The following is a 51,036-nucleotide window of genomic DNA, read 5'->3' as shown; positions in this document are numbered from 1 at the left end:
GACATGAACCGGGCCGCCTGGGCCTGGGCCCGCCTGACGATGCGGTTGCGGCGGGGTGAGCCGTTGCCGGCGTTTGAGGCGCGGCTGGGCGGGTTGTGTCTGGTGACCGGGCTGGACGACTTTGTGTTCACCGGCCTGCCCACATCGGCTCGGCGGCATCTGCACCGGGAGACTGCAGCCCGGCTGCCGGCCGAGATCGCCGAACTGTTCACCATCGCCCGCCACTGCCTCGACGGCGCATCCCACCGCCGCCGCCGCTGACCATCCCCACCACATCCCTCCCGCTTCCCTTGCCAGCAGGCGTCGTCCTGTCTGCTGGATACGCGGTGCTGGCATAACGTTCGAGTGGACCACAGCTGAACGGCTCAGGCGGGCGGAGCACGTGCAGCCGAGGGCTGCGTGTTTCGGTTGTCAACTGTCGTCGCCGTTGTCGCTGACGGCATGAGCGAGGCTGACATCGTTGGCGGAACTGCCGGAGCTGCGTTCGTCTCATGATTGGTCGACGTTGACGGCGATCCGAAGGGTTCAAGGGCCGTCTACCAGCGAATCCTTTGCGTACCGGTCCGTAGTGTGCGATAATCGCACACGTGGCCGACATTGACGAACAGGCGCTAGGTGAGCGCATCCGCGAGGCCCGCAAGCGTGTGGGCATAAGTCAAGAGGACCTCGGGCGGGTGGTTGGCCTTGATCGTACGGTCGTGAACAAGATCGAAGCGGGTGTTCGCAAGGTTACCGCGCTTGAGTTGTCGGACATTGCTGCTGCGATCGGGGTGCGCATGTCGACGTTCTTCGGGGAACCCGTCCCAGCGCTTGTCGCGCATCGGTCCAGCCAAGGGCTGGATACCGCAGACTCGCAGATTGACGCGTTGCTCGCGCAGTTCGCTAACGAAGTTGCGTTTGTCGCCTCACTGGGCGTCGGCGAGTTGGGCCTCGATGCTGCTGACGCAATCCCTTCGGCCGGAATCACGCAGCCTTCGACCAACGCTGAGGCGGAGGCGCTTGCCGCCAAAGCGCGCGTACTGATGGCCCTTCCGGCCGGGGAACCGATCCGCCAGCTCTCTGACAGCGTTGCCCGTGTCGGACTCATGGCATTTTCTCGCGATGTGGGCAAGGATACCGCTGACGCCGGGACAATCTTGCTGCCTCGCGGGGGTGTCAGTCTGGTCAATAGTCACATGAAGGTTGGTCGCAGGCGACTCGCCTTGGCGCACGAACTCGGTCACTATCTGATCGCGGACGCCTACACCATCGACTGGCGGGTAGCGGACCATCCCGATCAGGCTGTCCCGATGGAATCACGTCTCGATCGTTTCTCCCGTGCGCTGCTACTACCAGCGACTGCGGTAGAACAGCAATGGCGCGAGCAAGTTGCTCGATCGGGAGAGCGTAGTGCGGCAATCTTGCTAGCAAGTGATTTCCGAGTCGATATGGCCACTCTCGCCACCCGATTGAAGGAATTGGAGCTGGTCGACAACGAGACGGCAGATTTGGTGCGCAAGTACCGCACTACTCAGGCTGACCTAATTGAAATGAACCTATATGTACCTCTTGAGGAACTGGCGGGGACGACGGTTCCTCGACCGTTCGCCCGCGCGGTACTGCGGCTCGTGCGCGATGAACGAATCAGTCGTGAGCGGGCTCTGGACCTGCTTCAAGGGACTCTCGATGATGCGGACCTTCCGCACGGTCGTGAGCGGCGTCCCGATGAAATCTGGAAGTTTGTGTCGTGACGGTGCCCGACAGTGCCTGGGTGTTCGACACCGGCCCATTGCGACATTTTGCGAGCCAGGGATGGTTGGGCGTCTTGCGGTTTCTTGCAGAAGGTCGACCGGTCTATATCCCGGATAGCGTCGAGCGGGAACTCAACGAGTCCGCTGAGTATCTGTCATCTGTCCGCGCGGTGCTGGATGCTGATTGGATCCAGGTTCACCGATCGACCGACCCCGCCTTTGGTGAAGCATTTGCTCACTATGTCGACCGCCTGGTTGTCGGCACCAAAAACCGGGGTGAATGTGGGGTGCTCGCCATGGGGCAAATCTACAATTGCGAGGTGGTTCTAGATGACGCGGTGCCGCGTAAAATCGCAGAGGAGAAGCGTCTCCGGGTCACGGCGACCGTTCCGCTACTGTGTGAGGGGATTCGTTCTGGAAACCTCACGACGGTGATGGTTGAGGCGCTAGCGGACAACCTTCTGGAAGATGAGTATTACCTACCGTTTGGTTCTGGTGGCTTCCGTCGGCATGTACTGGAGAACGGGCTTTTAGACTACGAGGAGCTCTGATCGGGGCCAGGGTCATTGCATTGTGGGGGGTAACTGCTGGTCACGGCGGTGACGAGATCGTGACCACGAGGCCGTCTGCGTCGGCGACCACCTGAGGGTGGCACGGCGAAGTTCGCCAGCCACTACCCGAACAGGCGATACGGCTACGACGTGGAGGCGATCCTGACCGAGATGTATGAGGTCAAACCGCGAGACGTGGGTCAACCGGCGGTGAGCAGCTCGCGGTAGAGCGGGGAGTCCAGGAAACGCGGGACGATCTCGCCGTACGCCCGTCCGAACTCCAGAGTGCGCACGACGGTGCCGGCCACGAACCGCATCGCGGCACCCTCCCCGCAGACCACGTCCTCGTCGGTGGCGTCGGTCGGCGCGTAGAAGATCGAGAACTCGCCGACTGCGCCGGGGAACTTCGCCGACGGGGCGAGGCCCTGCCAGAACAGACGCAGCTCATCCACCTTGAGGCCGGTCTCCTCCAGCAACTCCCGGTGGGCTGCCACGAGCTTTCCGGACAGGGGATCTACTAAGATCCTTTTCCAGAAGGTGAGGAACCCGTGCCCCAGAATCGTCGAAACTATTCTCCGGAATATCGGACCGAGGCCGTCAAGAGAGTGATCGAGTCGTCGCGTCCCGTGGCGCAGGTCGCTCGGGAACTCGGCATCCTGGAAGGAACACTTGGTAACTGGGTCGCTGCGTACCGGCGCGAGCACGCGGGTGAGGAACCGCAACTCAGTCTTGATGAGCGTGCTCGCCTGCGTGAGGTCGAACGGGAACTACGTGAAGTCAAGATGGAGAACGAGTTCCTAAAAAAATGTGCCTCGTACTTCGCCCAGCGCCAGCCGTAAGCGAGAAGTACGAGTTCATGCAGTCACTTGCCACCGGCGACGAATCGTACGAGTTCCCGGTCGTGTTCATGTGCGCGCGGCTGCGCGTATCCCGCTCAGGCTTTTACGAATGGAGGAACCGCACGATATCGGCGACCGCGCAACGACGCGCCGATATCAGCCGCCACGTCGTACTGTCGTTCGCCGAGTCCGACGAGACGTACGGGTACCGGCGGGTGCACGCCGAGCTGGCCCGCTGGGGCGTGCGCTGCAGCCCCGAACTGGTCCGGTCCATCATGCGGGAGCTGGGCCTGGTTCCCTGCCAGCCGCGCCCCTGGCGGCACAGCCTCACCGAGGCCGACGTCGGCGCGGACACGATCCCCGACCTCGTGAACCGCGACTTCACCGCCGAGGCGCCCGGCACGAAAATGGTCGGCGACATCACCTATATCCCGACCTGGGAGGGCTGGCTGTTCTTGGCGACCGTCATCGACTGCCACACCAAGGCCGTCATCGGATGGGCGATGGACGACAACTACAAGACCCCGTTGATCGCGGCAGCGGTAGAGATGGCGGCGCGTAACTGCGACCTGCCGGCCGGTGCGATCTTCCATTCCGACCGCGGCAGCAACTACACCTCGGCCGAATTCGCCGAGACGCTGATGGGGTTGGGGATACGGCAGTCCATCGGCCGGACGGGGATTTGTTACGATAATGCGATGGCGGAGTCGTTCAACGCGGCGTTGAAAATCGAACGGGTGCACCGTACCGTCTACCCGAACCGAAAGAAGGCGTACGCGGATATTGCGGCCTACATCGAACTCCGATACAATGCGACTAGACTTCACTCCGGGTTGGGATACCGGACCCCAAGCGAAGCCCGCGACGAGTATCTGAACCGGCAGTCAGCAGCCTAAAAGGCCATTAAGCGACTGTCCGGAAAACGCGCGGCAGACCACGGTGAGCGGCCGTCAGTGGATCCTCGCCCGGGTCGACGTTCCCGCCCGGCAAGCACCAGCGGTACGGGTCGACGCGGGTGTTGCCGTCACGGAGCTGCAACAACAGTCGACCTGCCGGATCGACCAGGATCACGCCGGCAATCCGAGCATCCACCCGTTCAGCCACCCGAGCATCCTACTGCTGCCCGCCGTAGGATGCCGTCGATCTCGTGGAGATGCTGGTCGACTGGATACGGTGCTGCTATGAGGTTGGAATGGTCGCTGACGGAGAGAGCGAGGCTGACATCGTGAAGGATTCGCCGGCTGCTGACGTCCGTGCGGCGGCGCGTCCCTCGGCCGAGTCCGGCCCGACCGGCCAGCGGACGCTCGCTGCACGTGCGGTCGGTCGGAGCGGGCGCGACGACATCTCCGAGCGCGTCGAAGAGTTGCTGCGTAACGAAATCGGTGGTCCGGCGCCGCGAGGTCGTGAAGCCTGTACAGGTGAGTTGGGTGGCGAACCTGATGATTCAGGTTCCGACAGTGGCAGAGCCGCCCGCCAACCTGAGCGGTTCGCGGCTGATCCAGCTCAGGCGCGCGGAGCGCCGGACCGCACCGAGGAGGTCCCCGACGGCCGTGGATGAAGGTCTGGACCGGGCAGAGGAACTGGTCCTCTGCCCCTTGGAGGATTCGCCGCTTCCCCTGTGGGAGCTCGGTTGGGACGAGGCCGAGTCAGCGAGCTGGTTGGCTGGATTCCTCGGGCCGGGCCTGGTCTCGTTGGTGGCCCGAGGTCTCGTCGAGGTGCGCCGATTTGACGGCTGGCCAGCCGAATGGGATCACGGCACCCTCGTGGCAGGCGACGAACTGTTGCGGGAGAGTGGGCGCGCCGAAGTTTGGCGCGACGACGGAGGTCACGGCGTGCTCGCGGCTCACATCACGAGAGCCGGCGTCAGGCATCTGTGACCCTGGCTGTCTCTCCTGTCTCCAGCTCTGCCAGGAGAGCGGGTAGCCCTCGCATCCGCCATGGGAGCACTGTGCTGCGCGGTTCGTCAATCTGTCCGTACGGATGTCTGTTCGAGGATGGCCTCGGGGTCGGCACCGAGGCTGCGCAGTAGTCGAGCGGCTGGGCCGTCGCGGTCCCGCAGGATGCCCGCCAGCAGGTGTGTCGTGCCGGCGAACGGGTGACCGGACTCCCGTGCGGCCATGCTCGCCGCACGGAGTGCGGATTCGGCATCGGGATCCAGCGGCGGTGCGGTTCGACTGGCCGTCGGTCGTGGCGGCGACCCCACCGCAGCCGGCTCGGCAACGACCTGCGGCGTGTCCGACGAGCGGGCAGCGGCGACGGTCGCGGCGAGCAAGGTGACTCCCTGCGTGCGCAGGATCTGACCGGCCGTGTTGTGCTCGGCGACCGGCTCCGGCAGGTCCACGCCGGCAGCGTGTAGCTGCTCGTGCAGGTCCAGGATGCTCAACAACACCTTTACGGTGCCGGTGCGCGTGCGGCCGAGCCGGATCGCCTGCAGGGCGGCCTCCCGCTCCACGATGGTCGGAATGACATGTCCGTAACGGGTGCCGTGCCGACGGAACGGGCGTCGCAGCAGGAAGTATCCGCCGGTAGTCACGACGGCCTTCCAGAGAACCCGGGGCACGGCAGGCATCGTCGTTGGAAGAACGCCCAGCACCTTGAGCATCTCCGGAGCCCAGTTCGGTGGAGGGTCGCCAGCGCGGTACCGAGGTAACTGGCGGCTCAACAGACGATCATCACCGTGGCCGGGCACCCACATCTGCTCGGCAAGCCGGGCGGCGGCACTACCTGGCACGGCATACATCGCCGCCAGGAGATGGCGGACTCCGGCGGGCACCCCGTGAAGGCGGCTCGCCTCGTGAACAGCCTCGTAGACGGCGTGCCGGACCAGCCCGGAGAACACGGCCTCGCCGGGACCGCCGTCGTGGGCCGCCTCCCGCAGCGCACCCTCGGCGAACAACTCCACCTGCTGATCGAACTCGGGGAACAGACCCGAGCGATGCGGCGGCGGCTCATCGTCGACCGGCTCCGGCCCCTGCCGCTAGTCCCGTGACCACGGCGGGAAGTGGCGCAGCTCAGGAACTCGGATCGCCCGCGGCGCAGCACCTCGGCCGAGCTCACCACCAGCTGCCCGTCGCGCACCGTCCGCCGGTAGGCGCTGGCCAGAGTCCCCACCAGGCTGCCACCCGACCGTACGCCTACCGCGTCCATGATTCGAGTCTCGCCACCGCCAGCAACTGAGCTCCTTGACGGAGCACCGTTCCTATCCGAGCTGAGTTGAGCAGAAGTACGTAGCCGGCGGCGATGGATGGCACAACGAGATGCTTCTCACCTGGGCCCGTTCAGCGGAGTTGTGGGTGATTTTGTGGAATTGCGCAAGTCGACTTCTGGGCGGAATGCGGGATGGCGTGGCTTGGCCGGCAGGGCTACAGTGGCCAGCGTCGCGCTTCCGTCGTGGCGCGGTTGAATTCTGACGTTCGCGCAGCTACTGAATGCGGGCTTCTACTGCACCGCAGGCGTCAAATCGTTCACTCCGGCCTCGAACGCTGACGGCGGCTTGCCAGTGAGTTCCCTTGCGGGAGGAGATCGCATGCAGGACCCATCGGACTCGATGGAGACCGCCGAGCCTGAGGGCAGTGCCGGGAGCAGCTCCGTCGACTCACCTGTGGTCGACGATCCGACAGCCGATACGGACATCGACTCATCGACGACACCGATGGTCCTGGCGGAGGTCTTCCCTGGAGCTGCTGTCGTCTTCGGTGAAGTCCCGACGGAGCTCAGACCCGCCCTGATCGACTTTGGCCTTGTGTCGGCTGCCGACCGCGAGCAGATTTCGACCGTCCTGGCCTCGATGGGGAGCACAGCGGGCGTGGCCGGAAACCTCAGGAACGCATTTGCCAGCGCGCAGGGGCTCTACCGGGTCAGCGGCGAGACCCAGGCACTGCTGAGGGCCGGTGCAACACTTGCCGTCAAGGATGGCGCGAACCTCGGAGCGGTGATGACCCCTGGTCGCATCGTTGCTCAGGCCCGCTTCATCCCCGTGACTGCGGCGAGCGCGGCGCAGATCGCGGCGGCGGTCGGGCCGGCGCTGGTCATGGTCGCCCTTCAGATGCAGTTGAGCGAGATCACGGGCCTCGTCAGGACCAACATCGCGTTGACAAGTCAGGTGCTCACCGCCATTCGCAACGAGCAGTGGGCCGAGCTGACCGGGCTCGTCGCCACCGTCGAACGCGCAGTTGACCACGCACGAGAGATCGAATCGGTCCCACTGTCCTTGTGGGACAGCGTCGCGGGCAGCGAAGCTTCACTGCGCAAGCAGCTTGAACTGTACCGAGGGAACGTCCGCGGCCACGTCGCGCGGATCGCTCGGACCGAGGTACGTCGCGGCCGTGAGTATCTCCAGACGAACGCGGAGGCGATCGTCTTCGACGCCTACGCCCTCCTGTCCTCCGTCAAGGCGTGGACCGGGTATCAGGCGCTGCGTGTCGGCAAGGCGAGGGCAGCCGGCCGCGATGACACTGACGAGGCGCGGTTCGTCGACGTCATCGTCCGCGACACCCGTACGGAGCTTGACTCCGCTCTCGCTGAGACGACGAGACTCATCGACTCGCTGACGCGGGAGCTACGAATCCTCGCCGAGCTCCCCGGCCGCGACACACTGCCGCTGCCGGGGAAGCGGAAGGATGCGATCGCAGCCCGCCAGACCTCCGCCCGTCTCCTCAAGGCCATCGAGCCGCTTGCCGATGCTCTCCATCCGCCAGCACCTCCGCTCGAGGCTCCGAGCGTCGTCTGCGCACCCAAATCGCTAGATATCGAGCCGCACCTTCGCATTCTGCGGTGGTTCCTGGAGGACGGTGAGACCCTACGTGTCCTCGGCATTTCAGATCAGCTCGATGGTCTCGGCTCGATTTCGGCGATCCTCAGCGGGGCGAAGGACAGGTTCACTGCAGCGAGGGACAAGGTGGCGGCGAAGACACTGGTCGCCGTCACGGATCGTCGCATAATCACGGCCGTGACGAACGCATTCCTTGAGCAAGGCGAGATCCGTCAGGACTTCCCGGTGGACCGGGTGCGATATGTGCGAGTGCCGACGTTGCAGGACAAGAGTGGGCGCTTGGCGATCGACCTCATCACTCGCGATGAGAACATTCGGTGGCTTTTCCATGCCGACATCGACAGCACCCAGGTGGACATGCTCGCTGCCGTACTCGCGGAATCGATGATGATTCCGGATCATGAACGCGATGAGCTGCAACGGCGGCGCCACGCCGTCGTCGAGGTGGGCGGGAAAGGCGAGACTGCTGGCACAGGGTCTACGGAGACGACCGGGTCCGATCTGACGACCTGCGATGTCGAGCTCAGTCAGCGGTGAGCTTCCGCAAGACGTACTGGTTGAGGCTCATGCCGTCCTCGGCGGCGCGCATAGCCAATTCGCGGTGCAGGCTCTCTCCGACGCGGAGGTTGAACTTGCCTGAGTAGCTGCGGTCAGCGAACGGCTGTGGCACCTGTTCGCCCTGCTCCTCCATATCGGCGAGCACCTCACGCAGCAGGTCCTGGAGTCCCTGGAGAGCCTTGATCTGGGAGGATGCCAGCCATGAGAGGGATGGGAACTCGGCGCAGGTAGCGAGAAACTCGCCGTCCTCGGCCGACCACGTGACGCGGTAGGTGAAGTGAGACACCTCGGGCCGGTCAGCGGACTGCATCACAGCACCTCCTTCTTCTCGATCGCCTTGAGCACCTGCCGCACCTGATACGCCTTGGCCCTGCCTTGTCGTTCTGGATGTTGACTCGCGGATTGCCTGGCCAGGGCATCTTGAACACGGCATGGGAGCCGCTGTCTTGTCGCGGCTTCCCGAAGTAGTGCTCGCACACCCGGTAGAGGTCGTTGTAGGCGATGTCCTGCTGACTTCTTCGCATCGCTTCAACGAGCCTTTCTACAGACGGCATGGGCCAATGGTACCGCCGGCGGTACTATAGCCGCAACCAGCCGGGATACCCAGGGCGCACCGGGGCTTGCCGATCTATCCTTCAGCGGTGTGATTTTCACACCGGCGAGGCAAGAGTGGGGCTGTGATGCGTGCGCGGCTGCGAAGCTGGGCGGAGGTGGGCGGCCGGGTGGCTGCCGCCCGCGAGCTGGCCGGGTTCAGCCAGCGTGAGCTGGCAGAACGACTCGGCATCCATCGCTCGGCGTTGACCCGTGTCGAGCTCGGCCAACGTCAACTGGACGCGCTTGAGCTGGCGCGGATCGCCGAGCTGCTCGGCCGTACCGTCGAATGGTTTCTCACCGCCCCGGCGGAGACCCTCGCCAGCCGGCGGGCCGGGATCTCGCCCGACCAGGACGTGCAGCGGCTGGAAGACGTGCTGGACCAGGTCAGCCGCGACGTCGAGCTGCTCTCCGACGTCGGAGCACTGACGCTGGCGGCCACAGGCCTGCAGTCGGGCGTCACCACCCTCGCCGAAGCGGAAGCCGGCGCGGCCGAAGCACGCACCCTGCTCGGCTGTGGGGACGGCCCGCTGGTCGACCTGCAGGCGGCGGTCGAGCGGCTGGGCCTGCTCGCGTTCTCGCTCAACCTGGGTCCGGGCGTGATCGACGGCGGCTACCTGCGGACCGATCAGGTGGGGGTGGCGCTAGTCAACGGTGCTGCGGACGCTGGCCGGCGGCGGTTCAACCTCGCGCACGAACTCGGCCATCACCTGCTCGCCGACGAGTACACGGCGGACGTCGGCATCGGCTCCGGCCGGTCCGAGCGGGAAGCGTTGATCGACGCCTTTGCCATCCACTTCCTGATGCCCCGTGCGTCGGTCAGGTCCCGGTGGGCCGAGCTGTCGGGCGAGTGGGATCACCCTCGGCAACGGCTGATCGTCCTGGAGGCCGAGTACCGGGTGAGCTGGTCGGCGGCTGTTTCCCACGCGTATACCCTGGAGCTGATCTCCCGGACCGAGACCGGCTTGCTGCAGGTGCAGCGGCCGACCGTCGGCGACTACCTCGAGGTCCGTGGCGTGCGGTTCGTCCAGGAGCTTCAGCCGCCGGCGCTTGCCCCGGCGTACGCGCAGGCGGCGATGCGCGCCTACCGGCGGGGCGTGATCAGCGCCGACCGGGTCGTCGAGCTGCTGCACGGCACCGTGACCCTCGACGATCTGCCCACCCCCGCATCAGATGCCCATCGAAGCGCAGCCGACGGCCGACGTGCATCGAGGTGACGCTCAGACACCTCACGGGGCAATTTTGACGTGCGTAGGCGTCACCTCGACGGAGCATCCGAAGCGGCTGCTGGAGTTGTACGAGCTCCGGGCTGCGACCACAGCCGCCTGGAGGCGCCCGGGGTCGACTCCGCGAACGTTGAGCGGCGGGCGCACGCGCCGGACAAGTTCGGCCTCGATCGTTTCCGGCTCCGCGACCTCCGCCCAGGTCAGGCGCAGGTTCACGTGCATCCACGCGGTCAGCCGGCTTTCGTCCTCAGGGATCAGGACCACCCGATCGGTCCAGGTTGTCCGGTACCCCTCGGACACCAGAAGCCCGGCCAACGTACGACGCAAGGTCGAACTGCCCGAACGCCTCAGATGGTTGCGCAGGATTCTGCCCCGCAGGCTGGTCGCCTTCCCGAGATGCAGCATCCGCAGCGACGGGATGCTGTCGTTCGACGGCCCAGGGAGGTCGGGGAAGATCGAAGGATCGGCCCACCAGGCGTAGACGCCGCTGCCACGGCTGACTACGGGCGGCACGTGGTCAGTTGATTGCGCCCTACGATTGTTCGCCGGGACCCAACAGCCGATCGCCATGGAGCAGATATGCCGTTGACGCTGCGCCATGCCCTGGATGATCCGCCGCTGCGGCCGCTGCCAGCTCAGGTCGCCGACCTTCTGCTGCGGCTCGACGCGTCACCACGGCTGGCCGCGCATCTGCGCGCCGTACACGACGTCGCCGCCCAGCTCACGGGCTGGCTGACCGTCCACTACCCGGCCCTGGTCGTCGATTGCGACGCCGTACTCTTCGGCGCCGCCACCCACGACATCGGCAAGACCGTTTACATGGCGGAGTTGTCCGGGCCGGGTTCGGGGCACGAGCCGGCCGGTCAACAGCTTCTGCTCGACGCCGGCATCGATCCGTACCTGGCGCGCTTCGCCGCGACGCACGCCAGTTGGCAGTCGCCCGGCATCGAGTGCGAAGACCTGCTCGTCAGCCTCGCCGACAAGATCTGGAAAGCCAAGCGGGTCGTCGACCTCGAACAACTCGTCGTCGACCGTCTCGCTGCTGCCTCCGGGCAGGAACCCTGGCAGGCCTTCGTCAACCTCGACGATCACCTTGACGGCATCGCGGCGGACGCTGACCAGCGGCTCGCCTTCCAGAACAGCTACCCCATCACGGCCGGCTGACACCGGTGCGCGCTTCGTTGGCGGTCTATCCCGGTACGTTCGACCCGTTCACCCCGGGGCACCGCGACTTGGTGGCCCGTGCCCGGATGATGTTCGACCGGATCGTCGTTCTGCTGGCGGTCAACGCCGACAAGCAACCGACCATCGAGGCCACGGCCAGAGCGGTACGCGTGCGCGACGCCCTCCCGGCGGACTGGGGCAACGTCGAGGTCGACACGTGGACCGGTCTGACCGCCGCCTACTGCCTGCGTCGCGGAGTCACGGTCATCGTCCGTGGCGTGCGTACGGCTGCGGACCTTCACTACGAGCATCAGCTCGCCGCGATGAACGAGCGGCTCGGCGTCCAGACCGTCTGGTTGCCGACCCGTCCGCAGTTGGCCGCCACCTCGTCCACCGCCGTACGCGCTTACCGTTCGGCGCAGTCGGCCTGAACCGAACGCCGCAGACCGGGCGCGACAATGGCAACCGTGGAGAAGACGGTGTGGCTGGACTCCTGGCAGATGCAGTGCTGTGGAGAGCGGTTCGAGCCTGGCGATGAAGTCTCGTGGACGCTGCAGGACCCGAACGTCGAGTGGCTGTCGGAGGTGCTCGGCCCGGACCTCGCCGCTCGCATCGATGCGGCCGAGGAACACCACAGCGGCATCGACGCGTCGGCGTGGGTGACCGTCGGGACCGTAGCCTCCATCCAGACAGTGCACTGCCGGTACGCCCCCCGCCCGGACGGGCCGGACAACTACCTGCACCCCGTTCCCGACTCCGGAGCAGTTGGCGCGGTCAGCTCTGCGGATGGCTGGCCACCCGAAACCGAGGAGCTCAGGTTCGTCGGCTACGTGGTCCAGTTGACCGGAGTCAGGACCCGACCACCCACGTAGGCCCTTTCCAGACGGTCTCGGTGCCGGCATCGAATACCCGCTGGTCGGCAGAACGCGGCGGGGGGAAACTGGGCCGTGATCGTCATTCAGCGGGTTAGGGTGCGGTGGACGGCTGCGGCACGTGGCGCGTCGGCGGCGAACGCCCGTCGTGGCCTCGACAGGGCGGTGGCCCTGCCGCAATCGTTGCCGGCGAGCGATGTGGTGATCCACGAGATCCTGGCTGACGAGTCGACCGGCTACGAACGCCATGACGAGCTGCTGCACGGCGGCGTCAAGCGGGCCCGCAGCATCGGTCTGTGGCTCGGCCGGGACGGCGACACGGTCACCGTCGACCGGCTTCCCGGGTCGGCGGCCTACCCGCGCCCGTACCCGTCAACTCGGCTCTTCGCCCTGGCCCCGGGTCAGGCCGGCCGCTACCGGGCCAACTTCCGGTTCACCGGCTGCTCCTGCAACTCGAGTTGGTACTACGAAGACTGGCTGGTGCACGTCGGCCACGGCCCGGTGCGCGAGGACCGCTTCGTACAGGGGCAGCCGGCCCGCGTCGTCGACCACCGCGTGCACCTGTACGGCGGGACGACCAGACGACCCTAGGTCGACTGCTCCATGTCACTGCCCGGATGCAGATCGTACTCCTCGATGAGGTCCTCGACGTAGACCCGGACGTACTCGTCGCCGGTTGCCTGCAGCCGTTCGATCAGCTCGGTGGCCTCACCGACGGATCCCCGCTCCAACAGCAGCACCGCGAGCAGACAGCGACAACGGTTCTCCAGCATCGCCGCGCCCTGCCGCAGTACGGCCTCGGCCTCGGCCTCGGCCTCGGCCTGGTGATCAGGGACAACCAACAGCAAGGCGCCGAGCAGCGGCAGCGCGCCGACGTCACCGGCCTCGACCTGCCGCCGGCACTGCTCGATCACACGGTCAGCTTCGCCGGGACCGCCGTGGTTGCGCAGAAAAACGGCGTAGGCGGTCAACGCCCAGACCACGCCGACCTCGATGGCCCGCAGGTACAGCCGGCGAGCCTCGGCGGTGTCGCCCAGCCGGGCACGGACGCTGGCGAGGCCGGTCAGCGACAGTTGATCACCTGCGGCCACCGCCGCCCGGTACACGGACTCCTGGGCCTCGGGGTTGCGCCAGATATCGGGCAGGTTCACCATCCGCGTCACCGCCCGGTGGTTCCCCGCCTTGACCGCTTCCTGCAGGAACGCCACGACGTCAGCCGGTCTGTCGGCCGTCATAAACTGGTCGGCCGTCGCGAGGAGTGAGTAGCTGTGCCGGACCCCCGACATGAAGGGGGACGTGACCGACGCGAGGATGAAGGCGATCCGCTCCGGTTCCGACATGGAGCCCAGCTGCTTGTACCACGCTCGCCATCGTGACCAAAGCCCCATCTCACCGATGCTCGCAACACCCCGCAACAGGTACGGCCGAAGCCCACGCAGCCGGGACTGGCCTTCAGGGAGTGCTGGGGACGATGCTGGCGAGCGGACCGCTGGCGTCACGGATGGCAGTTCAGCCCGCCTTTCGCCGATGACCGGGCGCTGCTGGAGTCCCTGTTTGCGGCACTGCGCGGGCCGGCGCGGCGGCAACTCTGGCTGATTCTGGAGCCTTTGGACGATCGCTACCGCGCCGCTACGGTGCACGATTCCTGCACCCCCGACCGGTGCTGCGTACCCGCCTTGCATGAGGTGGATCGTCGCACGAACGGGCCGCCGGGGGCGCGGTTGCGGTACGGCGTTCGCAGCAACCGCACCCCCCGTCCGGCCAGCTACCGGTCACACTCGGCGGCGGCGTTTCCCCCGGTCGCCGGGGTCAACGGGCCCGAACGGTGGCATCCTGCTGTTCCAGCCAGGTCAGGATTGCCCGGGTCGTCTCTTCCGGCTTCTCCTGCTGGATCCAGTGACCGCAGTCCAGGGTGACCACGTCCACGTTGGGCACGAAGTCGGCCAGTCGGTCGGACTTGGCGATCATGTCCCGGTCGCCGTAGATCATCAGCGTGGGCTGCTTGATGATCGGGTCGACCTCCGCCAGCAGGTGCCAGTTGCGGTCGAGGTTGCGGTACCAGTTGACGCTGCCGGTGAACCCGGTCGACTCGAAGGCGGAGACGAAGACGGCCAGCTCGTCGTCGCTCATCACCGGCTCACCGAGTGGCACTTCCGCTCGGGCCAGGTCGATGAACGCCATGCCGGGCCGAGGTTCCATCAGGGGCAGGTTCTTCCGGTACAGGTTGCGCAGGAACTGGAAGGTGTTCTCGTCGAACACGGCGTCCGCAACCCCTGGCTGTCGGTTGAAGTGGACGAAGTAGAAGTCGCCACCGAGTACGGCTTCCATCAGCTCGATCCAGGGTGTCTCCCCGCGCTCCTGGTACGGCAGGCTCAAGTTGATCACCTTGTTGACCCGGTTCGGGTGCAGCAGGGTCAGCCCCCAGACGACCATCGCGCCCCAGTCGTGGCCGACGAAGGTGGCGTCGTCGTACCCGTAGTGATCGAGCAGTGCGACCAGGTCGCCCGACAGGTGCGCGATGTCGTAGTCGGTGACCTCGGTCGGGCGCGACGAGTTGCCGTAGCCGCGCTGGTTCGGGGCGATGACGTGGTAGCCCGCTTCGGCCAGGGCAGCCATCTGGTGGCGCCAGGAGAAGGCGTGCTCCGGCCAGCCGTGACAGAGCACGATCGGCTTTCCGGCATTCTGCTGGCCGGCTTCGAAGACTTCGAGCTGCACACCGTTGACGGGGACAAGACTTGGCTCGGGAAAGTTCATGCCGCCATCCTGCCGACCCTAACCGGTCACCTCATGACCGGTTTATCTGACAATCTTGGCGGCATGCGCACCGACCGGCTGGTGGCCGTACTCCTGCTGCTGCAGCAGCGCGAGCAGGTGACCGCGGCGGAAGTCGCCCGGGAGCTGGAGGTCTCGGAGCGCACCGCCCGCCGCGACCTCGACGCCCTGGCCATGGCCGGGGTGCCCGTGTACGCCACCCAGGGCCGGGGCGGCGGCTGGCGTCTCGTGGGCGGTGCCCGTACCGACCTGTCCGGGTTGACCGCAGGCGAGGCCCGCGCCCTGTTCCTGGTCGCCGGCCCGGCCTCGGCCACGACGCCGGCCGTACGATCCGCGCTGCGCAAGCTGGTCCGCGCCCTGCCGGAGCCCTTCCGGGCGCAGGCGCAGGCGGCGGCATCGTCGATCGTCGTGGATCCGCAACGATGGGGGGCGAGCCGGGTCGACCGCCCGCAGCCCCGCTTCCTCAACGAAGTCCAGGACGCGGTGACCCAGGGCGTCCAGGTGCGGCTCGGCTACGTCGACAGCACCGGCACCGTGACCGAGCGGACCGTCCACCCGCTGGGCATCGTCGCCAAAGATCCGTGGTGGTACCTCGTCGCCAGCACCGAAGCCGGCCGGCGGACCTTCCGGATCGACCGGGTGTCGTCCGTCGACCCGACCAACGATCCGGTGCACCGGCCGGCGGACTTCGACCTTGCCGGCAGCTGGCGGGAGACCGCCGACGAGGTCGACCGCAGCCGAATGCCCGTCGAGATCCAGGCGGTCTGTACGCCCGAGGGGATGGGCACGCTCCGGATGGCGCTCGGCGATCGACTCGAGGTGGGCGGCCCCACGACAGACGGCCGGATCGAGGTCGTGATTCGTGGCTACAGCGAGTACTCGCTCGCCGGCGAGCTCGCCTGGCAGGTCGAATGGCTCGAGGTGATCGGACCCGCCGGTGTGCGGGACCACCTGGCCGCGATCGGCACCGCGCTCGTCGAGCGGTACGGCTGAGACCGCCCGCACCGGCTGAGAGCGCGTCGAGCGGTACGGCTGAGACCGTGCTCAGCCAGCCTGGAGCAGGCCCCGGTCGGTCATGAACGCCCGCAGCGTCTCAACGTCATCGGCGGACATCAACTCGCGGGGGAGCACGGTGGCCGGCATCCGGCCGACGTACACGATCCAGAAACCCGGGGTGTCGCGCACCTGGCTGACCCCGTCCCAGGCGATGTCGCTGAACTCCGTACCGCTGCGCATCGTGATGGTGTCGTCGGTGATGTCGTAGCCGCCGTCGACCGCGTACTCGCTGGACCGGCGCCGGGCGCGCGAGCGCACCCACGGCCCGTACAGCATCGACAGCACCCCGGCGGTGACCAGCGACATCCACAGCAGCGAGAACTGCTCGCCCCAGCCGTACTCCCGCGAGGCGACGAAGCCGGCCGCTCCAGTCGCCGCCAGCACCGCGCCGATGTAGCCGAACTTGGCTAACCGCACTCGGCTGAGCGCGGCGGCCGCCTTGCCCGGATAGTCGGGATCGGCCGGGACATCGAAACGAATACGCACGCCAGCACGATAGTGCCCACACCCGCCAACGCCGCTGTCCGCGCTAGACCTCGGCGAGGATCCGCGCGAGTTCGGCGGGTCGGGTGAGCATCGGCCAGTGCCCGGAGTCGATGTCGACCAGGTCGAGGTCCGTGGCCCTGGCCAGCTCGGGCACCTGCCCAGCGGCGATCATCTCCTGCGCCTGGACCGGCGTGAACTCCGGGCACACCAGCACGACCGGTACGTCGAACCGTCGCTCGTCGGTCAGCCGTACCACGCCTTTGGCCACGCCCTCGGGGACCGGGACCGCCGCCGCCGCGAAGTCCCGCCGGGCCTGCTCGTCCAGGTCGGCCGCGTCCGCTCCGTCGAACGGCTCCCAGCCCGGGAACGACATGACACCGTCGCTGATCTCGAAGAAGTCGGCGTAAGTGTCTCCGTCGACCGCCGGGACGCCACCGATCAGCACGACCTTCGCCACCTGCTCGGGGCGCTGATCGGCTGCCATCCAGGCCAGGCTGCAGGCCGCCGAGTGCCCCACCACCACCGACCTGCCGGGGGCTGCGTCCACGGCGGCGAGCACCGCAGCCAACTGGTCGGCCAGCGTCGCCGAGGCGTTCCCGTCGCCCTGCCCCGGCAGGGTCACCGGCACCGGACGCCGGTCCATCTTCTTCAGCTCGACGGAGACGTCGGCCCACGCCGACCCGTCGAGCCACAAGCCACCGATGAGCACAGTCTGTTCTGCGGTCATGGCCTCAACCTAACAGCGATTCCGGACGACCTTCGGCCTGGTCACCGCACCGGAGTTGAGCCGGCGAGGTACTCGGCCGGCGACGAGCTCGGATCGATCTTCTCCGCCGGGAACTTCATCGGCTTCTGGTCGCGGATCACCGCCGGCGGCAGGCCGGGCGCACGCAGGACGGCGGAGTGCGTGTGGGGTGCGCCCAGCAGCCGGCCGCGTTCTGCGGCGTCGAGGCCGAACAGCTCGATAAGCCGCTGCGTGGAGAGCAGGCCGTGCCGTTGCACCGACGGCCACGCCGTCGCCGACGTCGTGTGAAAGACCTGCGGGTGGCGTTCGACCAACTCCTCGACGTTCATGCCTGGGCATGATGCCGCATGTCCGCGACCGCCGGCTGACGGACACCCCTCGGCTGCGGGGCGGCCCTCACGCAAGCCGGAGGCTGTCAGGGAACTGTGACGTCCACCTCGGTCCAGGTGCTGTCGTCGTGCACGTCCCCGACAGAGATGCCGTCGAGGATCTTCGTCATCTCGGCGTTCGACAAGCGGCCGCCGCTCGCGACCTGCACGTTGATGCTGTCGCCCGCGAACCATTTGTTGCAGAATCCGCCGAGGCAGGTCACGCCGGGGGACGGCCGCTGGTCGGAGTTCTCCGCCGGTCCCACGTAGATGGAGAAACTACCTGCCGGGCTCTCGCCGTCCACCCCACCGTACGGCGCGGTGAGGCCGGTGGTCGGCTGGGCGGGGCTGCTGAACAGCAGACCCGCGTAGTCACCGTTGCGGGCGAACGCGATTCCGTTCAAGCCGGTCATCGCGTGCATCGAGACCTCGTCCAAGCTGTACCCGGCAGGCAGGTAGGCCATCGTGAACGGGACCTTCGCCGTGGTCGGCGGGGTGGGGCGCCAACCGGCGGCCAGCTCGCGCAGATCCCCAGCCGACGGAAGGCTGGGTTCACTGGACATGGAGTCGAGCACCGCCCAGGCGTTCTCGGCGTACTCCCAGGCAAGGGTCCGCTTCGCCGCCCAGGCTCCCCCGGAGCTGTTGACCTCAAGTCCGGGTCGGCCGGCCACAGTCACGCTCTGCGTGTCGACGAGACTTGTGGGGTCATACGCCCCGGGCCGGTAGACCGTCAGATAGGCGGACAAGGTCGGATCCTGCGGTGAAGCGTCCGGCAGCGACCGTTCCTGGTCCGGGTCGACCGACTGGTCGTTCGTCGTCATGCCGTCCGCGTACACCGGCGCGATCTGGTATGCGGTCGATACGATGATCGGGTCCGCCACCTGTAGCTCGCCGACCCGGTAGCCGGCGAAGGAGAAGGTGAACGGTGGACCGGGTACCGCGAGGGCCTGGGCCGCAGCGGTATCCTCGCCGACGGTGGCTGGCGGGGACGCTCCACCGAGGAGCGACGGTGCCGCGAGGGCGGCCGCCACACCGAGCACAGCCACCGCGGAAACGCCGGAGGTCAGCCAACCGAGCCGGCGACGACGCTGGACCCGTTGCCCCGCCTTGACGATCTCGTCAACGCTGTAGCGCAGCGGCGGTGACTCGGACGTCAACAGATCCACCAGGTCCCGTACCCGCACCGGCCCACTCCTCATGTTCCGTTGTCCCTTCCAGGACGACGCCTTCGGCGGCAAGAGCCGCCCGTAGCTTCGCCAGACCCCTGGCCGTCTGGCTCCTGACCGTGGCCGTCCGCACGCCGAGGACCTTCCCGGCCTCCTCGGCCGTCAGGTCGAGGTAGAAGCGCAGCACCAGCACCGCCCGCTGACGGACCGGTACCGCACGCAGTGCCGTACGGATCTGCAACCGGTTGTCGACGGCGCCGCTCCCGTCGGCCTGGGGGAGATCGGGCATCGCCTCTCCGACCAGACGTTCACGGCGCCACCACGGTCTACGGGTTTCGTCGATCGCCGCCCGGATCACGATGGTCCGGACGTAACTGTCCGGGTGGTCCAGCCGCCCCCAACGCGGATACAGCTTCGCCAGTGCGTTGGCGACCGCGTCCTCAGCCATGTGCCAGTTTCCGCAGGTCAGGAATGCCAGGTTCCGCAACGGTCCCATCCGGGACGCCGCGAACTCGCGGAACTCATCTTGGTCGTCTGGTTTCACAGGGCTGCTCCCTCCGATGCTGATAGAACGGTCGCGGCCCGCTCGAACGCTGCACGCCCCGGCAAGATTTGTCCGTTCAGCCTGGCGATCCAGGCAGCGGATAGCCAGCGATTCCACTGACAGCGTGAAAAGTCACGGTCCATCGACGCGCTCCCGGCTGCACCCCCGACCCGCCTTCCTGCGCCACGGTGCAGCAGGTCCGCTCAGGCGGCGACGCGAGAACCTGGTACGGCCAGCGCGGCGAGCGCCGCGACGGAACGCAACGGTTGGCGTACGAAGGCGGGCGGGCCGGTCAAGAATGAGGACCTGCAGGCCGCAGGCGTACCGGTGCCGCAGCCGCGTCGAAGCGCCGCGCCACGCCGCAGTTGACGATCCACGACTGCGCCTGAGATGTGGTATTTGATAGTGGTTAGGGTGTATCGCCAAGGTGTCGAGGTGCGGCGGTCGGGCACACTGTGCGGGTGAGCATCGTTGGTTGCCTCCGACCGTCCCACCTCCCCGACACCGACCGGGTGCCGGTGGTACGGCGATGACCACCGTCGGGTCGGGTGCCCTCCTGACGGTGGTCGAGGCGGTCAGCCGGTCCCGCGACCTTGGCGAGTTCGCGGAGGCTGGCTGTCGCGAGCTCTTCCGCCTCATGCCCTGTGTCAGCGTGTCGTACACGGAGGTCAACCTCAGGACCGAGGTGGTATCCGGATACCTGTGGCCGTACCCGGGTATCGAGTGGTTCGAGCGGTACGCCGCACCGCTCGGCCGCATCGCACGACAGAACCCGCTGGTCGCACACATTGCCGGCGGCGGCTCAGTGGCGTCCTGGGCGGACGTCGACCCGAAAGGCGCATTTCGCCAGACCGCTCTGTTCCAGGAGTTCTACGCCGCGAACGGCATCGAGAGTCAGGTCGCACTGGGCCTCCTCAACCAACCCGGGCTGGTGACCGGCTTCACGGTCAACCGCGACGGCTCGCCGTTCAGCGCCGACGAGTATCAGGTCCTGCGCGAACTGCGCCCGCACCTGATCAACCTGTACCGGCTGGTCAGTGGGTCGGGACGGGCCCGTGCCAACGACGTCGTCCTGGCAGCGGACGGGTGGACCGGGGTCCGGCTCGCCGAGGGCGGCACGGTGTTGACCACGAGCGTGGAGGCGGAGGCGATCGGTGACCAGGTCGGGCTCGACCTGCGCGTCGGAGCCGACCTCACCTCGACGTGGTTCTGGCGGCGGCTCCGCGAGACCATCGGGGCGCGCTGGCAGGTCGGCAGAATGACCAGACCGATCCATCTCGGTACCGCCGACTGCCCGGTCGAGGCGATGGTCGCCACGACGGCGGTCGGCCCGTACTCGTTGCTGTTGCGCGACCGGGACGCCGTACGCCGCCGCCGCTGCCAGGAGTTGGGCCTGACCGGCAGGCAGACCGAGATCGCCCGGCTGGTCATTGCCGGCGCGACCAATGTGCAGATCGGCCGGGCGCTGGGCATCACCGCCTCCACGGTGCGCAAACACCTGGAGGCGACGTTCAGCGTCGTCGGCGTACAGTCCCGGGCGGCTCTGGTGGCGGTCCTGCTCGGGCCCCGGCCTGCGGGCGGGCCGGATGATTCCCAGCGGTCACGGCTTGTCGAGGATGCAGACGATCTCCATTTCGACCGATGAGCCGGCACTGGTCGAGCCCACCAGGCGTACCAGCGCGATGTCCTCGCTCGCGCCCTGGGTGACCGGCCCGGCGATCTCGATCGAGTCGAAGGTGCTCTTGAAGCCGCTTTCTTGGTTGACGTGCCGGAACGTCTGATTCGAGATGGCGGTGAACGACTGGGCGTCGGGGTCGCCGGAGTCGAAGTTGTCGACGCCGAGAAGGAGCCGGACGTCCTCGGCGAAGGGATCCTCGACGGGTTGCACACCGAGATCCCTGATGAACTCGCACTCGCCCTCGAAGTCCTGGTGGATGGTGCCGTCGACGGTGACCGCCCCGGTGCCTTCGTCGGATCGCTCGTAGCCGTCGCCGTCGGCGGGCGGGTCGTCGGACCCCGGTTGCGCATCGGCGGTCGCGGTGGTCCCGTCGTCACTACTGGCGGTCGTATCGTCGGGCTCGCCGGGAGACCCCGAATCGGTGCACCCGGCCAGGGCGATCGTCGAGAGGACAGCTATGAAGGCGAGGCGGGACCGGAATTTGACCATGGTCGCACCGTAGGGACGGACGGCGCACGGGCCAACGGGACGAACGTCGTATTGCGCCGGCCACCGGCTGCGGACCCGCCGGCCCACTTCTCAGTCGTGGGTGATCGAGAAGCCGAGGATCACCGCAGCGGAGACCACCACGTGCCCGGGCGCGAGATCCTGGGCGGAAGCCTGCCCGCCCGATCCGTGCCCACGGTACCGCTCGTGTCCCACATTCTCCGGATCGACGTCGTCGATGTGCACGACCGCGCCGAGCCGGACACCGGCCGCTTCGGCGTACAGCTCGGCCTTGCGCCGGGCGGCGGCAACCGTGCTCCCGCAATACCTGACGCACCGCGCGTACCGCTTCGGCTGCGGTAGCGAAAGCCTCAGAGGGAGTTTGCTCCACCCGTACCACCCGGAATCTGGCCCGGACCAGGCTCGGCATGGCCTTTACACTTGCCGCGCCGAACGCGGTCACACCCCAGGGTCGCTCAATCAGTTGCATCTGCCAGATCCTAAAAGGACGCTCCGCGACGGCATCGACCGGTGCGGCACCGGCGGTCACAGGGCGGGCCCTGACCCGGTCACGGTAGGTTGTCCGGGTGACGGGGGTGGCGACGACGCGGGTGCAGATCTGGACCGACGGTGCGTGCAGCGGCAATCCGGGGCCGGGCGGTTGGGGTGCGTTGCTGCGCTACGGCGAGGTCGAGAAGGAACTGTGCGGTGGTGAGGCCGGTGCCACGACGAACAACCGGATGGAACTCACCGCCCCTATCCGGGCGTTGGCCGCGTTGCCCGCCCGTCCGTCGTCGACCTCTACACGGACAGCACGTACGTCCGAAACGGCATCCTGTCGTGGATGGCGAACTGGAAACGCAACGGTTGGCGTACGAAGGCGGGCGAGCCGGTCAAGAACGAGGATCTGTGGCGGGAGCTCGACGCGGCCGTCGCCCGCCACGACGAGGTCGTCTGGCACTGGGTGAAGGGCCACGCCGGCCATGTGGAGAACGAACGCGCCGACCGCCTCGCCGCTCGCGGTCAGCGGGACTCGCTGGAGGCTGCGGGAGTCGCGCTGCCGCCGGTGCCGCAGCCGCGCCGCCGTACCCGGCGGTAGTACTCAGCGGTGCCGAACCCGGTCTCGGCGAGCAGTGGCTCGCCCGCCTTTCCCGGCGAGGCCGTCGCCGAGACGTGCGGGGTGACGCCTGGAGTTCGCCCGCCGGTCGGTTCGGCGTAGCGTGCCGGAAGACTTCCTATCGATTTAATGATTGGCATAAGTCGATCGCATTCCCGCCACTGCTATCACCCGACCGACGACCACCAGTCGGACCAGGTTCCGTACGGCCAGATCGATCCTGCCGGGCACCCGACCGGCGGCCTCGGACGCAGATCAATGCTTGCCGCCGCCGGCGGCCTGCTGATGCTCGCCGCCGTTCCCGGCACCGCGCGGGCCGGCACCGCTATGACAGCCGGTGCGGCGTCGGCCGGCGCGCCGGCGATGGCCGCGCCCGGCGCTTCCCGGGCGTCGCGGATCAGCCAGGGGACCACCCTGGTCCACGCCGACCTGCACAACCACACCGTGATGTCCGACGGGGACGGCAGCGCCGACGACGCGTTCGCCTCGATGCGCGAGGCTGGTCTCGACGTCGCCGCGCTGACCGACCACGCGACGATGTTCGCCATCGAGGGGCTCAGCCAGTCGGAGTGGCGGACCACCGGTGAGCTCGCCAACGCGGCCGACGACCCCGGTCAGTTCACCGCGATCCGCGGCTTCGAGTGGTCGCACCCGTTGCAGGGTCACGTCAACGTGTGGAACACCTCGGACTTCGCCGACCTGCTGCGGGCCGACAGCCCCGGCAGCCTCTACCGGTGGTTGGCCGGGCGGCCGGGCCAGCTTCAACCACCCGGGGCGGGAGATCAGCCGGTTCGACAACTTCTCGTACGATGCTGCGGCCCGCCAACAACTCGTCGGCTTGGAGATGTTCAACCGCACCGACGACTACCTGTTCGAAGGCTGGTCGTCCCGGGTGGCCTCGCCGCTGGTGGCCTGCCTCAACGCCGGGTGGCGCCCAGGTCTGACCGGCGTCACCGACGAGCACGGCACCACCTGGGGATTCCACGAAGGCAAGGGCCGCAGCGGTCTGTGGGTCACCGAGAACACCCGCGCTGCGGTGTTCGAGGCGATGGCGGCTCGCCGCTGTTTCGCCACCCGGGTCTCCGGCCTGCGCCTGGACACGGCCGCCAACGGCGTACGGATGGGTGGGGTTCTCGGCCTGGCCTCCGGTGACGTCCGGTTCCAGGTGGACCTGGACCGGGGTGCGGTCTGGGACGGCAAGCCGCTGCGCATCCAGGTGCTGCGCCCCGGTACGTCGGTGCCGACCGTCGTCGATGTCGTCGACACCGTCTCCGGGTCGGTCGTCGACTTCACCGTGCCGCTCGACGTCGCCGACGGCGAGTGGATCGTGCTGCGGGTCTCCGACCCGGACCTGGCCAACCCCACACCTGGCCCCAACGGGCACCCGTGCAACGACTTCGGGGTGGCGTACAGCAGCCCGTGGTGGCTGTGACCCTGAGCACCGATGCAAGCCCGGTCACCGGACGATCGTGACCTGACACGCGCGGTGGCGCGACGGCCGGTAGATCAGCAGCGCGCTCGCGGGCCTCCGTGACCAAGTGCCGGCGCGTCGCCGTCCACGACGGTGATGACGACGTTGCCCACCTTGTGTCCGCTGTCGACGTACCGGTGGGCGTCGACGATCTCGGCCAACGGGTAGCTGCGGTCGATGACGACCCGGAGCCGGCCGTCGCCGAGCAGGTCCCGCAGCGCGGCCAGGGCGGCGTGCTTGCGTACCGACATCCCGGTCCGGACCCGCCGGCCGCCGGTGACGGCCGTGCCGGCAGCCAGCAGGCTGTTCGTCACCAGCCCGGTCGTCGGCAGATAGCAGCCCCGCCGGTTCAGCACCGGCCGGCACCGGGCGAACGAGCTGCGACCTACGGTGTCGAAGACCACGTCGTAGCGTTCGCCGCTGGCGGTGAAGTCCTCGGCGGTGTAGTCGAACACCCGGTGTGCGCCGAGCGAGCCGACCAGCTCGGCGTTGCGGTCGCTGCACACGCCGTGCACCACGGCGCCGAGCTGCCGGGCGAGCTGGACGGCGTACGTGCCGATGCTGCCGGAGGCGCCGACGACCAGCACCTGCTGGCCGGGCCGCAGGTCGGCCAGGTCGTGCAGGAAGTGCCAGGCGGTGGTGAACCCGTCGACGGTCGCGGCGGCCTGCGGGTACGTCACGTTCGCCGGCATCGTCGTCAACGACGCCCGCTCCGACAGGCACTTGTACTCGGCGTTCGCCCCGACGCCGAAGCCGGTGAACCCGAAGACCCGGTCGCCGATCCGGAACCGGCTGGCCGCCGGACCGGTCGCGGTGACCTCGCCGGCGAACTCCAGCCCGAGCACCCGGATCCCCTTGCGTGGGCGCCGTACGCCGATGATCGCCCGGCCCCAGCGGGGTTCGCCCCGGCGCATCCCGCACTCGGCGGACGTCACCGTGGTGGCGTGCACCCGGACCAGCACCTGGTCGCTGCGGGGTACGGGCGTCGGCAGGTCGACCTGGGTGAGCACGTCGGGCGGGCCGTACGCGTCGAACATCACCGCACGCATGTGGCGATGATGGTGCAGGCACGCTGTGGGCGTCCTGAGAGGGGGCGGGACCACCTCCGACCACCAGGACAGCAGCGGTACCTGGCTGTCCGTACCGAAGTGTTCATACCTTCGGCCAGCGCCGCGATCTGCCAGCGTCTGACCGCCGTACCCCGAGTTGCGACAGGTGCAGGACAGCCTATCGGCCTGCGAAAACGTCCCCTGTCGCGACGAGGAAGGGCTCCAGGATCGTGACAGGACAGACAGCATCGACGGCGACCTACCGGTCGCCGCGCGGGCGGCGCCGCCGCCCGCGCAACCGGCCGGGCTGGCTCCGGCTGCGGAATGTCTTCTTCGGCGCTGCCGCGGCGGCGGCGATCTCCGCCGGCGTCGTACTGGCACCGACCGCGCAGGCGGCGGAGAGCCCGTTCGAGCGGGGACCGGCGCCGTCGGCTGCCAGCATCGCGGCGGCCAACGGTCCGTTCGACATCGACGAGACGGTGGTACGCCGATCCCAGGCATCAGGCTTCGGGGGTGGCACCATCTTCTTTCCGACGTCGACCGCGGAGGGCACCTTCGGTGGGGTGGTGATCGCGCCCGGTTTCACCGCCAGGCAGTCATCGATGGCATGGCTGGCGCCGAGGCTGGCGTCGCAGGGCTTCGTGGTCTTCAACATCGACACGAACACGACGACCGACCAGCCGGCCAGTCGCGGCCGGCAGATGCTCGCCGCGCTGGACTTCCTCACTCAGGACAGTCCGGTGCAGGACCGGGTCGACGCCGACCGGTTGGCAGTGATCGGACACTCGATGGGTGGGGGCGGAGCCCTGGAAGCGGCGGATGCCCGGCCGGAACTGCGGGCCGCCATCCCGTTGACCCCGTGGAACCTCACCAAGGACTGGTCCGACCTGCAGGTGCCGACCATGATCATCGGAGCAGAGCGGGACGGCGTCGCTTCGGTGCGGCGCCACTCGGAACGGTTCCACGCGAGTTTCCCGGACGACCTTGAGTCGGCCTATCTTGAGCTGCGGGGTGCCAGCCACTTCGCGCCCAACATTCCGAACGCCACCATCGCCTCGTCCAGTGTCGCCTGGCTGAAGCGGTTCGTCGACGACGACCTGCGGTACGAGCAGTTCCTCTGCCCACCGCCGGCCGACGACCGCGCCTTCTCCGAGTACATCGACAGCTGCCCGCTGCTCTGAGCGGGTGGGACGTGCCGGACCCGGGGGCGGCCGGGCTCGGCACGGTGCGCGAGGACGAGCAGGTGGAAGCACTCAGGTCGTCACCGCCATCGAGCCGTCCGCGCCACTGCGCGACGGCGACCGATTGGCCGGTGACCATCCTCATGGATGGGTGCGGTGAGTTCCATGTTCCCACTGAGAACGAACGCGCCGACCGGCTCGCCGCACGCGGCCTGCGGGACGCGCTGGAGGCCGCCGGGGTCCCGATGCCGCCGGTGCCGCAGCAGCGCCGCCGTACCCGGTGGCGACGGCCCGCAGCGCAGGGCAGTCCGACCACCGAAGGAGAAAAGATGAGTCCGATGCCCACCGGCCGACTGGTCGGCACCGACCTGGCGCTGATCCGTACGTTCCGAGCTTCCGTCGCCGACGTCTGGGCGAGCATCACCGACCCGGCGCGTACCGCTGGGTGGTTCGGCCCCTGGCACGGCGACGCCGCGCCGGGAAGCACGATCAAGGTCCAGATGGCGTACGAGGAGGGCCAGCCGTGGATGGACTGCACCATCGACAGGTGTGAGCCGCCGTACCGACTCGCCATCTCCGCTCTGGACGAGCACGGCGGTTGGCACCTGGAGATGACGCTCGTCGAGAGCGCGGGCGTGACCGAACTGCGGTTCACCCAGCACCTGAACGGTACGGACGGTGTCGGCGAGGTCGGACCTGGCTGGGAGTACTACCTGGACGCGCTGGTCGCCTCCCGTGCGGGCGAGCCGGCACCGAACTTTGGCGACTACTACCCGGCGATGAAGGAGTACTTCGAAGCCCAGCGGTAGCCGCAGGTCGGACGGACGCGGCACCTGGCTGGGTGATCCACTGCTGGACGTCGGCCAGCGGGACCGGTTCGTGGTAGCGCTGCTCGATGGCGTCGAACACGGCCGCGAGCAGGAGCTCGTCCGCGGTGCGCAGCTTGTCGGCGACGCTGGTCGACAACCGGGCCGCAGCCATCAGCAGCAGGGAACCACTGAGAACCTGCGGCCGCCTGAGCGAGGTTCGGCCTACAGATCGTGTGTCGAGGTGCCGGTGGGCGTCGACGATCTCGGCCAACGGGTAGCTGCGGTCGATGACGACCCGGAGCCGGCCGTCGCCGAGCACGTTCGCCGGCATCGTCGTCAACGACGCCCGCTCCGACAGGCACTTGTACTCGGTGTTCGCCCCGACGCCGAAGCCGGTGAAACCGAGACCACATCAGGAACCTGATCGCTGGCTTGCGTGGTCGCTGAGTCAGCAGACGGTGGCCAGCGCTGACCGCAGATGTATCGCGGTGGCTTCGTCGAAGGCAACCAGTCGGATCCGCTCGACGTCGGTCGGCGTGGCCGCGATCGTCGCAGCGGCGATCCGGGCGGCCAGGTCGGCCGGGAAGCCGTACACGCCGGTGGCGATGGCGGGGAAGGCGACCGTCCGGGCGCCGAGTTCGTCGGCGACCCGCAGGCTGCGTCGATAGCAGGAGGCCAGGACGTCTGCCTCGCCCTGGTCGCCGTCCTCCCAGATCGGACCGACCGTGTGGATGATGTGCCGCACCGGCGGATCGAGGTCGAACGCCGCAGTCGCCATCGCGTCACCGGGCGCGCAGGGGCCGATCGCGCCGCCGGCCTGCGCCAGGCGTGGGCCGGCGGCGCGGTGGACGGCTCCGTCGACACCGCCGCCACCGAGCAGTGACTCGTTCGCGGCGGTGACGATGGCGTCCACGTCCTCGCCCGTGATGTCGCCGACGACGACCTCGATGACTGCCACGACGCGATCCTGACACATCGGCTGCGGACCCTCCGGTCCACTTTCTCAGTCGTGGGCGATCGAGAAGCCGAGGATCACCGCAGCGGAGACCACCACGTGCCCGGGCGCGAGATCCTGGACGGAAGCCTGCCCGCCCGATCCGTGCCCACGGTGCCGCTCGTGTCCCACATTCTCCGGATCGACATCGTCGATGTGCACGACCGCACCGGGTGCACATCCTCGACCTGGAGAACCACGCCGCAACCCCGTGTACGTGCACGCCAAGGCCTGTGTCGTGGACGACGTGTGGGCCTTGCGCCGGCAGCGACAACTTCAACCGACGATCCTGGACCAACGACAGCGCGCTGTCCTGTGCTGTCCTCGACGAGACCCGCGACCAGCGTGCCCCGTACGACCCGGCCGGGCTCGGCGACCAGGCCCGGGTATTCGCCCGTGACTTGCGGCTCACGTTGATGCGCGTGCGCCCGGACCGGGCACCGGACGGCAGCTGTACGCCGACGGCCGAACGGGGCTGCGTCCACCCGGCCCCGGATTGCGAAGAACATCCCGAAAAAGTAGCACTACCGAGGTGCCAGATTTCGTCATCCCAGCTATTTCTGCTGCCCTCGTGGCAGGGGGTCTGATCTCTACCTGATGGCTTTTTCGGCACCTGCCAGACCGTCGCCGGGCGTGGCCGCGATGGTGGCGCTGGCTGTCACTGGCTCGACCGTCCGCGCAACCCCTTGCCGAGTGGCCGGTCCGGGTGCGGGAGGATGGCCAGGTGGAAGCTCTAAGACTCGTACTGCTCTATGCGCACCTGGTCGGGTTCGCGCTGCTGCTCGGTGGTGCCTTCGTCCAGTGGCAGAGCGGCCGGTTCCGGATCAACTCGGCCATGCTCTGGGGTGCGGTGATCCAGGTCGTCACCGGCGTCGGGCTGTCCGCGCCGCTGCGCGACGGTGCCGAGCCGGCCCCGGCGAAACTCGTTACCAAACTGGTGCTGGCCCTGGCGATCCTGGCGATGGTGTTCTTCTCCCGTAAGCGCGAATCGGTCAACAAGGGGCATTTCCTGGCGATCATCGGGCTGACCCTGGTGAACGCCGCCGTCGCGGTCTTCTGGCGCTGACCGCACGTTACCGGCCGGCGACTGGCCGTCTCGTCACCCGGTCCGGGCACGACCGGGTGAACCGCCGACGACCCGATGCCGCCCCTTATAGGGTCTGCCGTGGGAGCGACCCAGCGGATCCGCCGGTGACCTCCCACACGGGAGAGTTACGCGAGGGTAACGGCGGCTCAACAGTCGTGCACGATTGTCGGCCGGTGGACGGGACCGCGCGTACGCTCCCGTCCAAAGTACGTCCGGTCCGACCGGCCGGGTGGGGACGCGATGCCGCGACAGTCTGCGGTGTGCAATGGAAGGAGACCGTCTTGCGCGCTACGCGTGGGATGCGGATCGTCTCGATGTTCGCGGCGGGTGGGCTGGCGCTCACCGCTGCCGCGTGCGGCGAGGCACCCGATAACGAAGGCACGGACGGCACCGGTGGCGAGGCCACCGAGACGTACTCGGCCTGCATGGTGACCGACGTCGGCGGCATCGACGACCGGTCCTTCAACGCCTCGGCCTGGGCCGGGATCGAGGCGGCGCAGAGCGAGAACGACGCGGTCGATGGGGACTACGTCGCCTCCAGCGCCGAGGCCGACTACGAGCCGAACCTGACCGGCTACGTCAACGAGGACTGCGACTTCATCCTCGCCGTCGGCGGCCTGATGCGCGACGCGACCATCGCAGTCGCCGAAGCCAACCCGGACCAGCAGTTCGGCATCGTCGACGCCACGACCGACCTGGCCAACGTCTACCCGATGCAGTTCGACACCGCCCAGGCGGCGTTCCTCGCCGGCTACCTGGCGGCCGGGTTCTCCGAGAGCGGCATCGTCGGCACCTACGGCGGCCTGCCGATCCCGCCGGTGACCATCTTCATGGACGGCTTCGTCGACGGCGTCGCCCACTACAACCAGGTCAAGAGCGCCGACGTCCAGGTCCTGGGCTGGGACAAGGAGGCCCAGAACGGCTCCTTCACCAACGACTTCGTCAAGCAGGACGAGGGCAAGAAGGTCGGCGACAGCCTGGTCGCCCAAGGCGCCGACGTGATCATGCCGGTCGCCGGTGGCGCCGGTCTAGGCACCGCCGCCGCCGCGCAGGCCGCCGGTGGGGCGTACAGCGTGATCTGGGTCGACGTGGATGGTTGCGAGAGCGCCGAGCAGTACTGCGACACGTTCCTGACCACTGTGGTCAAGAACATCCCGGACGCCGTCAAGCAGGCCGTGCTGGCCGGTGCCAACGGTGACGAGCTCAGCCCCGATCCGGGCTACCTGGGGAACCTGGAGAACAACGGCGTCTCACTGGCCCCGTACAACGAGTTCGAGGACAAGGTCGATGCCGAGCTGAAGGCCGAGGTCGAGCAGCTCAAGGCGGACATCATCGCCGGCACCATCGAGGTCACCTCCGACGCGCAGCCGGAGTAACCGGCGGCTGGCGCGCCGGGGCTGTCCCGGTGCGCCTCGCGAGCGACACCCCGCCCCTGTCACCGGGGTCCACAGACCCCGGTGACAGGGGCGGCCTCAGCCATCGACCCCTCCGGGCACCCGCCGGTGGCCCGGAGTCTCCCCGGGAGGCTCCGCTGAGACTCGAACTGCGCGGCATCACCAAACGCTTCGGTGACCTGGTCGCCAACGACCACATCGACCTGACCGTCGAGCCCGGCGAGATCCACGCCCTGCTGGGCGAGAACGGCGCCGGCAAGTCGACCCTGATGAACGTCCTCTACGGGCTGCTGCAGCCGGACGAGGGCGAGATCCTGGTGGACGGCAACCCGATCAAGATCCGCAGCCCACGGGACGCCATCACCGCCGGCATCGGCATGGTGCACCAGCACTTCATGCTGGTGCCGGTGCTCACCGTGGCGGAGAACGTCATGCTCGGTGCCGAACGCACCCGGGGCGGGCTGCTCGGCTTCCTCGACCAGCGCCGGGCCCGCGCCGAGGTGGTCGACGTCTCCAACCGGTACGGCCTGGCGGTCGACCCGGAAGCGGTGATCGAGGACCTGCCGGTCGGCATCCAACAGCGGGTGGAGATCGTCAAGGCGCTGACCCGCGACGTCGACCTGCTGATCCTCGACGAGCCGACCGCTGTGCTCACCCCACAGGAGACCGAGGAGCTGCTCACCGTGATGCGGTCGCTGAAGGCGGCCGGCAAGTCGATCGTCTTCATCACCCACAAGCTCGGCGAGGTGAAGGCGATCGCCGACCGGATCACGGTGATCCGGCGGGGCCGTACGGTCGCCACCGCCGAACCGACCGCCAGCCGCGACGAGCTGGCCGCGCTGATGGTCGGCCGCAGCGTCAGCCTCACCGTGGACAAGACCCCGGCACAGCCGGGGGAGCCGGTGCTCGACATCGCCGGGCTGGTCGTCGACGACGAGCGCGGCGTACGGGTCGTCGACGGCGTCGACCTGACCGTACGGGCCGGCGAGGTGCTCGGCATCGCCGGAGTGCAGGGCAACGGCCAGACCGAACTCGTCGAGGCGATCATGGGTCTGCTGCCGTCGGCGGCGGGCACGGTCACCCTCAACGGCGAGCGCATCGACGGCTGGAGCACCAAACGGGTGCTGCGCGCCGGGGTCGGCTACGTGCCGGAGGACCGCAGCGTCGACGGCGTGGTCAAGGAGTTCAGTGTCGCCGAGAACCTGGTGCTCGACCTGTACGACCAGCCGCCGTACGGCTCCGGTCTGGCGCTGCGGCCGGCGGCCATCGCCGCCTCCGCGACCGAGCGGATCGCCCAGTTCGACATCCGTACGTCCTCGGGGCAGGCGGCGGTCGGCACCCTGTCCGGCGGCAACCAGCAGAAGGTGATCGTGGCCCGGGAGCTGTCCCGGCCGCTGAAGCTGTTCATCGCCGCCCAACCGACCCGGGGCGTCGACGTCGGCTCCATCGAGTTCATCCACGGCCGGATCATCCACGAACGCGACTCAGGCACCGGCGTCCTCGTCGTCTCCAGCGAACTCGACGAGGTCATCGGGCTGGCCGACCGGATCGCGGTGATGTACCGGGGCCGGATCATCGCCGTCGTCGGCCCGGACACCCCACGGGAACAGATCGGCCTGCTGATGGCCGGCGTATCGGCACAGCAAGAAGGGACGCAATGACCAGCGAGAACGGTGTGCCGGCAGGCTCGCCGGACAAGCCGCCGGCCGGCGACGAACCCGCCGCCGCCGCGCAGCACGCGGCCAGCGCGGACGCTGCCAGCCCACCGGCAGCGACGCCGGCCGACGGCCAGCCCGGCACCGTCCCCGCTGGCTCGGAACCGACCGGCCCGGCCACCGACGGCGAATCCCTCGGCCAGCGCTTCCTGCACCACCTGTGGGCCGCCAACACGGTCACCGTGACGGTCCTCGCGCTGCTGCTTGCCGTCGTCATCGGCGGCGTACTGATGATCGTCTCCGACCCGGACGTGTTGGCCACCTACACCTACCTGTTCGCCCGACCGGGTGACGCGTTCGGCGCCAGCTGGGAGTTGGTCAGCCAGGCGTACGCGAACCTGTTCAAGGGCGCGGTGGTCAACCCGGAGACCGTGCGGGCCTGGTTCGCCGGTGAGGCCGAGTGGACCTCGGTGTTCCGGCCGATCTCCGAGACGTTGACCTACACCACCCCGCTGGTCTTCACCGGACTGTCGGTGGCGTTGGCGTTCCGGGGCGGACTGTTCAACATCGGTGCCCAGGGGCAGGCGATCATCGGTGTCATCGTCGCCGCCCTGGCCGGCTTCCTGCTGCCGTTGCCGCCGGTGCTGCACGTGGTCGTCGCGGTGCTGGCCGGCGCGCTCGGCGGGGCGTTGTGGGGGTTCTTCCCCGGCTTCCTCAAGGCCCGTACGGGCGCCCACGAGGTGATCACCACGATCATGCTCAACTACGTCGCGCTGTACTTCCTCACCTGGATCATCGTGCAGCCCGGCGTACAGAACCCGGAGCGGCCGGACGCGATCAGCCGGCCGGTGGAGGCCAGCGCCCAGCTGCCCCGGCTGCTCGGTGACGGGCTGCGGGTGCACGCCGGAATTCTGCTGGCGATCGCCGCCACAGCCGCCGTGGCCTGGCTGCTCGACCGCTCCACCGTGGGCTTCGAGCTGCGCGCGGTCGGCGCCAACCCGGACGCCGCCCGTACCGCCGGGATCAGCGTCACCGGCACCTACGTCCTGCTGATGGTGATCGCCGGCGGGCTGGCCGGGCTCGGCGGGGCCAACATGGTGCTCGGCAGTACGGCGAACGCGTTGACCCCGCTGGTCGCCGCCCAGATCGGCTTCGACGGCATCCTGGTCGCCCTGCTCGGCCGGGTCAGACCATGGGGGGTCGCGCTGGCGGCGCTACTGTTCGGGGCGCTGCGGGCCGGCGGCAACGCCATGCAGTCCAGTTCCGGGATCTCGCTGGAGCTGGTCACCGTACTGCAGGCACTGATCGTCATCTTCATCGCCGCCCCCGCTCTGGTGAAGGCGATCTTCCAGCTCCGGGCGGACCGCGCCGCCCGGCTGCAGACCAGCATGGCGAAGGGCTGGTGACCGGCGTTGTCCACCATGATTGCAACTGACACACCGGTCGCCGTCACGGCACGCTTCTGGAACCGTACCCGGATCACCGGGGCCGGCCTGGCTGCGGCCGGTGCCGTCGCCGCGTCCGTCTTCGGCACCCTGGCCGACCCGCAAGAGGCCCGGTTCACCCTGAGTGAGACCGCTGGCGGTGCCGCGCTGCGCATCCCGGGCACCGTCGGCGCGGTGCTGTTCGGCCTGATCGCGCTCGCTGCGGGAGCGGCGCTGCTCAGCCCGTACGGTCGCTGGTACAAGTCGCTGCTCGCCGTCGGCGTCGTCGGCTTCGTGCTCAGCTTCCTGTGCTGGCAGATCTCCACCGCGCCGACCGGGCAGAACTTCATGCCGATGGTCAACATGGTGCGCGGCACGTTCCTGCTGGCCCTGCCGCTGATCTTCGGGTCGCTGGCCGGGGTGCTCTGCGAACGTTCCGGCGTGGTCAACGTGGCCATCGAAGGACAGCTGCTGATGGGTGCGTTCGCCGGTGCGCTGATCGGCACCATGTCCGGCAACGTCTGGGTCGGGCTGATCGCCGCCGCGTTCGGCGGGGCGTTCATCTCGCTGCTGCTGGCCCTGTTCGCCATCCGCTACCTGGTCGACCAGGTGGTCATCGGCATCGTGCTGAACCTGTTCGCGATCGGCCTGACCGGGTTCCTCTACGAGCGGCTGATGCAGACCGACCAGCCGGCCTACAACCAGCCGCCGCACTTCGGCACCTGGGAGATTCCGCTGCTGTCGCAGATCCCGGTGATCGGGCCGGCACTGTTTCGCGGCAACATCTTTCTCTACCTGGCGTTGATCCTGGTCGTGGTGATCAACGTGGCGCTGTTCCGCACCCGGTGGGGGCTGCGGACCCGGTCGGTCGGCGAGCACCCGATCGCGGCCGACACCCTCGGCGTACGGGTGCTGGGGCTGCGCTACCGAAACGTGCTGCTGGCCGGCATGGTCGCCGGGATCGGCGGCGGGTCGTACACCCTGCTGCTCTATTCCTTCACCAAGAACATGATCGGTGGCAAGGGTTTCATCGCCCTCGCCGCGATGATCTTCGGCCGGTGGAGCCCGACCGGGGCGCTGGTCGCGTCGCTGTTCTTCGGCTTCGCCGACCAGCTCGGTGCCTATCTGGGGGCGATCAGCAGCGCGATCCCGAGCCAGTTCCTGGCGATGCTGCCCTACCTGGCGACGATCCTCGCGGTGGCCGGACTGGTCGGTCGGGTACGGGCACCGGCCGCTGACGGTAAGCCCTACATCAAGGCCTGATCAGGGCCAGCTACCGTTTACTACTGGCCGGTCAGGTTCCGTGGCAGTCGGGGTCACCCGGCCAGCGGGGTCGACCGGCCAGTAGCGGTAGCCGGTGCGGGTCGACCGGTCAGTGGCGGTAGCCGGTCCGGGTTGAGGAGGGCAGTCGTGGAGATCGACTGGGTGGAGCTGCGGCGTGCCGCGACGGAGGCCATGCAGCACGCGTACGCGCCGTACTCGAACTTCCCGGTCGGCGCGGCCGCCCTGGTCGACGACGGCCGGGTGGTCGTCGGCTGCAACGTGGAGAACGCCGCGTACGGCGTGGTGCTCTGCGCCGAGTGCGGGGTGGTGTCGTCGCTGCACAGCACCGGCGGTGGCCGGCTGGTGGCGCTGTCCTGCGTCGGCGGCGACGGCCAGCCGCTGATGCCGTGCGGGCGGTGCCGGCAACTGCTGTGGGAGCACGGCGGCCCGGACTGCCTGGTCGAGGCGCTGCCGGAGCCGCTGACCGTGGCCGAGTTGCTGCCGCACGCGTTCGGCCCGGCGGATCTCGCGGCGGCGGCCCTGGCACCCGGCGGTAGCTCGGGTCGCGGTCGTGGCTCGGCGGATCGGACCCGCGTCGGCACCGAGCACATCGGGCGGGCCGACGGCGCTGGCCGGCCGGTGGTGGCCCCGGACACCGCGGTGCCGGCCCGGCTGGCCAAGTGGCGGGGGCGGGGAACGGTCTTCGTGCACCCTGACTCGGCCGGTGGCGAGGTGGTCTGGACCGGCTACTGGGAGCGGTCCGAGTCGACCGGCGAGGCCGCCGGCTCGGGCATCCTGGAGGAGGCGCCGAGCTGGCCGGCGGCGGAGTCGGTGGTCGCCTGGGGCCGGGCCCGCACCCATCGGGTGGTGGTGGTCGACGCCGAAGGCGCGGTCTCCTGGGCGGGGGAGGGCGAGCCACCCACCGAGGTGAGCAACCGCTGGCAAGGCTGACCGCGTCCCGTCCCTGTCTCCAGGATCCGAGCGATCGTGGAGTTGTCGCGAAGGTATGACCAATTGTCTATCGATAAGCCCAAGATCGCCGGGGTCGTGGACGTGATCCGCGCCAAGCGGGACGGTGGCCGGCTCAGCGACGCGCAGATCGACTGGACGATCGCCGCGTACACCCGGGGCGAGGTCGCCGACGAGCAGATGTCCGCCCTGGCGATGGCGATCCTGCTCCGGGGCATGGACACCGCCGAGATCGCCCGCTGGACCGCCGCCATGATCGACAGCGGCGAACGGCTCGACCTGTCGACCGTGCCCCGCCCCACCGTCGACAAGCACTCCACCGGCGGCGTCGGCGACAAGATCACCTTGCCGTTGACCCCGCTGGTCGCCGCCTGCGGTGCCGCCGTACCGCAGCTGTCCGGCCGAGGCCTCGGCCACACCGGCGGCACCCTGGACAAGCTGGAGTCGATCCCCGGCTGGCGGGCGGACCTCACCAACACCCGCTTCGTCAGCCAACTGCGCGACGTCGGCGCGGTCATCTGCGCCGCCGGCGACGGACTCGCCCCGGCCGACCGCAAGCTGTACGCGTTGCGCGACGTCACCGGCACCGTGGAAGCGATTCCGCTGATCGCCAGCTCGATCATGAGCAAGAAGATCGCTGAAGGCACCGGCGCGCTTGTTCTGGACGTCAAGGTCGGCACCGGTGCCTTCATGTCCTCGGTCACCGACGCCCGCGAACTCGCCCGCACCATGGTCGACCTGGGCACCGCGCACGGCGTACGCACCGTCGCCCTGCTCACCGAGATGTCCACCCCGCTGGGGCGAACGGTCGGCAACGCCGTCGAGGTCACCGAATCGGTCGAGGTCCTCGCTGGCGGTGGGCCGGCGGACGTCGTGGAACTCACCCTCGCGCTGGCCCGGGAGATGCTGGACGCCGCCGGCCTGCCCGACGCCGATCCGGCTGCGGCACTGCGTGACGGTCGGGCGATGGACACCTGGCGCGCGATGATCGCCGCGCAGGGCGGCGACCCGCACGCCGCGCTCCCAGTCGCCGCCGAGGCGGAACTGATCCGTGCCGACCGGGACGGCTGGCTGGCCGCCCTGGACGCCCGGCTGATTGGCGTCGCCGCCTGGCGGCTCGGAGCCGGACGTGCCCGCAAGGAGGACCCGGTCAGCGCCGGCGCCGGTGTGATCCTGCACCGCAAACCCGGCGAGTGGGTCCGCGCCGGTGACCCGCTCATCGAGCTGCGCGCCGACGACCCGACCCGGATCGCCGACGTGCTACCCGACCTGGTCGGGGAGATCGGCCCGGACGGCGCCATCGGTCTCGTCGACACCGCACCGCAGCCGCGGGACCTGGTGATCGAGCGGATCGGCTGAGCCGGGCAACCCGTACCAGCCACACCGAACACCCCGTGTCGTGGTAACCGTGACACAGAGCGGATATCCTGCCACGCCGGGGGAGGTTCGTTCAGGGGGAACGCCGTCGTCGACTAGCGGGAAAGCGAAGCCTGTGACCGTACTCGCTCCTGATCCTCACGCCATCCGCGCGGAGAGTCTCGACGAGCTGCGTCGGCTCCGCCTACCGCTGCCGCCGGCCGGCTTTCCGCTGGTCTGGGAGCCGGGCGACGGGGTCGAGCTGCGGCCCACCCCCGAGATCGAGGCTCGGACCGCCATTCTGCACCTGGTACTCGCACGCTGTTTCGGCATGCCACCGCAGGCCGCGATGAGCTGGCTGCTCAACTCGCACCTGGTCGAGCTGGTCACCCCACCGGAGTGGCAGTTCGTCATCGGCGGCCGGGGCGACCACCGGTCGTTCGTGCTGCACCACGATGCGATCTTCGCGCTGGCCTGGGTGCTGGGCCTGACCCGGCACCTGGACCCGGTCGCGGTCTCGGACGACCGGCTGATGGCGTTGCTGCCGAACCTGCCCGCCGGTGAGACATTCGCCCAGTGGCGGTCCCGGACCCTCGTCGCGCCGCGCGACGCGGCGGAGGCGGCGGTGCTGTTGGACTTCTACTACTGCCTCGACTGGGGTTACCTGGAGGCGGAACGGCGCGGCGAGCCGCTACCCGGGGTGGTCGACGCCAACGCCATCGGGCAGCGGCGCTGGGCGCTGGAGTGGGTGGTCATCTTCCGGGGGCCGTACCACGATCTGCCAGCTGGCTGGGAAGAGATCGATCTCTCCACCTGATCTGCTGACAGCCGGCCGGCGCGGGTCAGCGTGGCCGGTAGACCGTTAGCTGGACAGCGACCGTGACCGTCACCGGCTCCGGCAGGGCGGCGATCGAGGTGGCCAGCGCCTGCGGGTCGGCGTGCCAGGAGCTCGGCCCCATCCGTACCGACGCGGCGACGTCGTCATGGCCCAGCCGCAGACGCTGGCGCAGCGTACGCCGGGACACCTCGGCGAAGTGCCCGCCGAGCGTTGCGCCGATCCGGTCCTGCTTGGCGGGGTCGACCGTGAGCAGCCGCAGCGCCCCGACGAGCTCGCCGAGATGCTCCGGCAGCGGCGCGACCACGAGCAGAACCCCTCGGGGGTGCAGGATCCGGGCGAACTCGGCGCCGTTGCGGGGGGCGAACACGTTCAGGATCAGGCCAGCGGAATCGGCGGCCACGGGCAACGGCCGCCAGGTGTCGCAACGGACCGCCGCTGCCGCCGGATGGGCGCGGGCGGCCCGGCGTACCGCCGCCTTCGAAATGTCCAGGGCCAGGCCGACGGCGTCCGGCAGGGCGTCCAGCACCGCCGACAGGTAGGTGCCCGTGCCGGCACCGGCGTCGACCACGAACGGCCGGGTCGGTGGCAGGTGCTCGCGGGCGGCCTGCGCGAGCCCGGCGGCGACCACGGCGAAGTGCCCCCGGCGCAGGAAGTCGGCGCGGGCCGCGACCATCTCGGGGCTGTCCCCGGCGTACCCGGTCCGACCGGTGACCAGGTCGACGTGGCCCTGCCGGGCGACGTCGAAGCTGTGCCCGGTCGGGCAGCGCAGCGTCCGCGCGGTGCCATCGCCGTCGGCCGCGAACGGAGCACGACAGACCGGGCAGCGCAGGTACGGCAGAACGTCGGCATGCATCACCGACATCCTGCCGCCCCGGCTCGTCGGTCGGGGCACCGGCCGGCCGTCCGCCGAGCCCGTCCGGATCGGCCTGTGTGGTCCTACTACTCTCCACCTATGGCGGCTATTTCGTTGGCGGAGATCGTTCGGGTGCCGAAGGCGTTGTTGCATGACCATCTGGATGGTGGGTTGCGTCCGGCCACGGTGGTGGAGTTGGCGGCGGAGGTGGGGCATGTTCTGCCGGTGACGGATCCGGACGAGTTGGGTCGGTGGTTCGTGTCGGCGGCCGATTCGGGGTCGTTGGAGCGTTATCTGGAGACGTTTGCGCACACGGTGGCGGTGATGCAGACGGAGGCGGGGTTGTTCCGGGTGGCCGCGGAGTGTGCGGTGGATCTGGCGGCGGACGGGGTGGTGTACGCGGAGGTGCGGTTCGCGCCGGAGCAGCATCTGTCGCGGGGGTTGGGGTTGGGTCAGGTGGTGGAGGCGGTGGTGGCCGGGTTCGCCGCGGGGGCGGTGGAGGCGGCGCGGGCGGGTCGGGTGATCCGGGTGGGGACGTTGTTGACGGCGATGCGGCATGCGGCGCGGTCGCAGGAGATTGCGGAGTTGGCGGTGCGGTATCGGGATGCGGGGGTGGTGGGGTTCGACATCGCGGGTGCGGAGGCTGGTTTTCCGCCGACTCGTCATCTGGACGCCTTCGAGTATCTGCAGCGGGAGAATTTCCATTTCACGATTCATGCGGGTGAGGCTTTCGGGTTGCCGTCGATCTGGCAGGCGATTCAGTGGTGTGGGGCGGATCGGCTGGGGCATGGGGTGCGGATCGTGGATGATATCGAGGTGGGTGGTGGGGCGCGGTTGGGGCGGTTGGCATCGTATGTGCGGGACAAGCGGATTCCGTTGGAGTTGTGTCCGTCGTCGAATGTGCAGACGGGTGCGGTGGGGTCGGTGGGTGAGCATCCGATCGGGTTGTTGCGTGATCTGCGGTTCCGGGTGACGGTGAACACGGACAACCGGTTGATGAGTGGTACGTCGATGTCTCGGGAGATGTGGCTGTTGGTGGAGGCGTTCGGGTGGGGGTGGGCTGAGTTGCGGTGGTTGACGATCAACGCGATGAAGAGCGCGTTCATCCCGTTCGACGAACGGTTGGCGATCATCGACGACGTGATCAAACCGGCGTACGGGAAACTGATCGTCTGACGGCGAGTGGCGGGCGGGTGCGGACCGCGCTGGCGCCCTGGGGATGTTCCTGGGACCGGGTCCGGTGGTGCCAGGCCCGGCTTGCGGTGCGGGTTTCCATTGGCCCCGGGCTCGTTCCCGGTGCGAGAGCTTCCCATCGGACGATCCGCCATGGCCCTTTCGGGCGGTCGCACGGGGTCGGTCGGCGGCAGGATTGTTACGGACGCCGCAAACCTGGCACGTCCCGTCAGTGGCGGTGGCGCGGGACCATGAGCGTAAGATGACACGTCGCACTCTGAGAGCGCCGTTGCTCTCGAAGCGGGCAAGACGGACAGGAATGATTACTGAGCGTGGTCGCATCAGTGCAATTCGGTGTAAGTCCCGATAACCATCGCGTCACACTCGCTGTAACAGACCACCTGGGCTTTCTCTTTGGGTGGCATCGTGATGGAATCTCGGGGGTCCGATCCGCCCCGGGTCGGCCGATGGGCGGTGCCCGGTGCGTCCAGCCGGCGCCGACGAGGAGGGCGGTGACGTGAGCAAGCGGCCGAAGACGGCAGAGTCCTTCCTGTCGCGTCTCCGCCGGCCGATTGGCCGGCTCAACGATCTGCCGATCTGGTCCAAGCTCGGTCTGATCATGATCGTTCCGACTCTGGCGACGATCGTGGTCGGCACCAATGGTCTCATCGGTCACCTGGAGACCGCTGACAACGCGGCCCAGGCCCGCACGCTGTCGACATTGACTGCGGCCTCCGGTGACCTGGTGCACGACCTGCAGAACGAACGGGCCGCGGCGGTGCTGCTGCTGGGCACTGAGAACGCCGAGGCCAAGCAGCGCTACCTGGATGTCTACAACGCGCTGCACGGCACGGTCGAGAGTTCCCGCGCGCCGTACTCACAGCGCCGCGCCGAGCTGACCGACCTGCCGGTGAACTTCCGCAACCTGCTGTCCCGGATCGATCAGAACCTCGCCGACCTGCCCGGCGTACGCAGTCAGGTGGTCAACAGCGCCACCGCCGACGGCAACTTCCGACTCACCGAGGCCGCCCGCGCGTACGAGGTCCTGCTCAGCGACCTGCTCGACATCCGTGACTCGGCCGCCCAGCTGGCCAGCGACACCCAACTGAGCGACCACATGCGCGCCGGCGCGTCGCTGGCCCGCAACAAGGAGTTCCTCTCCCGGGAACGGATCGTGGTGCTGCGTGCGTTCAGCCAGAACGCGCTGACTCCTTCGCTGCGCACCGACTACATCAGCACCCGGGCCGGTCAGTCCCAGTCGCGGCAGAGCTTCGAGGCCGCCGCGACTCAGGACGACCTGGAGTTCTACAACCAGACGGTGGCCGGTCCGGCGCTGCGTGAGGCCGACACCTACGGCGGCTTCATCCGTGGCCAGAGCGAAGAATCGATGGCCAACACGCCGTTTGGTTCCGACGCCTGGGACGCCGCGTTGATCGGTCACGCCGACCTGATCCGCACCGTCGAGCAGAAGATCGACAGCGACGTGGTCAATGAGGCCACGATCCTGCGCGACGAGGTGCAGCAGCAACTCCTGGTCGAGACGATCCTGCTGCTGATCGTGCTGCTGCTGGCGATTCTCTTCGCCGCCCTGGTCGCCCGGTCGATGGCCCGCTCGCTGCGGGAGCTGCGCCAGGGTGCGCTGGCGGTCGCCCAGTTCGGACTGCCGCAGGCCGTCGCCCGGCTGCGGGACCCACAGGTCACCGCACACACCTCGCCGATGCAGCTGGCCAACCAGATCGCCGAACCGCTGCCGGTACGGAGCAAGGACGAGTTCGGCCAGGTGACCGAGGCGTTCAACGCCGTTCACCTGGAGGCGGTCAAGACCGCTGCCGAGCAGGCCGCACTGCGTTCCTCCGTGTCGACGATGTTCGTCAACCTCGCCCGGCGGTCGCAGATCCTGGTCGACCGGTTGATCGGTCACCTGGACCGGCTGGAACGCGGCGAGGAGGACCCGGACCGGCTCAGCGAGCTCTTCCAGTTGGACCACCTCGCGACCCGAATGCGGCGTAACGACGAGAACCTGCTGGTTCTCGCCGGTGCGGACTCCACCCGGGTCCAGCGCGAGCCCGCCGCGTTGATCGACGTGCTACGTGCCGCGCAGTCCGAGGTCGAGCACTACACCCGGGTCGAGTTCGGCATCGTCGACCGGGACATCGAGGTCTCCGCGCACGCGGTCAACGACCTCGTGCACCTCGTCGCCGAGCTGTTCGACAACGCGACGGCCTTCTCCCCGCCCGACTCGCAGGTGATGGTGGAGGCCCGACGGGTCGGTGACCGTGCCGTGCTCTATGTGGAGGACCGCGGCATCGGCGTCAGCGCCGATCAGTTGCGCGATCTCAACGAACGGCTCGCCAACCCGCCGATGGTCGACGTCGCGGTCTCCCGGATGATGGGCCTCGTCGTGGTCGCCCGGCTGGCGACCCGGCACGGGGTCAAGGTCGAGCTGCGGCCGGCCACCGATCGCGGCACCATCGCCGACGTGACACTGCCGACCCCGGTGCTGATCCCCCGGGCGCTCGCTGGCCGCAACGTCGGCCCGGCAGCCTACGGCTCCGGTGGTACGGAGTCTCCCGGTGGTACGGAGTCTCCCGGTGTGGCTGGCCGCCAGCCGTTCCCTGCTCCACTCGCCCTCGAAGGCGGCGGCAACGCCGGTGGCCCGTTCGGCGGCAACGCCAGTGGCCCGTTCGGCGGCCAGCCGGCCGAGCCGCCGGCACCGGCCGGCCCGCCACCGCGTCCCTTCGAACCGGCACCGATCAACGGTGGCGGCCCGGCGTCGCAGGCACCGCCTGCCCGACCGATGCCGGCCTGGTCCGACCTGACCGGCGCGGCGAACGGCACCAACGGCGTGGCGAACGGCAGCAACGGTTCGGACGTGTTCAACCAGCTGCCAACCAACGGGCAGCGCACCGATCCACTGCCGCAGCGTCGCTCGAACGATCATTGGACGGTCGACGGCGAGGTCACCGGAACCGCTCCGACCAGTGGTGTCCCGCGTCAGATGCCAGCATCGCCGGAGACCCACGCGCCGCCGCATCAGCAGCCGGTGAGTGGACAGCCGTACGTTCCGCCGGTCTCCGCGCCGCCGGTACGGCCGTTCTCCGCTCCGCCGGTGGCACCGGCACCTAGCCGGCCGCAGACTGGATACCAACAACAGCAACCCACGGCCTTCCAGTCGTCGGCGGCCTTCCCCCGGCCGCCGCAGCAGCAGACCCCGCCGCAGACCCCATCGCTGGCACCGCCACAACAGCAACCGCAGCAGCCGCCGGCGGCCCCGGCGCACCAGCCGCCCGCGGCCCCGCCGCGATCCGCTCCGCCCGCGGCCCCGCCGCGATCCGCTCCGCCCGCGGCCCCGCCGCGATCCGCTCCGCCCGCGTGGCCCCCGGTCGCCTCCGACCGGGACGCGGTCACCCCGCCGGTGCCGGAGAAGCTCGCGGCCGCGTTGGACATGACGGCGGAGCTGCCCAGGGTCACCAAGTCGGCGGCTGACAACTCGGTCACCGCGCCGCATCCGGTGGTGACGCCGAGCAAGGCTGGTCCGAAGCAGTTCGCCGACGAGACAATGGAACTCCCGATCTTCCGCGAGTTGGAGTCGGCGTGGTTCCGGACCCGCCGTCCCACTGCTGAAGAGGCGCGGGCGGCAGCCGCAGCGATGATCAAGCCGACCGGTGGCGCGACATCGACTGCGACCACCCAGCCGATCGCCAAGGTGGACACTGCCCGACCGGCGACGTCGACGCCAGCCCCGACGCCGACGCCGACGCCGCGGGCGCCAGCCGCCGCCAGCGGTGGTGGTACCGGAACGTCGCTTCCACGGCGACCCGAGCCGGCGGCGGCGACCTCGCGACCCACCGGCGGTGCCGAGGGCGCTGGCCGGTCGGGAAGTTGGCAGACGGCCGCAGACGATGGTTGGCGCGCGGCGAGCGCGGCGGCTGAGGTGACGGCTGAGGAGAAGACCCAAGCGGGTCTCCCGAAGCGGGTTCCGATGGCACAGCTCGTACCTGGTGGCGTAGAGAAGGCCACAACTTCGGTGCAGCGTCGTACACCAGAAGCGGTCCGTGGGCTATTGTCCGCGTACCACCGTGGTGTGAAACGCGGCCGTACACAGCCCAAGGACGACCACTCGACCAATCCGGGGGCGACCCCGGGAGGGCAGCAATCCTCGCAGGCTGGCAAGGAGCATGAGGGATGACAACTACGCAGGATCTCGGTTGGTTGCTGGCCAACTTCGCCGACCGCGTGCCGGGGGTCGCCCACGCGATCGCGGTCTCGGCGGACGGTCTGCTCCTGGCTTCGTCCCGGGATCTTCCCCGGGACCGGGCCGACCAGCTCGCGGCCATCGCCTCCGGTCTGGTCAGCCTCACCCAGGGAGCAGCTCGCTGTTTCGAGGGCGGGGCCGTGCTGCAGACCGTGGTTGAGATGGACAACGGATTTCTCTTCCTCATGTCGATCTCGGACGGTTCGTCGTTCGCGGTGCTGGCCGCTCGCAGCTGTGACGTCGGGCAGGTCGGGTACGAAATGGCGCTGCTGGTCGACCGTGTCGGTGAGGCGCTGACGCCGGCGCCCCGCACCGCCGCTGGAATGCTGGGCTGACCACGCTGACGAGATCGGTGCCGAGCCGTGAGGCTGGGTGCCGGTCTGCAAGAGGAACTGAATTACAACGAGCTCCCACGGGGTGGGGCTGCGGCAGGACGAGAGGGGGTGACGGCAAATGACCGAACGCGATGAGCCAACCGGCGCGTTGGTCAGGCCGTACGCCGTTACCCGCGGTCGTACCCGGCCAAAGCTGGAAATCGCCCTCGAAGCGCTCGTGGAAACGACGGTACGTGGCCGGTCCGCAGGCTCTGCGAAGGGCGGCACGGGCCGGGAGCACCAATACATTGCCGCGCTGTGTGACGGCCGGCTGCAGTCGCTCGCGGAGATCGCGGCGCGGATGCAGCTCCCACTCGGAGTAGCCCGGGTCCTCATCGCGGACATGGCCTCAGACGGCCTGGTCGCGGTGTACGAGCCGACATCCCTGGACGACACGAACGACGCGGTGGGCACGGAACTGCTGGAGAGGGTGCTGAGTGGACTTCGCAGGCTCTGACATGGCGCACCGCCCCATGGCCGGGCGAGTGACATCGGCGAAGATTGTCATCGCCGGTGGGTTCGGCGTCGGCAAGACGACGCTGGTCGGCTCGGTCTCGGAGATCACGCCGCTCACCACCGAGGCGATCATGACCTCGGCTGGTGTGGGCGTGGATGACACGCGACAGGTGCCGGGCAAGACGACCACGACGGTCGCCATGGACTTCGGACGGATCTCGATCGACCGAGACCTCATCCTTTATCTGTTCGGCACACCGGGCCAGACTCGATTCTGGTTCATGTGGGACGAACTGGTACGGGGAGCGATCGGTGCCGTCGTGCTCGTCGACACTCGTCGACTTGCCGACTGCTTCGCGGCGATCGACTTCTTCGAACACCGTCGGCTGCCGTACCTGATAGCGATCAACTGCTTTGACGGTATGCAACACCACGACCCGCAGGATGTCCGGGACGCCTTGGCGATCTCCAGTGACGTTCCCGTGGTGCCGTGTGACGCGCGTAACCGCGAGTCGACGAAGCATGTGCTGATTTCGCTGGTGGAGTACGTACTCACCATGCGTCGTCAGCGTGCTGTCGCACCTGCCTGCCCGACTACATTCGACAAGCTTGGGTGTTCAGCCCGTCGATCGATCTGGATTGAAGCCATCCGGAGTCAGACAGCTGCCACCGGCAAGATCGCCCAAGGGTCGGGCGGCAACTCCTGATTGACAGAGCGCGGTCAGGAACGGTGACCGGCGGGGCGGTACTCGAATTCCTGCCCCTCGCCCTGGCTGCTCTGGTCCCGGCTGAAGTCCCAGCCACCGGCTGCCTCCCGCCCGGGCCGGCCGCCGACCGCGTACCCACCGATCTCCTGGCCGCGTCGCCAGCCACGGAAGTAGCCGTTGGTGTGCTCCGCGATGCTCGCCGCGTCCCGCACGATTCGTAGCGGACGTTCGTCCCGCAGCGGAGCCCCGGGCACCAGATTCGCCTGCGGCACCCGTTTGGGCAGACCTGCCCGCGTCTCGGATCCGATCGCCGGCCGTGCCGCCTGCTCGGCGGCGCGCCAGCCGGTGTCCATCGGCGTGGAGAAGTCCACGCCGTCGTCTTCGTCGGGGTGCCGGACGAACCAAGCCGAACGGGCCGCCGCGAAGATCAACAGGTCGCCGTCGCCCTCGTCGGACACCGGCGGCGCGCTCAGCGGCTCGACAGCGGCTCGCCGGCCACGGCTCGGCTCCCGTGGCGCGTAGCCCGGTGCCGACTCGTCCACCAGACGCAGCGGCAGACCGTCCAACGGCGTGGTTGCCGACCGGTTGAACTCTTCCTGGGCCCGCTCGGCTGCCGTCGGCTCCACCAGTCGAAGCATCGGCGGCTCCGGCGGAAGGTCGTCCGCGAGCCATGGCGGCTTCACCCGACCCGAGTGGGTGCTGCCGGCCGAGCTCTCCGCTGGGAAACGGCCGGGCAGGCCGCCGCCGGACGCGTTGTCGTTGGGCGTGAAGCCACCGGACGTGCCGTTGTCGGCCGGGAAGCCGCCGGGCATGCCGGCACGGGACTCGTCGACCTGCGGGTAGGACGGCTCGGACCCACCGCTCCTGCCAGCATCGTCGGACTGGCCGACCAGCGGCCAACTGGAGCGGGACCCGGCCCGCGCCGGCGGCAGCGGCCCAGGGCGCGACGTGGGAACTGGCAGGCTGTAGTCGGTGGCGGCGAAACCACCGGTCGGCGGCTCGGCCAACGGCGATCCGGGCTGCGGCGGACCGGAAGCCGGGACGCCGGACAGCGGAGCTCCCGACATCGGGGAGCTGGAGATGGGCGCGCTGGAGATCGGATTCGCCGACACCGGCGTGCCGGAGACCGGGTTGAGCCCCGCGGGCGGTGCGGACATCGGAGCATTGGCGGGCAGCGGCGTGCCAGCCCCGCGGGTGTTCGGCCGCGGCGTGATCGGAGTCGGCCGCCGCTGTGCGCGTGCGTCGTTGATCGCGGCGGTGGTGAGCGTCGCTCGGAAGGGCTCACCGGCGTCGGCCGGCGCGAGAGCGGAACGTTGCCCTGACATCGGCGTCATCCCCGGCGGTGGCGGCGGGGCGGAGACCGGTCGGTTGCTTCCCGGGTCGGCCGCGCGGCGGGCAACCGGAGCCAGCGGCGTCAGCGGAGCCGGCGCGCTCGGCGGCGGCCCCACCGGTGCCGGAGCGACTGGAGGCGCGGTCATCGGCACGGGTAGCGAGGCGACGCCGCCGACCGGCTGCGGCCGGGCCCGGCGGCCACCGGACGGGGTCCGACCGGGCGCGTTCTCGCCGGGCGGTGGCACAGCATGCAGGCTGGACGATGGACCACCCGACACCGGCTCGGCGGCCCGGCGGCCGGTGCGACGGGTGCTGATCGGGATGGGTTCGGTGACCCGGGCCGCCAACGTGGCGATCAGGGCGTCGGCGGCGGCGTCGCAGGCCCGTACCGCGGCGACGGCATGCCGGACGGTCTCGGCGGTCGCCGAGATGAGGGCCTGGTTGACAGCGGTCCGGCGGGGCGATTCGACAATCGCGACCCGCAACGCGGTGACGGCCGCGTCGATGGTTTCGGCATCGGCGACGCCGTCGGAGGCGAGGTGCGCGGCGACGGCGTCGGCGGCGACGGAGAGCTCGCGGTTGCGGGAACTGGTACCGCTGAGCATGCCCGGTTCAGGCAACGCGTCGAGCACTGCCAGCGCCACCGGCTCGGCCGGGTCGGGGTAGGCGCGCAGCGCGGCCGGATACAGCTCACGCAGCACTTCCCGCAGGGCGCCCGCCGCCGCCTGCCGGCCGTTGGCGAGCGCGGCGTGCGCGGCCAGCACCGGCTGGAACGCGAGCAGATCGCGGGACACCGGCAGCGAGGCCGCTGAGATCGCCCCGGCCTGCAGTGCCCGGGCCAGACCCACCGCCCGCCGTTGGGCCTGCGGGGCGGACATCTCCTCCATCGACTCGTCGTCGGCGAAGCGTTCGGAGTAGTCGTCTGCGGCGTCGTCGTCGGCGATGGCCAGTGGGCGACCGGCGGCGGTGAGTAGCGAAGTGACCAGGTAGTCGTCACTGTCGGCGGCGATCGCCGCACCGGTCGGGCCGCTCGCCCGTTGGACGAGCGCCGCACTCAGCCAGGCGTAGCCTGCCGGGTCGTCGCCGACCTCACATACGTCGAGAAGCCGGCCGGCGTCGTCGACTATCGCGGCGGCCAGGGCCGGACCGGCCGTAGCCGACCGGACAGACCGGTCCGCCGATGCCAGACCGCAGTACACCCGCACGAGCGCCACCGCGCCGTCCTCCTCCCGGACACCTGCCATGTGCCAAGGACTGATGCTCCCTGGTTAGGGGTCAATCGCGCCAGTCCGCAGCGGCAGAGATCTTGCCGATAATCGTGCGCCACCCGAGACTTGCGGTTTGTGCCCCGATTTTCTTCAGCCGTCGGCGGGCCATGAACCCGCCGATGCCGCCGTCAACCGTCGACCTTAGCGCCTCGTCGAGATCGTCCAGCCTGGATCCGGACGAGAGCATGTCGAGGACCGACGGCATCCGCAGAGCGTACGCCAGGTCCCGGGCCACTTCGCCGGACTGGATCAACAGCGGGGCGTCCCACACGTCGTGCCCGCCACGCAGGTTTTCGACCACCAGGTCGAGTTCGTAGGTGTCCTCCGGCAGGGCGTCGACGTCCGCCGGCTGGACCCGGTCGACCAACTCCGGCCAGGTGTCGAGCTGGGTGAAGTCGTTCGGCGCGCCGGACCGGACGAAGCTGACCAGCGCCTGCGGGTTCTTGAACAGCAGCAGCCTGCCCCGCTGGGTGAGGAAGATCGGCACCTCCTCGCCAGCGTCGACCCCCTCTGCCTGGTCGTCGGCCTGGTCGTCGGCGTCGGCACCCAAGGCGGACCCCCTGCCGGTCTTGTCCTGACCGGCGCGTTCCTGCTCGGCTGCCTCTTCTTCCGCCAACGCGGAGGCGAACTCCTCGTCGAGGATGACGACCGTCTCGTCGTCATCGTCGGTCTCGCCTTCGGGGACCCGTCGACGTGCCGCGAACGGGTCCTCCTCCTCACGTTCGGAGATGTCGGTCGGGGTCAGCGTGGTGGCCGGGCGATAGGCCCGCAGGGTGTACCCGGCGCCGGCCGGCAACGCGATCTCCACCGGATCGATCCGTACGTCCTGCCACAGCGACCGGTCGGCGGCGGCCGTACCGGAATCGGCGCCGTCCTCGACCGGGTCGAGCGCATCGAAGTCACTGTCGGCCTCACGATCGACGGACTCGGCTGCGAGCCGGTCGGCATCGGGCTGGTTCGGCGACTTGGCCACGCTGACCTCCGTTTGTCTTCCGGTGACGGCGCCCGAACCCGGACTGTCGGGTGGGTGACTCTGCGCACACCCTAATGGGCCGCCCGCCGGATGGGTTGCCCGCACCCCGCTACGCATCAGCTGATCGCCGTCAGGTAGCCCTGTTCGGCGGCCCGCTGCATGATCCACTGTTCCTGATACCAACCGGGCCGTTCGATCAGTTCGGCATGGTCGCCCCGCTGGACGATCCGGCCGGCGTCCAGTACCAGGATCTCATCCATCGATTCCAGTCCGGTCAGCCGGTGGGTGACCACCACCACGGTCCGGCCCCCGTTCGCGGCCAGTACGGTCGCCAGGACCGCGTCCGCGCTGGCCGGATCGAGCCCTTCGGTCGGCTCGTCGAGGACCAGCACCGCCGGGTCGGCCAGCAGCGCTCTGGCCAGGGCGAGTCGCTGGCGCTGCCCGCCGGACAACTGGCTGCCGGTTGCGCCGACCGACGTCCGCCAGCCGTCGGGCTGTTCGCGTACCCAGTCGAGCAGCCCGGCGGTGGCAGCAGCGGTGGCCAGGTCGTCGTCGGTCGCGGTGGGCCGGGCCAGCAGCAGGTTGTCGCGAACTGTGGCGTTGAACACGTACGCCTCGGCGAACAGCCCGCCGACCAGCCGGTGCCGTCGTTCGGCCGGCAGGTCGACGAGATCCGCGCCGTCGACCGTGACCCGGCCGAGGTCTGGGGCGAGCGCGCCGGTGAGCACGGCGAGCAGGGTGCTCTTGCCGGCGCCGCTGGGTCCCACCACCGCGACGTGCTGGCCGGGCGGCAGCAGCCAACGGAGCCGGTCGAGTGCCGGCGGTGCGCCCGGCCGGTACCGCACCGTGACATCGTCCAACTCGGCCGGCACCGGGTCGGGTCGCCCGGCGGTGAGCCCGGGCGGGTCGATACCAGACCCGGATCCATCGGCGGCAGGCTCAGGCAGGTCGGCGGCCGGATCCGCCGCCTCGGCGAGTAGATCGGCGACCCGCCGCAGGGCGCCGCGCGACAGCGCCCACTGGCGGGCCGAGGCGACCAGCGCCAGGCCCATCTCGACGGCGGCCAGGCTTCCGACGGCCAGGACGCCGATCAGTACCCCGTCCACCGCGCCGCGCGACGCCGCCACCGTGACGGCGGCCACGGTGAGCCCAGCGACGAGTACGCCGGCACCGTCGACGGCCCAACCGGTCGCGGCGAGGCGCCGCTCCAGCCTCGCCAGGTCCCGGGCCCGCGAGGTGGTGCGCTTCAGGGCGGACGTGGTGGCACCGAAGGCAGCCAGGTCGGCGGCACCATAGATCAGATCGGTGCTGTCCGCGGCCAGCGCGCCCCGCAGCGGTGCCACCCGGTCCGCGGTACGCCGGGTGAGCAGTGTCGCGGCCACCGGCAGCCCGCAACCGGCGACCGCCAGGCCACCGGCGAGTACGAGCGCCGTCA

At 69.1% G+C, this 51,036-nt stretch carries 46 protein-coding genes and 9 pseudogenes (1 of these 55 running past the window's edge); 32 read left to right on the top strand and 23 right to left on the bottom strand.

Going from position 1 to position 51,036, the window contains the following annotated elements; translation table 11 throughout:
- From ACFHVL_RS02200 to ACFHVL_RS02190, 3 genes and pseudogenes are all read left to right on the top strand, one after another.
- A pseudogene (locus tag ACFHVL_RS02200) lies at nucleotides 1–261 on the top strand (GPP34 family phosphoprotein); the annotation flags it as partial.
- Between the two features lie 326 nt (nucleotides 262–587).
- Nucleotides 588–1,730 (top strand): helix-turn-helix domain-containing protein, encoded by a 1,143-nt coding sequence (locus tag ACFHVL_RS02195; RefSeq protein ID WP_416625052.1) that lies wholly within the window; start codon nucleotides 588–590, stop codon nucleotides 1,728–1,730.
- On the top strand, nucleotides 1,727–2,281 hold the full coding sequence (locus tag ACFHVL_RS02190) for a nucleotide-binding protein (RefSeq protein ID WP_416625050.1): 555 nt from the start codon (nucleotides 1,727–1,729) through the stop codon (nucleotides 2,279–2,281). Before ACFHVL_RS02195 ends, ACFHVL_RS02190 begins: the two co-directional genes overlap by 4 nt.
- Nucleotides 2,282–2,481: 200 nt before the next feature.
- Here ACFHVL_RS02190 and ACFHVL_RS02185 read toward each other — a convergent pair.
- Nucleotides 2,482–2,778 (bottom strand): annotated as a pseudogene (locus ACFHVL_RS02185) (NUDIX domain-containing protein); the annotation flags it as partial.
- Between the two features lie 51 nt (nucleotides 2,779–2,829).
- Here ACFHVL_RS02185 and ACFHVL_RS02180 point away from each other — a divergent pair.
- A protein-coding gene (locus ACFHVL_RS02180; RefSeq protein WP_416625048.1) for an IS3 family transposase occupies nucleotides 2,830–4,016 on the top strand; the annotation gives its coding sequence in 2 pieces (ribosomal slippage) (nucleotides 2,830–3,091 and nucleotides 3,091–4,016; 1,188 coding nt in all).
- Nucleotides 4,017–4,050: 34 nt separating this feature from the next.
- Here ACFHVL_RS02180 and ACFHVL_RS02175 read toward each other — a convergent pair.
- Nucleotides 4,051–4,212, bottom strand: a pseudogene (locus ACFHVL_RS02175) (NUDIX domain-containing protein); the annotation flags it as partial.
- A 335-nt stretch (nucleotides 4,213–4,547) separates the two neighbouring features.
- Between ACFHVL_RS02175 and ACFHVL_RS02170 the strand changes: the two are divergent.
- Entirely contained in the window at nucleotides 4,548–4,997 is a 450-nt protein-coding gene (locus ACFHVL_RS02170; RefSeq protein WP_416625047.1) for a hypothetical protein, read from the top strand.
- An 86-nt stretch (nucleotides 4,998–5,083) separates the two neighbouring features.
- Here the strand turns inward: ACFHVL_RS02170 and ACFHVL_RS02165 are convergent, their stop codons facing one another.
- Nucleotides 5,084–6,022, bottom strand: coding sequence for a Clp protease N-terminal domain-containing protein (locus ACFHVL_RS02165; protein WP_416625046.1), 939 nt, complete (start codon nucleotides 6,020–6,022; stop codon nucleotides 5,084–5,086).
- Nucleotides 6,023–6,646: 624 nt separating this feature from the next.
- On the opposite strand from ACFHVL_RS02165, the gene ACFHVL_RS02160 reads away from it, so the two are divergent.
- Nucleotides 6,647–8,428 (top strand): hypothetical protein, encoded by a 1,782-nt coding sequence (locus ACFHVL_RS02160; RefSeq protein ID WP_416625044.1) that lies wholly within the window; start codon nucleotides 6,647–6,649, stop codon nucleotides 8,426–8,428.
- Here ACFHVL_RS02160 and ACFHVL_RS02155 read toward each other — a convergent pair.
- The gene (locus tag ACFHVL_RS02155; protein ID WP_416625043.1) at nucleotides 8,415–8,759 is read right to left on the bottom strand and encodes a type II toxin-antitoxin system HicB family antitoxin; all 345 of its coding nucleotides are present in this window, start codon (nucleotides 8,757–8,759) and stop codon (nucleotides 8,415–8,417) included. The two genes, ACFHVL_RS02160 and ACFHVL_RS02155, sit on opposite strands and share 14 nt — an antisense overlap.
- Before the next feature lie 412 nt (nucleotides 8,760–9,171).
- On the opposite strand from ACFHVL_RS02155, the gene ACFHVL_RS02150 reads away from it, so the two are divergent.
- On the top strand, nucleotides 9,172–10,257 hold the full coding sequence (locus ACFHVL_RS02150; RefSeq protein ID WP_416625041.1) for a helix-turn-helix domain-containing protein: 1,086 nt from the start codon (nucleotides 9,172–9,174) through the stop codon (nucleotides 10,255–10,257).
- Nucleotides 10,258–10,269: 12 nt separating this feature from the next.
- Here ACFHVL_RS02150 and ACFHVL_RS02145 read toward each other — a convergent pair whose 3' ends face one another.
- A complete protein-coding gene (locus ACFHVL_RS02145; protein ID WP_416625039.1) occupies nucleotides 10,270–10,866 on the bottom strand; it encodes a GIY-YIG nuclease family protein in 597 nt (198 codons plus the stop codon).
- Between ACFHVL_RS02145 and ACFHVL_RS02140 the strand changes: the two genes are divergently transcribed.
- The 4 genes from ACFHVL_RS02140 (at nucleotide 10,852) to ACFHVL_RS02125 (ending at nucleotide 12,893) form a co-directional block, all read left to right on the top strand.
- A complete protein-coding gene (locus ACFHVL_RS02140) occupies nucleotides 10,852–11,430 on the top strand; it encodes a phosphohydrolase (protein ID WP_416625037.1) in 579 nt (192 codons plus the stop codon). The two genes, ACFHVL_RS02145 and ACFHVL_RS02140, sit on opposite strands and share 15 nt — an antisense overlap.
- Before the next feature lie 5 nt (nucleotides 11,431–11,435).
- Nucleotides 11,436–11,861, top strand: coding sequence for a pantetheine-phosphate adenylyltransferase (gene coaD, locus ACFHVL_RS02135; RefSeq protein ID WP_416625035.1), 426 nt, complete (start codon nucleotides 11,436–11,438; stop codon nucleotides 11,859–11,861).
- A 36-nt stretch (nucleotides 11,862–11,897) separates the two neighbouring features.
- A complete protein-coding gene (locus ACFHVL_RS02130) occupies nucleotides 11,898–12,302 on the top strand; it encodes a DUF6578 domain-containing protein (RefSeq protein WP_416625033.1) in 405 nt (134 codons plus the stop codon).
- Nucleotides 12,303–12,377: 75 nt separating this feature from the next.
- Complete coding sequence (locus ACFHVL_RS02125) at nucleotides 12,378–12,893, top strand: hypothetical protein (protein ID WP_416625031.1); 516 nt, start codon at nucleotides 12,378–12,380, stop codon at nucleotides 12,891–12,893.
- Here ACFHVL_RS02125 and ACFHVL_RS02120 read toward each other — a convergent pair.
- Together ACFHVL_RS02120 and ACFHVL_RS02115 are read right to left on the bottom strand one after the other, a co-directional pair.
- On the bottom strand, nucleotides 12,890–13,642 hold the full coding sequence (locus ACFHVL_RS02120; RefSeq protein WP_416625029.1) for a hypothetical protein: 753 nt from the start codon (nucleotides 13,640–13,642) through the stop codon (nucleotides 12,890–12,892). The two genes, ACFHVL_RS02125 and ACFHVL_RS02120, sit on opposite strands and share 4 nt — an antisense overlap.
- A gap of 469 nt (nucleotides 13,643–14,111) precedes the next feature.
- Complete coding sequence (locus tag ACFHVL_RS02115; protein WP_416625027.1) at nucleotides 14,112–15,056, bottom strand: alpha/beta fold hydrolase; 945 nt, start codon at nucleotides 15,054–15,056, stop codon at nucleotides 14,112–14,114.
- A 63-nt stretch (nucleotides 15,057–15,119) separates the two neighbouring features.
- On the opposite strand from ACFHVL_RS02115, the gene ACFHVL_RS02110 reads away from it, so the two are divergent.
- The gene (locus ACFHVL_RS02110) at nucleotides 15,120–16,067 is read left to right on the top strand and encodes a helix-turn-helix transcriptional regulator (protein ID WP_416625025.1); all 948 of its coding nucleotides are present in this window, start codon (nucleotides 15,120–15,122) and stop codon (nucleotides 16,065–16,067) included.
- Between the two features lie 51 nt (nucleotides 16,068–16,118).
- Here the strand turns inward: ACFHVL_RS02110 and ACFHVL_RS02105 are convergent, their stop codons facing one another.
- The 5 genes from ACFHVL_RS02105 to ACFHVL_RS02085 form a co-directional block, all read right to left on the bottom strand.
- Nucleotides 16,119–16,616 (bottom strand): YcxB family protein, encoded by a 498-nt coding sequence (locus ACFHVL_RS02105; protein WP_416625023.1) that lies wholly within the window; start codon nucleotides 16,614–16,616, stop codon nucleotides 16,119–16,121.
- Nucleotides 16,617–16,659: 43 nt separating this feature from the next.
- Nucleotides 16,660–17,343, bottom strand: a complete 684-nt coding sequence (locus tag ACFHVL_RS02100; RefSeq protein ID WP_416625021.1) for an alpha/beta fold hydrolase — start codon at nucleotides 17,341–17,343, stop codon at nucleotides 16,660–16,662.
- Nucleotides 17,344–17,384: 41 nt separating this feature from the next.
- A complete protein-coding gene (locus ACFHVL_RS02095; protein ID WP_416625020.1) occupies nucleotides 17,385–17,690 on the bottom strand; it encodes a DUF7002 family protein in 306 nt (101 codons plus the stop codon).
- Between the two features lie 86 nt (nucleotides 17,691–17,776).
- Nucleotides 17,777–18,913 carry a hypothetical protein gene (locus ACFHVL_RS02090; protein ID WP_416625019.1) on the bottom strand — a complete coding sequence of 379 codons (1,137 nt, stop codon included), beginning with the start codon at nucleotides 18,911–18,913 and terminating at the stop codon, nucleotides 17,777–17,779.
- Complete coding sequence (locus ACFHVL_RS02085; protein ID WP_416625017.1) at nucleotides 18,849–19,439, bottom strand: SigE family RNA polymerase sigma factor; 591 nt, start codon at nucleotides 19,437–19,439, stop codon at nucleotides 18,849–18,851. The genes ACFHVL_RS02090 and ACFHVL_RS02085 overlap by 65 nt, the downstream gene beginning before the upstream one ends.
- Before the next feature lie 529 nt (nucleotides 19,440–19,968).
- On the opposite strand from ACFHVL_RS02085, the gene ACFHVL_RS02080 reads away from it, so the two are divergent.
- A complete protein-coding gene (locus ACFHVL_RS02080) occupies nucleotides 19,969–21,084 on the top strand; it encodes a helix-turn-helix transcriptional regulator (protein ID WP_416625016.1) in 1,116 nt (371 codons plus the stop codon).
- On the opposite strand, the gene ACFHVL_RS02075 is transcribed toward ACFHVL_RS02080, so the two are convergent.
- On the bottom strand, nucleotides 21,040–21,606 hold the full coding sequence (locus ACFHVL_RS02075) for a hypothetical protein (RefSeq protein WP_416615430.1): 567 nt from the start codon (nucleotides 21,604–21,606) through the stop codon (nucleotides 21,040–21,042). The two genes, ACFHVL_RS02080 and ACFHVL_RS02075, sit on opposite strands and share 45 nt — an antisense overlap.
- A gap of 90 nt (nucleotides 21,607–21,696) precedes the next feature.
- A complete protein-coding gene (locus tag ACFHVL_RS02070) occupies nucleotides 21,697–21,978 on the bottom strand; it encodes an SIMPL domain-containing protein (protein WP_416625071.1) in 282 nt (93 codons plus the stop codon).
- A gap of 221 nt (nucleotides 21,979–22,199) precedes the next feature.
- Between ACFHVL_RS02070 and rnhA the strand changes: the two are divergent.
- The 3 genes and pseudogenes from rnhA (at nucleotide 22,200) to ACFHVL_RS02055 (ending at nucleotide 24,152) form a co-directional block, all read left to right on the top strand.
- Nucleotides 22,200–22,702, top strand: a pseudogene (gene rnhA / locus ACFHVL_RS02065) (ribonuclease HI).
- A gap of 147 nt (nucleotides 22,703–22,849) precedes the next feature.
- Nucleotides 22,850–23,320, top strand: a pseudogene (locus tag ACFHVL_RS02060) (PHP domain-containing protein); the annotation flags it as partial.
- Between the two features lie 244 nt (nucleotides 23,321–23,564).
- Entirely contained in the window at nucleotides 23,565–24,152 is a 588-nt protein-coding gene (locus tag ACFHVL_RS02055) for a hypothetical protein (RefSeq protein ID WP_416625075.1), read from the top strand.
- A gap of 74 nt (nucleotides 24,153–24,226) precedes the next feature.
- Here the strand turns inward: ACFHVL_RS02055 and ACFHVL_RS02050 are convergent, their stop codons facing one another.
- A complete protein-coding gene (locus ACFHVL_RS02050; RefSeq protein ID WP_416625014.1) occupies nucleotides 24,227–25,240 on the bottom strand; it encodes an NAD(P)-dependent alcohol dehydrogenase in 1,014 nt (337 codons plus the stop codon).
- Between the two features lie 230 nt (nucleotides 25,241–25,470).
- Here ACFHVL_RS02050 and ACFHVL_RS02045 point away from each other — a divergent pair, with 230 nt between their 5' ends.
- Nucleotides 25,471–26,421, top strand: coding sequence for an alpha/beta hydrolase family protein (locus ACFHVL_RS02045; RefSeq protein ID WP_416625012.1), 951 nt, complete (start codon nucleotides 25,471–25,473; stop codon nucleotides 26,419–26,421).
- A 131-nt stretch (nucleotides 26,422–26,552) separates the two neighbouring features.
- Nucleotides 26,553–27,230, top strand: a complete 678-nt coding sequence (locus ACFHVL_RS02040) for an SRPBCC family protein (protein ID WP_416625069.1) — start codon at nucleotides 26,553–26,555, stop codon at nucleotides 27,228–27,230.
- Between the two features lie 238 nt (nucleotides 27,231–27,468).
- On the opposite strand, the pseudogene ACFHVL_RS02035 reads toward ACFHVL_RS02040, so the two are convergent.
- From ACFHVL_RS02035 to ACFHVL_RS02020, 4 genes and pseudogenes are all read right to left on the bottom strand, one after another.
- A pseudogene (locus tag ACFHVL_RS02035) lies at nucleotides 27,469–27,561 on the bottom strand (zinc-binding dehydrogenase); the annotation flags it as partial.
- Nucleotides 27,547–27,633: pseudogene (locus ACFHVL_RS02030) on the bottom strand (NAD(P)-dependent alcohol dehydrogenase); the annotation flags it as partial. The pseudogenes ACFHVL_RS02035 and ACFHVL_RS02030, both read right to left, overlap by 15 nt.
- 45 nt (nucleotides 27,634–27,678) lie before the next feature.
- A complete protein-coding gene (locus ACFHVL_RS02025) occupies nucleotides 27,679–28,188 on the bottom strand; it encodes a macro domain-containing protein (RefSeq protein WP_416625011.1) in 510 nt (169 codons plus the stop codon).
- A gap of 45 nt (nucleotides 28,189–28,233) precedes the next feature.
- Nucleotides 28,234–28,386 carry a hypothetical protein gene (locus ACFHVL_RS02020; RefSeq protein WP_416625010.1) on the bottom strand — a complete coding sequence of 51 codons (153 nt, stop codon included), beginning with the start codon at nucleotides 28,384–28,386 and terminating at the stop codon, nucleotides 28,234–28,236.
- On the opposite strand from ACFHVL_RS02020, the pseudogene ACFHVL_RS02015 reads away from it, so the two are divergent.
- The 9 genes and pseudogenes from ACFHVL_RS02015 to ACFHVL_RS01975 form a co-directional block, all read left to right on the top strand.
- Nucleotides 28,383–28,676, top strand: a pseudogene (locus ACFHVL_RS02015) (phospholipase); the annotation flags it as partial. The gene ACFHVL_RS02020 and the pseudogene ACFHVL_RS02015 overlap by 4 nt on opposite strands.
- A gap of 272 nt (nucleotides 28,677–28,948) precedes the next feature.
- On the top strand, nucleotides 28,949–29,290 hold the full coding sequence (locus tag ACFHVL_RS02010; RefSeq protein WP_416625009.1) for a hypothetical protein: 342 nt from the start codon (nucleotides 28,949–28,951) through the stop codon (nucleotides 29,288–29,290).
- Between the two features lie 320 nt (nucleotides 29,291–29,610).
- Nucleotides 29,611–30,687, top strand: coding sequence for a BMP family lipoprotein (locus ACFHVL_RS02005; RefSeq protein ID WP_416625068.1), 1,077 nt, complete (start codon nucleotides 29,611–29,613; stop codon nucleotides 30,685–30,687).
- Nucleotides 30,688–30,716: 29 nt separating this feature from the next.
- Nucleotides 30,717–32,366: an ABC transporter ATP-binding protein gene (locus ACFHVL_RS02000; RefSeq protein ID WP_416625007.1), complete on the top strand. Its 1,650-nt coding sequence runs from the start codon at nucleotides 30,717–30,719 to the stop codon at nucleotides 32,364–32,366.
- Nucleotides 32,363–33,766, top strand: a complete 1,404-nt coding sequence (locus ACFHVL_RS01995; protein WP_416625006.1) for an ABC transporter permease — start codon at nucleotides 32,363–32,365, stop codon at nucleotides 33,764–33,766. Before ACFHVL_RS02000 ends, ACFHVL_RS01995 begins: the two co-directional genes overlap by 4 nt.
- A 6-nt stretch (nucleotides 33,767–33,772) precedes the next feature.
- Entirely contained in the window at nucleotides 33,773–35,047 is a 1,275-nt protein-coding gene (locus ACFHVL_RS01990; protein ID WP_416625005.1) for an ABC transporter permease, read from the top strand.
- A 147-nt stretch (nucleotides 35,048–35,194) separates the two neighbouring features.
- Nucleotides 35,195–35,998 carry a cytidine deaminase gene (locus ACFHVL_RS01985; RefSeq protein ID WP_416625003.1) on the top strand — a complete coding sequence of 268 codons (804 nt, stop codon included), beginning with the start codon at nucleotides 35,195–35,197 and terminating at the stop codon, nucleotides 35,996–35,998.
- A 69-nt stretch (nucleotides 35,999–36,067) separates the two neighbouring features.
- Entirely contained in the window at nucleotides 36,068–37,375 is a 1,308-nt protein-coding gene (locus tag ACFHVL_RS01980) for a thymidine phosphorylase (RefSeq protein ID WP_416625066.1), read from the top strand.
- Between the two features lie 133 nt (nucleotides 37,376–37,508).
- Entirely contained in the window at nucleotides 37,509–38,189 is a 681-nt protein-coding gene (locus tag ACFHVL_RS01975) for a DUF4272 domain-containing protein (protein WP_416625002.1), read from the top strand.
- A gap of 25 nt (nucleotides 38,190–38,214) precedes the next feature.
- On the opposite strand, the gene ACFHVL_RS01970 is transcribed toward ACFHVL_RS01975, so the two are convergent.
- The gene (locus tag ACFHVL_RS01970) at nucleotides 38,215–39,063 is read right to left on the bottom strand and encodes a putative RNA methyltransferase (protein ID WP_416625000.1); all 849 of its coding nucleotides are present in this window, start codon (nucleotides 39,061–39,063) and stop codon (nucleotides 38,215–38,217) included.
- Nucleotides 39,064–39,162: 99 nt separating this feature from the next.
- Here ACFHVL_RS01970 and ACFHVL_RS01965 point away from each other — a divergent pair, with 99 nt between their 5' ends.
- The 5 genes and pseudogenes from ACFHVL_RS01965 to ACFHVL_RS01945 all read left to right on the top strand — a co-directional run.
- On the top strand, nucleotides 39,163–40,239 hold the full coding sequence (locus tag ACFHVL_RS01965) for an adenosine deaminase (RefSeq protein ID WP_416624998.1): 1,077 nt from the start codon (nucleotides 39,163–39,165) through the stop codon (nucleotides 40,237–40,239).
- Between the two features lie 514 nt (nucleotides 40,240–40,753).
- Nucleotides 40,754–44,425, top strand: coding sequence for a nitrate- and nitrite sensing domain-containing protein (locus ACFHVL_RS01960; protein ID WP_416624996.1), 3,672 nt, complete (start codon nucleotides 40,754–40,756; stop codon nucleotides 44,423–44,425).
- Entirely contained in the window at nucleotides 44,422–44,826 is a 405-nt protein-coding gene (locus ACFHVL_RS01955; protein ID WP_326549359.1) for a roadblock/LC7 domain-containing protein, read from the top strand. Before ACFHVL_RS01960 ends, ACFHVL_RS01955 begins: the two co-directional genes overlap by 4 nt.
- Nucleotides 44,827–44,944: 118 nt before the next feature.
- Nucleotides 44,945–45,322 carry a DUF742 domain-containing protein gene (locus ACFHVL_RS01950; protein ID WP_326549358.1) on the top strand — a complete coding sequence of 126 codons (378 nt, stop codon included), beginning with the start codon at nucleotides 44,945–44,947 and terminating at the stop codon, nucleotides 45,320–45,322.
- Between the two features lies 1 nt (nucleotide 45,323).
- Nucleotides 45,324–45,908, top strand: a pseudogene (locus ACFHVL_RS01945) (GTP-binding protein); the annotation flags it as partial.
- Between the two features lie 134 nt (nucleotides 45,909–46,042).
- On the opposite strand, the gene ACFHVL_RS01940 reads toward ACFHVL_RS01945, so the two are convergent.
- The 3 genes from ACFHVL_RS01940 to cydC all read right to left on the bottom strand — a co-directional run.
- Nucleotides 46,043–48,604, bottom strand: coding sequence for a transposase (locus tag ACFHVL_RS01940; protein WP_416624993.1), 2,562 nt, complete (start codon nucleotides 48,602–48,604; stop codon nucleotides 46,043–46,045).
- A 31-nt stretch (nucleotides 48,605–48,635) separates the two neighbouring features.
- Nucleotides 48,636–49,601: a DNA primase gene (locus ACFHVL_RS01935; RefSeq protein ID WP_416624991.1), complete on the bottom strand. Its 966-nt coding sequence runs from the start codon at nucleotides 49,599–49,601 to the stop codon at nucleotides 48,636–48,638.
- Nucleotides 49,602–49,717: 116 nt separating this feature from the next.
- On the bottom strand, nucleotides 49,718–51,036 hold the 3' portion of the coding sequence (cydC, locus tag ACFHVL_RS01930; protein ID WP_416624989.1) for a thiol reductant ABC exporter subunit CydC. The gene runs 469 nt beyond the window's last position; only the last 1,319 of its 1,788 coding nucleotides appear in the window; its start codon lies off the right edge, out of view — the gene reads right to left on this strand; it ends in the stop codon at nucleotides 49,718–49,720.

This window comes from Micromonospora sp. LOL_023 (genome assembly GCF_048060115.1).
In the GTDB taxonomy this organism is placed as follows: domain Bacteria; phylum Actinomycetota; class Actinomycetes; order Mycobacteriales; family Micromonosporaceae; genus Micromonospora_E.
The sequence above is the reverse complement of the archived record's forward strand: the minus strand, read 5'-3'. Positions and strand labels throughout refer to the sequence as shown.

Coding starts and splice junctions, on each gene's coding strand:
- ACFHVL_RS02050 (WP_416625014.1), bottom strand. CDS start 25,240: ATGCGTGCGGTGATGTTCGACGCGTACGGCCCGCCCGACGTGCTCACC.
- ACFHVL_RS01955 (WP_326549359.1), top strand. CDS start 44,422: ATGACAACTACGCAGGATCTCGGTTGGTTGCTGGCCAACTTCGCCGAC.
- ACFHVL_RS02005 (WP_416625068.1), top strand. CDS start 29,611: ATGCGGATCGTCTCGATGTTCGCGGCGGGTGGGCTGGCGCTCACCGCT.
- ACFHVL_RS02115 (WP_416625027.1), bottom strand. CDS start 15,056: ATGAACTTTCCCGAGCCAAGTCTTGTCCCCGTCAACGGTGTGCAGCTC.
- ACFHVL_RS01995 (WP_416625006.1), top strand. CDS start 32,363: ATGACCAGCGAGAACGGTGTGCCGGCAGGCTCGCCGGACAAGCCGCCG.
- ACFHVL_RS02100 (WP_416625021.1), bottom strand. CDS start 17,343: ATGACCGCAGAACAGACTGTGCTCATCGGTGGCTTGTGGCTCGACGGG.
- ACFHVL_RS02075 (WP_416615430.1), bottom strand. CDS start 21,606: ATGGTCAAATTCCGGTCCCGCCTCGCCTTCATAGCTGTCCTCTCGACG.
- ACFHVL_RS02095 (WP_416625020.1), bottom strand. CDS start 17,690: ATGAACGTCGAGGAGTTGGTCGAACGCCACCCGCAGGTCTTTCACACG.
- ACFHVL_RS02145 (WP_416625039.1), bottom strand. CDS start 10,866: ATGGCGCAGCGTCAACGGCATATCTGCTCCATGGCGATCGGCTGTTGG.
- ACFHVL_RS01965 (WP_416624998.1), top strand. CDS start 39,163: ATGGCGGCTATTTCGTTGGCGGAGATCGTTCGGGTGCCGAAGGCGTTG.
- ACFHVL_RS02110 (WP_416625025.1), top strand. CDS start 15,120: ATGCGCACCGACCGGCTGGTGGCCGTACTCCTGCTGCTGCAGCAGCGC.
- ACFHVL_RS01940 (WP_416624993.1), bottom strand. CDS start 48,604: ATGGCAGGTGTCCGGGAGGAGGACGGCGCGGTGGCGCTCGTGCGGGTG.
- ACFHVL_RS02080 (WP_416625016.1), top strand. CDS start 19,969: ATGACCACCGTCGGGTCGGGTGCCCTCCTGACGGTGGTCGAGGCGGTC.
- ACFHVL_RS02055 (WP_416625075.1), top strand. CDS start 23,565: ATGTTCAACCGCACCGACGACTACCTGTTCGAAGGCTGGTCGTCCCGG.
- ACFHVL_RS02155 (WP_416625043.1), bottom strand. CDS start 8,759: ATGCAGTCCGCTGACCGGCCCGAGGTGTCTCACTTCACCTACCGCGTC.
- ACFHVL_RS01970 (WP_416625000.1), bottom strand. CDS start 39,063: ATGCATGCCGACGTTCTGCCGTACCTGCGCTGCCCGGTCTGTCGTGCT.
- ACFHVL_RS02120 (WP_416625029.1), bottom strand. CDS start 13,642: ATGTCGGAACCGGAGCGGATCGCCTTCATCCTCGCGTCGGTCACGTCC.
- ACFHVL_RS01950 (WP_326549358.1), top strand. CDS start 44,945: ATGACCGAACGCGATGAGCCAACCGGCGCGTTGGTCAGGCCGTACGCC.
- ACFHVL_RS02160 (WP_416625044.1), top strand. CDS start 6,647: ATGCAGGACCCATCGGACTCGATGGAGACCGCCGAGCCTGAGGGCAGT.